53 protein-coding genes and 2 pseudogenes (1 of these 55 only partly in view) are annotated in these 57,471 nt (G+C 61.1%); 24 read left to right on the top strand and 31 right to left on the bottom strand.

Annotated elements, in window-relative coordinates:
- On the bottom strand, positions 1-652 hold the 5' end (the start) of the coding sequence (locus tag C483_RS08870; RefSeq protein ID WP_006653019.1) for an amidase. Its footprint begins 791 nt before the window's first position; the window shows 652 of its 1,443 coding nt (coding positions 1-652); it begins with the start codon at positions 650-652; the stop codon falls past the left edge of the window.
- Between the two features lie 120 nt (positions 653-772).
- On the opposite strand from C483_RS08870, the gene C483_RS08865 reads away from it, so the two are divergent.
- Positions 773-2,632: an aldehyde ferredoxin oxidoreductase family protein gene (locus C483_RS08865; RefSeq protein ID WP_006653018.1), complete on the top strand. Its 1,860-nt coding sequence runs from the start codon at positions 773-775 to the stop codon at positions 2,630-2,632.
- Positions 2,633-2,687: 55 nt separating this feature from the next.
- On the opposite strand, the gene C483_RS08860 is transcribed toward C483_RS08865, so the two are convergent.
- The 7 genes from C483_RS08860 to C483_RS08830 all read right to left on the bottom strand — a co-directional run bounded on the left by C483_RS08860 (position 2,688) and on the right by C483_RS08830 (position 10,578).
- Positions 2,688-3,896: an NAD(P)/FAD-dependent oxidoreductase gene (locus C483_RS08860; protein WP_006653017.1), complete on the bottom strand. Its 1,209-nt coding sequence runs from the start codon at positions 3,894-3,896 to the stop codon at positions 2,688-2,690.
- 129 nt (positions 3,897-4,025) lie between these two features.
- Complete coding sequence (locus C483_RS08855) at positions 4,026-4,991, bottom strand: agmatinase family protein (protein WP_006653016.1); 966 nt, start codon at positions 4,989-4,991, stop codon at positions 4,026-4,028.
- 146 nt (positions 4,992-5,137) lie between these two features.
- Entirely contained in the window at positions 5,138-5,992 is an 855-nt protein-coding gene (locus C483_RS08850; RefSeq protein ID WP_006653015.1) for a carbohydrate ABC transporter permease, read from the bottom strand.
- Entirely contained in the window at positions 5,989-6,936 is a 948-nt protein-coding gene (locus tag C483_RS08845) for a carbohydrate ABC transporter permease (protein WP_006653014.1), read from the bottom strand. Before C483_RS08845 ends, C483_RS08850 begins: the two co-directional genes overlap by 4 nt.
- A gap of 2 nt (positions 6,937-6,938) precedes the next feature.
- Positions 6,939-8,330: an ABC transporter substrate-binding protein gene (locus C483_RS08840; protein ID WP_006653013.1), complete on the bottom strand. Its 1,392-nt coding sequence runs from the start codon at positions 8,328-8,330 to the stop codon at positions 6,939-6,941.
- Between the two features lie 291 nt (positions 8,331-8,621).
- Positions 8,622-9,416, bottom strand: a complete 795-nt coding sequence (locus C483_RS08835) for a TrmB family transcriptional regulator (RefSeq protein WP_241431494.1) — start codon at positions 9,414-9,416, stop codon at positions 8,622-8,624.
- Positions 9,417-9,762: 346 nt separating this feature from the next.
- On the bottom strand, positions 9,763-10,578 hold the full coding sequence (locus tag C483_RS08830) for a carbon-nitrogen hydrolase family protein (protein ID WP_083860415.1): 816 nt from the start codon (positions 10,576-10,578) through the stop codon (positions 9,763-9,765).
- 90 nt (positions 10,579-10,668) lie between these two features.
- Here C483_RS08830 and C483_RS08825 point away from each other — a divergent pair, with 90 nt between their 5' ends.
- On the top strand, positions 10,669-11,334 hold the full coding sequence (locus C483_RS08825; protein WP_006653010.1) for an RraA family protein: 666 nt from the start codon (positions 10,669-10,671) through the stop codon (positions 11,332-11,334).
- A gap of 5 nt (positions 11,335-11,339) precedes the next feature.
- A complete protein-coding gene (locus tag C483_RS08820) occupies positions 11,340-12,488 on the top strand; it encodes an ABC transporter ATP-binding protein (RefSeq protein ID WP_006653009.1) in 1,149 nt (382 codons plus the stop codon).
- A 38-nt stretch (positions 12,489-12,526) separates the two neighbouring features.
- Here C483_RS08820 and C483_RS08815 read toward each other — a convergent pair whose 3' ends face one another.
- Positions 12,527-13,747, bottom strand: a complete 1,221-nt coding sequence (locus tag C483_RS08815; protein WP_049912516.1) for an acyl-CoA dehydrogenase family protein — start codon at positions 13,745-13,747, stop codon at positions 12,527-12,529.
- Between the two features lie 93 nt (positions 13,748-13,840).
- Complete coding sequence (locus C483_RS08810; protein ID WP_006653007.1) at positions 13,841-15,037, bottom strand: CaiB/BaiF CoA transferase family protein; 1,197 nt, start codon at positions 15,035-15,037, stop codon at positions 13,841-13,843.
- Between the two features lie 224 nt (positions 15,038-15,261).
- On the opposite strand from C483_RS08810, the gene C483_RS08805 reads away from it, so the two are divergent.
- Positions 15,262-15,570: a hypothetical protein gene (locus C483_RS08805; RefSeq protein WP_006653006.1), complete on the top strand. Its 309-nt coding sequence runs from the start codon at positions 15,262-15,264 to the stop codon at positions 15,568-15,570.
- Between the two features lie 12 nt (positions 15,571-15,582).
- Here the strand turns inward: C483_RS08805 and C483_RS08800 are convergent, their stop codons facing one another.
- Entirely contained in the window at positions 15,583-16,233 is a 651-nt protein-coding gene (locus tag C483_RS08800) for a hypothetical protein (protein ID WP_006653005.1), read from the bottom strand.
- Positions 16,230-17,072 carry a ParA family protein gene (locus tag C483_RS08795; protein ID WP_006653004.1) on the bottom strand — a complete coding sequence of 281 codons (843 nt, stop codon included), beginning with the start codon at positions 17,070-17,072 and terminating at the stop codon, positions 16,230-16,232. The genes C483_RS08800 and C483_RS08795 overlap by 4 nt, the downstream gene beginning before the upstream one ends.
- Positions 17,073-18,759: 1,687 nt before the next feature.
- On the opposite strand from C483_RS08795, the gene C483_RS08790 reads away from it, so the two are divergent.
- Complete coding sequence (locus tag C483_RS08790) at positions 18,760-20,205, top strand: MATE family efflux transporter (protein WP_006653003.1); 1,446 nt, start codon at positions 18,760-18,762, stop codon at positions 20,203-20,205.
- Positions 20,206-20,459: 254 nt separating this feature from the next.
- Here the strand turns inward: C483_RS08790 and C483_RS08785 are convergent, their stop codons facing one another.
- From C483_RS08785 to C483_RS08775, 3 genes are all read right to left on the bottom strand, one after another.
- Complete coding sequence (locus tag C483_RS08785; RefSeq protein ID WP_006653002.1) at positions 20,460-20,867, bottom strand: DUF7575 domain-containing protein; 408 nt, start codon at positions 20,865-20,867, stop codon at positions 20,460-20,462.
- Between the two features lie 73 nt (positions 20,868-20,940).
- Entirely contained in the window at positions 20,941-21,570 is a 630-nt protein-coding gene (locus C483_RS08780; protein ID WP_006653001.1) for a TetR/AcrR family transcriptional regulator, read from the bottom strand.
- A 104-nt stretch (positions 21,571-21,674) separates the two neighbouring features.
- Entirely contained in the window at positions 21,675-22,301 is a 627-nt protein-coding gene (locus C483_RS08775; protein ID WP_006653000.1) for a DUF502 domain-containing protein, read from the bottom strand.
- A 298-nt stretch (positions 22,302-22,599) separates the two neighbouring features.
- Here C483_RS08775 and C483_RS08770 point away from each other — a divergent pair, with 298 nt between their 5' ends.
- Together C483_RS08770 and C483_RS08765 are read left to right on the top strand one after the other, a co-directional pair.
- The gene (locus tag C483_RS08770; RefSeq protein WP_006652999.1) at positions 22,600-23,358 is read left to right on the top strand and encodes a hypothetical protein; all 759 of its coding nucleotides are present in this window, start codon (positions 22,600-22,602) and stop codon (positions 23,356-23,358) included.
- 190 nt (positions 23,359-23,548) lie between these two features.
- Entirely contained in the window at positions 23,549-24,682 is a 1,134-nt protein-coding gene (locus tag C483_RS08765) for an MFS transporter (RefSeq protein WP_241431495.1), read from the top strand.
- Between the two features lie 7 nt (positions 24,683-24,689).
- On the opposite strand, the gene C483_RS08760 is transcribed toward C483_RS08765, so the two are convergent.
- Positions 24,690-25,073 carry a hypothetical protein gene (locus C483_RS08760; protein ID WP_006652997.1) on the bottom strand — a complete coding sequence of 128 codons (384 nt, stop codon included), beginning with the start codon at positions 25,071-25,073 and terminating at the stop codon, positions 24,690-24,692.
- A 377-nt stretch (positions 25,074-25,450) separates the two neighbouring features.
- On the opposite strand from C483_RS08760, the gene C483_RS08755 reads away from it, so the two are divergent.
- The 4 genes from C483_RS08755 (at position 25,451) to C483_RS08740 (ending at position 30,239) form a co-directional block, all read left to right on the top strand.
- Positions 25,451-26,899, top strand: coding sequence for a sodium-dependent transporter (locus tag C483_RS08755; protein WP_006652996.1), 1,449 nt, complete (start codon positions 25,451-25,453; stop codon positions 26,897-26,899).
- Between the two features lie 608 nt (positions 26,900-27,507).
- Entirely contained in the window at positions 27,508-28,656 is a 1,149-nt protein-coding gene (gene pdhA, locus C483_RS08750; protein ID WP_006652995.1) for a pyruvate dehydrogenase (acetyl-transferring) E1 component subunit alpha, read from the top strand.
- Positions 28,653-29,693 carry an alpha-ketoacid dehydrogenase subunit beta gene (locus tag C483_RS08745; RefSeq protein WP_006652994.1) on the top strand — a complete coding sequence of 347 codons (1,041 nt, stop codon included), beginning with the start codon at positions 28,653-28,655 and terminating at the stop codon, positions 29,691-29,693. Before pdhA ends, C483_RS08745 begins: the two co-directional genes overlap by 4 nt.
- Positions 29,694-29,849: 156 nt before the next feature.
- On the top strand, positions 29,850-30,239 hold the full coding sequence (locus C483_RS08740; RefSeq protein WP_006652993.1) for a hypothetical protein: 390 nt from the start codon (positions 29,850-29,852) through the stop codon (positions 30,237-30,239).
- Between the two features lie 38 nt (positions 30,240-30,277).
- On the opposite strand, the gene C483_RS08735 is transcribed toward C483_RS08740, so the two are convergent.
- From C483_RS08735 to C483_RS20425, 9 genes are all read right to left on the bottom strand, one after another.
- On the bottom strand, positions 30,278-31,285 hold the full coding sequence (locus C483_RS08735) for an LLM class flavin-dependent oxidoreductase (RefSeq protein ID WP_006652992.1): 1,008 nt from the start codon (positions 31,283-31,285) through the stop codon (positions 30,278-30,280).
- A gap of 196 nt (positions 31,286-31,481) precedes the next feature.
- Positions 31,482-31,883, bottom strand: a complete 402-nt coding sequence (locus tag C483_RS08730; RefSeq protein ID WP_241431492.1) for a cupredoxin domain-containing protein — start codon at positions 31,881-31,883, stop codon at positions 31,482-31,484.
- 110 nt (positions 31,884-31,993) lie between these two features.
- The gene (locus C483_RS08725) at positions 31,994-33,268 is read right to left on the bottom strand and encodes a M24 family metallopeptidase (RefSeq protein WP_006652990.1); all 1,275 of its coding nucleotides are present in this window, start codon (positions 33,266-33,268) and stop codon (positions 31,994-31,996) included.
- Positions 33,269-33,353: 85 nt separating this feature from the next.
- A complete protein-coding gene (locus tag C483_RS08720) occupies positions 33,354-34,514 on the bottom strand; it encodes an MFS transporter (RefSeq protein WP_006652989.1) in 1,161 nt (386 codons plus the stop codon).
- A 175-nt stretch (positions 34,515-34,689) separates the two neighbouring features.
- Positions 34,690-36,399: a thiamine pyrophosphate-binding protein gene (locus C483_RS08715; protein WP_006652988.1), complete on the bottom strand. Its 1,710-nt coding sequence runs from the start codon at positions 36,397-36,399 to the stop codon at positions 34,690-34,692.
- A 154-nt stretch (positions 36,400-36,553) separates the two neighbouring features.
- Positions 36,554-37,522 (bottom strand): phytoene/squalene synthase family protein, encoded by a 969-nt coding sequence (locus C483_RS08710; RefSeq protein ID WP_049912520.1) that lies wholly within the window; start codon positions 37,520-37,522, stop codon positions 36,554-36,556.
- Between the two features lie 80 nt (positions 37,523-37,602).
- Positions 37,603-39,234 carry a bacterio-opsin activator domain-containing protein gene (locus tag C483_RS08705; protein WP_006652986.1) on the bottom strand — a complete coding sequence of 544 codons (1,632 nt, stop codon included), beginning with the start codon at positions 39,232-39,234 and terminating at the stop codon, positions 37,603-37,605.
- Between the two features lie 106 nt (positions 39,235-39,340).
- Positions 39,341-39,709 carry a winged helix-turn-helix domain-containing protein gene (locus C483_RS08700; RefSeq protein ID WP_006652985.1) on the bottom strand — a complete coding sequence of 123 codons (369 nt, stop codon included), beginning with the start codon at positions 39,707-39,709 and terminating at the stop codon, positions 39,341-39,343.
- Positions 39,710-39,898: 189 nt separating this feature from the next.
- Complete coding sequence (locus tag C483_RS20425) at positions 39,899-40,054, bottom strand: DUF7560 family zinc ribbon protein (RefSeq protein WP_169331423.1); 156 nt, start codon at positions 40,052-40,054, stop codon at positions 39,899-39,901.
- A gap of 127 nt (positions 40,055-40,181) precedes the next feature.
- Here C483_RS20425 and C483_RS08695 point away from each other — a divergent pair, with 127 nt between their 5' ends.
- Complete coding sequence (locus C483_RS08695; protein WP_006652984.1) at positions 40,182-40,973, top strand: helix-turn-helix domain-containing protein; 792 nt, start codon at positions 40,182-40,184, stop codon at positions 40,971-40,973.
- 123 nt (positions 40,974-41,096) lie between these two features.
- On the top strand, positions 41,097-41,555 hold the full coding sequence (locus tag C483_RS08690) for a pyridoxamine 5'-phosphate oxidase family protein (protein ID WP_006652983.1): 459 nt from the start codon (positions 41,097-41,099) through the stop codon (positions 41,553-41,555).
- Here C483_RS08690 and C483_RS21335 read toward each other — a convergent pair.
- Complete coding sequence (locus C483_RS21335) at positions 41,552-41,743, bottom strand: DUF7560 family zinc ribbon protein (RefSeq protein WP_449289182.1); 192 nt, start codon at positions 41,741-41,743, stop codon at positions 41,552-41,554. The two genes, C483_RS08690 and C483_RS21335, sit on opposite strands and share 4 nt — an antisense overlap.
- A gap of 318 nt (positions 41,744-42,061) precedes the next feature.
- Between C483_RS21335 and C483_RS08680 the strand changes: the two genes are divergently transcribed.
- The 3 genes from C483_RS08680 (at position 42,062) to C483_RS08670 (ending at position 43,135) form a co-directional block, all read left to right on the top strand.
- Positions 42,062-42,292 carry a DUF2249 domain-containing protein gene (locus tag C483_RS08680; protein WP_049912519.1) on the top strand — a complete coding sequence of 77 codons (231 nt, stop codon included), beginning with the start codon at positions 42,062-42,064 and terminating at the stop codon, positions 42,290-42,292.
- Between the two features lie 207 nt (positions 42,293-42,499).
- Complete coding sequence (locus tag C483_RS08675) at positions 42,500-42,748, top strand: DUF2249 domain-containing protein (protein ID WP_006652980.1); 249 nt, start codon at positions 42,500-42,502, stop codon at positions 42,746-42,748.
- 117 nt (positions 42,749-42,865) lie between these two features.
- The gene (locus tag C483_RS08670; protein WP_006652979.1) at positions 42,866-43,135 is read left to right on the top strand and encodes a DUF2249 domain-containing protein; all 270 of its coding nucleotides are present in this window, start codon (positions 42,866-42,868) and stop codon (positions 43,133-43,135) included.
- Positions 43,136-43,176: 41 nt separating this feature from the next.
- Here the strand turns inward: C483_RS08670 and C483_RS08665 are convergent, their stop codons facing one another.
- Entirely contained in the window at positions 43,177-44,421 is a 1,245-nt protein-coding gene (locus C483_RS08665) for a TIGR04053 family radical SAM/SPASM domain-containing protein (RefSeq protein WP_006652978.1), read from the bottom strand.
- A gap of 131 nt (positions 44,422-44,552) precedes the next feature.
- On the opposite strand from C483_RS08665, the gene C483_RS08660 reads away from it, so the two are divergent.
- A complete protein-coding gene (locus C483_RS08660) occupies positions 44,553-44,882 on the top strand; it encodes an Htur_1727 family rSAM-partnered candidate RiPP (protein WP_006652977.1) in 330 nt (109 codons plus the stop codon).
- Positions 44,879-46,087 (top strand): TIGR04347 family pseudo-SAM/SPASM protein, encoded by a 1,209-nt coding sequence (locus C483_RS08655; RefSeq protein ID WP_006652976.1) that lies wholly within the window; start codon positions 44,879-44,881, stop codon positions 46,085-46,087. Before C483_RS08660 ends, C483_RS08655 begins: the two co-directional genes overlap by 4 nt.
- A gap of 244 nt (positions 46,088-46,331) precedes the next feature.
- On the opposite strand, the gene C483_RS20420 is transcribed toward C483_RS08655, so the two are convergent.
- Both C483_RS20420 and C483_RS08650 read right to left on the bottom strand, forming a co-directional pair.
- Positions 46,332-46,502, bottom strand: a complete 171-nt coding sequence (locus C483_RS20420; protein ID WP_006652975.1) for a hypothetical protein — start codon at positions 46,500-46,502, stop codon at positions 46,332-46,334.
- A 33-nt stretch (positions 46,503-46,535) separates the two neighbouring features.
- Positions 46,536-46,933: pseudogene (locus tag C483_RS08650) on the bottom strand (type II toxin-antitoxin system death-on-curing family toxin).
- A gap of 152 nt (positions 46,934-47,085) precedes the next feature.
- On the opposite strand from C483_RS08650, the gene C483_RS08645 reads away from it, so the two are divergent.
- The 6 genes from C483_RS08645 to mobB all read left to right on the top strand — a co-directional run bounded on the left by C483_RS08645 (position 47,086) and on the right by mobB (position 55,361).
- A complete protein-coding gene (locus tag C483_RS08645) occupies positions 47,086-48,417 on the top strand; it encodes a P-loop NTPase (protein ID WP_006652973.1) in 1,332 nt (443 codons plus the stop codon).
- 278 nt (positions 48,418-48,695) lie between these two features.
- Positions 48,696-52,256 carry a molybdopterin-dependent oxidoreductase gene (locus C483_RS08640; RefSeq protein WP_006652972.1) on the top strand — a complete coding sequence of 1,187 codons (3,561 nt, stop codon included), beginning with the start codon at positions 48,696-48,698 and terminating at the stop codon, positions 52,254-52,256.
- A gap of 35 nt (positions 52,257-52,291) precedes the next feature.
- Positions 52,292-53,500 carry a 4Fe-4S dicluster domain-containing protein gene (locus C483_RS08635; protein WP_006652971.1) on the top strand — a complete coding sequence of 403 codons (1,209 nt, stop codon included), beginning with the start codon at positions 52,292-52,294 and terminating at the stop codon, positions 53,498-53,500.
- A 9-nt stretch (positions 53,501-53,509) separates the two neighbouring features.
- The gene (locus C483_RS08630) at positions 53,510-54,475 is read left to right on the top strand and encodes a TorD/DmsD family molecular chaperone (protein ID WP_006652970.1); all 966 of its coding nucleotides are present in this window, start codon (positions 53,510-53,512) and stop codon (positions 54,473-54,475) included.
- 102 nt (positions 54,476-54,577) lie between these two features.
- Positions 54,578-54,823 carry a DUF2061 domain-containing protein gene (locus tag C483_RS08625; protein WP_006652969.1) on the top strand — a complete coding sequence of 82 codons (246 nt, stop codon included), beginning with the start codon at positions 54,578-54,580 and terminating at the stop codon, positions 54,821-54,823.
- Between the two features lie 70 nt (positions 54,824-54,893).
- Positions 54,894-55,361 (top strand): molybdopterin-guanine dinucleotide biosynthesis protein B, encoded by a 468-nt coding sequence (mobB, locus tag C483_RS08620; RefSeq protein WP_006652968.1) that lies wholly within the window; start codon positions 54,894-54,896, stop codon positions 55,359-55,361.
- A 13-nt stretch (positions 55,362-55,374) separates the two neighbouring features.
- On the opposite strand, the gene C483_RS08615 is transcribed toward mobB, so the two are convergent.
- Both C483_RS08615 and C483_RS08610 read right to left on the bottom strand, forming a co-directional pair.
- Positions 55,375-56,049, bottom strand: coding sequence for a helix-turn-helix domain-containing protein (locus C483_RS08615; RefSeq protein WP_006652967.1), 675 nt, complete (start codon positions 56,047-56,049; stop codon positions 55,375-55,377).
- A 256-nt stretch (positions 56,050-56,305) separates the two neighbouring features.
- A pseudogene (locus tag C483_RS08610) lies at positions 56,306-57,471 on the bottom strand (S8 family serine peptidase); the annotation flags it as partial.

Below are 57,471 nucleotides of genomic sequence, written 5' to 3'. Positions count from 1 at the left end.
GGTGGCTAAAGGGCGTATGGTGGCTAAATCCGTTCGGTCGGCCGGCTTCAGGAACGAGTCCGAACGTCGGCTTGTGCCCGAACACGCCACAGCAGGCTGCAGGCACGCGGATGGAGCCACCGGTATCCGACCCCTGTGCGATGGGGACGAGCGAGTCCCCGAGTGCAGCACCTGCACCGCCCGAGGAGCCGCCCGAAATTTTTCCCGGATCGAACGGCGTTCCCGTGGGACCGGCGACCAGATTGTCCGTCGCGAGACCCAGGCCGAACTCGGGTGTGTTCGTCTTTCCGACGATGATTGCGCCGGCCGCTTTCAACCGTGAGACGAACAGGTCGTCCTCCTCGGCGATGTTGTCTTCGTACAGCTTCGAACCAAACGTCGTCCGGATTCCCTCAACGTTGTCCAAATCTTTGATCGCGACCGGTACACCGTGGAGCGGGCCGAGTGGCTCGCCGTTTTCGATCGCTCGTTCGGCTTCGCGAGCCTGTTCGCGGGCCAGATCTTCAGTAACGGTGACGAAGGCGTTCGTCCGGTCGTTTCGGTCGGCGATTCGATCGAGGCATGCATCGACGACTGCTGTCGGTGAGACGTCACCGTCTCGAACCCGTCGGGCGATTCCCGCCGCAGACATGTGTGTGAGTTCGTCAGTCACGGCTACTAGCTCGTTCGCGTCGGTAAAATGTGTGCGGGTCACTCACATCCTTCGCCGGGAGTTGGCGCCACCCAGCCGCGCTGGGTACTTATTTATAGATTGGAATACGTGTGTTTGGCAATGGCACAGGTGACTGTCGACACCCCCGAGCAGGTGACACAACTCGAGACGCTCGTCAGGGTGAACCTGACGGACGAACAGATTACGACCGAGACGGTACCCCAGGAGTACCGCGACAGATTCATCGCCGGCAAGGGACTCGGTGCAGCGCTACTTCTCGACGAGGTCGAGGCCGGCGTCGATCCGCTCTCGCCGGAGAACAACCTCTACTTCATGTTCGGCCCGCTCACCGGATTCGCACCGGGAACCTCGCGGTACGGAGCCGTCACGAAGTCGCCGCTGACCGGCACGTTCGTCGACTCCTACTCCGGCGGCCACTTCCCGACCATGGTCCGATACGCACTGCCGGACGTGCTCGCGATCGCAATCGAGGGCCGCGCGGAGAAACCGATGACCCTCCGAATCACCGAGGGCGAACTGGCACTCGAGGACGCCACTGAGCTATGGGGGCTGGATACGAAGGAGACGGCCCGACAGTTCGAGGGCAAGCAGACGAAGACGGCGTGTATCGGGCCGGCCGGCGAGAACGAGGTCGCCTACGCGACGATTTCGAGCGACGAGGGGACCCACCACGCGGGCCGCGGCGGTGTCGGAGCCGTCATGGGCTCGAAGAATCTGAAGGCGGTCGTGGCAACGGGGAACTCGCCGCCGAAGGCACCCGACATCCAGCAGCTGAAGGTCGAACATACTCAGCGGCTGGGAACCGACGAGGAGGTTTCCTGGGCGCGAAACGGTGGGACACAGCTGATCGTCGACTGGACCCAGCAGGTCGGCGCGCTCCCCTCGCACAACTGGTCGCGTGGCACCGTCGAGAACGTCGACGACCTGAACATCGACGCCTTCTCGGAGGGACACGTCGGCACCGATTCGTGTTTCGGCTGCCCCGTCGCCTGCGGCCACGTCGTCGATTTCGAGGAGAGCGACGCCGACGTCGACGGTGCGTTCCCGGGAGCCAGCGTCGACTGGGGGCCGGAGTACGAGACGATCGGCATGATGGGCGCGAACACGGACATCACGAACGTGACCGAGGTGACCGAACTCGCGAACCTCGCCGACACGCTCGGCATGGACACGATCTCGCTCGGCAACGTTCTCTCGTGGCTGATGGAGGTCACCGAGGCAGGACTCGTCGACTCCAACCTGCGCTGGGGCGACGCCGAAGCCGCCGCTAAGGTCATCCGAGATATCGCCCACCGCGAGGGCATCGGCGACGAACTCGCGGAGGGGACCGCCCGCGCGGCGGACCTGCTCTGTGACGGCCACCCCGACGCCAGCGAGGCCGCCGTCCAGGTGAAGGGACTCGAGTTACCCGCCTACGAGCCGCGGGCCTCGTTCAGCATGGCGCTCGCGTACGCCACCGCGGACAGAGGTGCCTGCCACCAGCGGGCCTTCCCGATCGGCTCCGACGCGCTCGGCGGGGAGCGAGACCCACACCACACGGACGGTCACGCGGAAGTGGTCATCGACGAGCAAGACGAGACCGCGCTGACGTACAGTATGGTCTCGTGTTCGTTCACCGCATACAACTACGAGCGGGTCTGTGAGTGGCTCAACGAACTCGCCTACGACGTGACGGTCGAGGACTTGGAGGCCGTCGGCGAGCGCGCCTGGAACGCCACACGGCTGTTCAACCTTCGTGAAGGATTCGAGCGAGACGACGACGCCTTACCGGAGCGATTCACCACGCCACTCGAGCGCGGTGGTCCAGCGGACGGGAACGCGATCACGGAAGAGCAGTTCGAGACGATGCTCGATTCGTACTACGAGCAACGCGGCTGGACGGAAGCAGGAGAGCCAACACCCGAGACGTTAGCACGGCTCGATATCGAGTCGCTCTCACCGGAGTCGCAGTCGGCGTAGCACGCCGGCATCGACTTTGATCAGCGATTTTCGACGCCTGTGAGCCATAGCTCCGTCAGTACTCACCCGCCGGAAACGTCGACGGCATCTCCTCGATCTCGTGGACGCGAAAGTCAGCCGGCGGCTCGACGAACCGATCGAGTTCGAACGGATCGAGCGAAACCATCGGCTCCTCACCCGTCACGAGCGAACGAACTGCAGTACCGGTGAACGGCGACATCGAAATCCCAGCCGTCACCCCCGTGACGATCACGAGTCCGTCCGGCGCGTTCTCGGGCGCATCCAGAACGGGACGCCCGTCGGGCGTGATTGCAGACCCCTTCGAACAGGTATGATAGCTGCCGTTCACGATCCGTACCTCGTCGATATCGTTTGCGACGGACTCGAGTACCCCCTCGACCTCGCGAAGATACTCGGCGGGCGGGCTTCGTGGCGGCCGGTCGCGCTCCGGCAGGAAGTACATACCACCGGAGACCAGGAACGTCTGCGGGCGGTCGGGCTCCGGCCGCCACCAGACGTCGCGGCCGTACATCATCGGGTACTCGTCGTTGGGTTCACGGTCCGCTTCGACCCGGAGGTTGCAGTAGATGAACTGCCGCGTCGGCACGTCCACGAACGGCTCGACCAGTGGTGCAGTCTGTGCGCCGGCGGCACAGACGACCGTCTCGGCCTCGAGACGGTCGTCGGGAGTCTCGACCCCGACGACGGTATCGCCGTCAGTCACAATCCGCTCGACCGGCGTCTGCGTTCGGATCTCCACGCCGCGTTCGCGCGCCGTCTCGGCGAGCGCTGTCGCGTACTCTCTGACGTCGATAATCCCACTCTCAACCTTCACGAGCCCACCGTCGAACCCGTCGAGGTCGAACCGGCCGGGCCAGCGCCCCGCTAGCTCCGATGTGGACCAGTACTCGAGTTCGTACCCCTCCCGATCGAACAGTGGCTGGTAGTCCTCGACGAATGATTCCCGTTCGGCGTCCGTCTCGGCCAGTTCGACGTACGGCCGGTCGTGAAACGTGAAGCCGTGGCTTCCATCCAACGATCGAAACACCTCAATAGAGTGCTCGACGGCGGCCGGGTACGGTGCCCAGTCCGCGAACGGCCCGACGAAGCCGGCGGCGTACCCCGACGCACCCGCTCCCACGCGGCCGGCCTCGAGGACGACCACGTCGTGGTCCGGCGCGAGTTCGATCGCGCTCCAGAGGCCGGATGCACCTGCACCGATGATGACGACATCTTCTCCCTCTTTGGATTGATCTGTGTCCATAGTTACCACCTATCGTATATGCGGAGCGAAATAAATGATCTGACTTCCCAGACTCAAACCGGCGAACAGGAGTCATGGGGTGACGGGCTATCGAACGGTCGACGCCCAAAGAGTCGAGCACCGGCGAGCCTACATGAACTTCGACTCGATAAACCGCGACACCGCCGCCGCACCTAATCGCTGCGTGTTCCGCGTCGGATCCAGTCGCGGCGCAACCTCAACGAGGTCCAGTGCCCCGATGGCGTCGCAGGTGCCGAGGTACTCAAGTGCGGTGAGGAACTGGTTCGCATCGAGGCCACCGAACTCGGGGGTGCCGGTTCCGGGAGCAATCGTGGGTTCGACGACGTCGATGTCGACGGTGAGGTAGACGACGTCACAGGAGGCCGTGACGTGGTCGATTGCGTCGGCGAGGCAGGCTTCGATCCCGCGGTCGTGGACGTCCCGGGCGTAGTCGACGTAGAGGCCGGATTCGTCGACGAACGACGGGAAGTCGGGGTCTTCGAAGGCGCGCAGGCCGATCATCGCGTGGGTTTCGTAGCTGCCGTGGGGTGAGTCGGCGATGAGGTTCATCGGCGAGCCGTGCCAGTGTTCGCCGTGGAGGTCGCGCTCGCCGTAGACATCGGAGTGGGAGTCGAGGTGGATCAGGCCGACGCGGCCGTCGACGGTCTCCGAGAAGCCGGTGAACGACGGGTAGGTGAGGTAGTGGTCGCCACCGAGGACGACCGGGAACGTGTGCGTGGCGACCGTTTCGACGGCGTCTCGAATGTGGTCGCCCGTCTGTTCGACATCGGTCGTGACCACGGGAACGTCACCACAGTCTTGAATCTGGATGGAGCCGTAGTCTGTGACCTGGCCCGTCCCTGCGTTGTACTGTGGCTCGCTCCGACCGTACCAGCCCGATTCGCGACGGAGTGCTTCCGGTCCGTACCGCGTCCCCGGTTGTCGTGAGGCAGCACCATCGAACGGGACGCCGAGCACACCGATATCGACATCGTCAGTGAGCTCATTTCGGGGCTTTCGAACACCGTTCAGGAACGAGTCCGCGCCGACGTAACTCGGCGAGAGGTTGTCGTTTTGCGTGGTATCTTCACCCATGACGTAGTCAATGAATGCGCCTGGGATAAATATGCTGATAGTTGTCCCTGATCGTTACGACGACAGGGTGGTCAGAACGTGGTTCGAATTAAGTGGAAAAGAATGGCGTAGAGACGAGTAACGGGGCAGGGGTGAACGAACGGGCGTCAGACGGTGCTCACGCCGAACCCCTTGATCAGGTGCTTGTAGACGAGGAAGACGAACAACACCGGCGGGAGAATCATTATCATCACGCCGCCGAGGATCATGCCCCAATTGGTCGTCGCCATGTCGATCAGGTTCGCAATGCCGAGTGGAAGCGTGTACAGCGCGTTATCGTTGAGAATGATGAGCGCGAAGAAGTACTCGTTCCACGAGAGGAAGAACGCGAAGATCGACGTTGCGACGATTCCCGGGAGCGAGAGTGGCAAGATGATCTTCGTGACGATGGTCACCCTGCTCGCCCCGGCGAGTCGTGCGGATTCCTCGATCTCCGGTGTAATATCGAGGAAGAACACGCGGAGTAACAGCAACGCAAACGGCAGTGCGAACGCTGTGTGAGCGAGTGCCAGCCCAAACAGCGAGTTGGTAAGTCCGATGTTCTGGAAAATTATGAACAGCGGAATCCCGAGCAGAATAAGCGGGAACATGTAGATCAGCACGCTCAGGTTCGCGATGTACCGTCGGCCGTGGAACTCGTAGCGCGAGACGGCGTAGGCCGCCGGAATTGCGATGAGCAGCGTGAGGATGATCGTCGTTAGCGCGACGATCAGGCTGTTCCGGAAGTACAACGCGAAGTTCGTCTGCTCGAAAAGGATGTGGTAGTTTTCGAAGGACACGTCCGAGGGGACGATCACGGGTGGCCACGAGAACAGTTCCTCACTCGGCCGGATCGTCGAGAGGAACCCCCAGATCAACGGGATCAACACGACGAACGTCGTGACGATCACTGCGGTGTACGTTGCGATTCGCTCCAGGTAGTGTCGTTGTTGCTGCGTGAGTTGCGGTGAGAGTGACGTCATCGTGGTTCCTCCGTCGTTCCGTACAGTCTGAAGTAGCCGTACACGATCACTGCGAGCACGAGGAACGTCACAACTGCGACGCTTGCTCCCTCACCGAGATCGTTCCCGATGAACGTCAGCCGGTAGGCCATGATGGGAAGCGTCTCGGTCGCATTACCGGGGCCGCCCTGCGTGCCCAGCCAGATGATGTCGAACAGGTTGAACGTCCAGACGAGGCGCAAGAGGATCGCCACGAACAGCACGCCGCGAAGCTGTGGCAGCGTGATGTGGCGGAACATCTCCCATCGTGACGCGCCCATGAGCCGTGCCGATTCGTAGTACGACTTGGGGATGGTCTGGAGCTTTGCGAGCACCAGCATCGTCACGAACGGATACAATCGCCAGCCGCTGATCAGAATCAACGCGGGCATCGCGTACCGCGTACTCGCGAGCCAGGCGATTGGCTCATCGATCAGCGTCGAGACGACGAGTGCGTAGTTGCCGACGCCGTACAGGCCGTCGAGCATCCAGCGAAAGAGGATGACCGCCGCAACCGTCGGGACCATGTACGGGACGAGGATCAACCCCGTCGCGATCCGCTCACCCGTAAACGTCCGGTTGAGCAGGAGTCCGGTTGCTACGCCGACAACGACGGTGAGGAACACCGACCCAGCCGTGTAGATGATCCCGTTCCAGAGCGCATTGTAGAACGTTCCGGATCGAAGGAGATCGATGTAGTTCGCGAGTCCGACGACCTCCGAATCGCCCAGGAAGATGCTGATGTCCTGCAGGCTGTAGATGATCGCCTGGACGGTCGGGTACAGGTAGAGCGCGACGAGCGTCGCGACCAGCGGTAACACCAGCAAAATGCCGACCGTATTCTCCTGGAGCTCGTCGAACTCCCGCCGCGCAAGATACCGAAATTCTCGTTTTGCAGTTGTGATGAAATCGCTCGCGTAGCTCATTGCTAGTCGTTCAGTTGATCTGCGTAGTCTTCGCGAATTTCGTCCGCCCAGTGTTCAGCCGCATCTTGGGGATCTTCGTCCTCCAAGATCACGTCCTGGACGGAACTGATAACGTGCGTTTCGGCGACGGCCTGCCCCGTCACCGGGTTGATGTGACCCTCGTTCTCCTCAACGGCGACGACTCGGCCGTACTCGTCTGCGATGTCGACGAGATCCCGGTAGTGCTCTTCGTAGTCCTGCATGACATCGGTCTCCCACAGGTCGTCCTCCTCGAGTATGCCGTGAATCGCCGGAACGTGACTCGCCGGCTGGGCGGTCATCAGACGCATGACGCCTTCGAACGACGTGATCTCTCGCAACAGATCCTTCGCTAGCTCCGGGTGCTCGCTCTCGGCACCGAGCCCGTGGCCCAGTCCGGTCAGCCGTGCAACTGGCTCGTAACTCGAGTCGTACGCTGGAATCGGCGCGACCTGTACGTCGCCGGTGAGATCGGGATTGTACTGTTCGATGTCGTAGGGAATCACGTTCGTCGAGTACCACGTCATCGCGTACGTCCCCTGGTACAGCGGTGGGCGCATCTCCGGAATGTCGGCGCCGTGGGCTGCCTGCGGACTGAACTCGTTCAGGTCCTGCATGAACTCGAGCATCTCGACCGTCTCCTCGGAGTCGTAGACGACCTCGTCGTCGGTATTGATGACCGAACCGCCCCGACCGTGAAGCAGAGACAGGGGCAGGATCCCGTGGAAGTGGTTGCTCCCGAGGAAGACCGGACTCCCGTACAGGTTTTCGTCCTCATCGGTCATCGTCTCGGCGGCGGTGTGATATTCGTCCCACGACTCAAACGGCGGCATCGGCGCATCGTACTCGTTGAACAGGTCCTCGCGGTAGATGAGCGTCGAAACCGTCCCCGTGTTCGGTGCGAAGTAGTAGTCGCCGTCGATCTGAACGAGGAACTCCTCTCGCCAGTGATCTTCCGCACCCATATCCTCGATAAGGTCGTTGATCGGCTGGTACAGCCCTTCCTGTACGCCGAACACGTTGTTCCCCGGCGAGGCAAGCATCAGCAGGTCGTACGGATTGCCACCGGCCTGCGCCTGTGCGGCTTCTGACGGTGCGGATGCGAAATCGGATCGAGTGTACTCCACCTCACAGTCGTGTTCCTCCTCGAACTCGTCGAAGATTGCGCGGTACTCGTCCTCTTGTTGCTGGTACGCTGAATTGATCACTCGCAACACCGGGCCGCCGTTCCCGCCGCCCAGACAGCCAGCCACCGACAACGCGCCGATCGTCGCCCCAGTCGTTGCACCTTTCAGGACAGTTCGTCGGCGGTACGTGTCCCGAGTCGCTGCACGCTGTTTTGCACCGATTCCATGACCACTCGTATCATTACCCATGGTTGAGTATGACTCTCACATTAGGGCTTAAGTGTGATTCACTACTCGGGAGTGGTAGGCGAATCGTGCCAGTGTGAATCGGTGGCGAGTCGGCTTTGTGCAATCGATGGTTCCCTACCGAATTCGAAGTACCGACCGTACACGCATCTCTCAAGTCACGACGCACTCGGAGAGAGAGAGAGAGAGAGAGTTGCCCAGCAGTGAGCAGAGCGACCGCCTGTGAACGAACAGGTCCGGAACTGCTGATACCGGCACTGATGCCAGGTCTGAAAACCGTGTCGTCATCGACAATCATACCGACACTGGTTCAGCCACGTCCCACAGGTGATCGAAGACCAGATATGCCGTCTGGACCATCTGCTGGTTTTCGATCGAAATCGCGACGTAGCGCTCTCGACTATCGTTCTTGAACGCCAGTACCAGCCGGTCGTCGTCGTAGGTGTACAGTCGTCCCTCGACACCGGGGAGGTGACGAAGCTCACCCCACTCGGAAATATCCTCGATATACGCATCCGAAAGGTCCGAAATCGTGCTGATGATCTTGATCGAGACGCCCTCCTCGCTCTTCCGGCGAAGTACATCGTTGTGCTGCGTTACGATCCGCCGGAGGCTGTTCTCCGTCGTAACCTTGTAGATCCGGTCGTCCGCCTTCTCCGTCATCTCTCCGCCCCTGTTCAGAATATCGCTCTTGCCCACGTACGACCAGAAGATATCGATCTCGTCGTAGATCGGATAGCCACCGGTATCGTCGTTGTACGCGTCCAGAAACAGATCACCCGCCTTCTCGATCGACGCGAGTTCGCTTTCGAACTCCGCCTGCTTTCGATGCTTGACGTTATCGAGCGCCGTCTCCGGCGGCACCGGCCCGTACTTCTTCGGCCGTCCCGGTTGTACTTTCACCAGCCCCGAACTCTGGAGGGACTCGAGTACGTCGTAAACGCGCGAGTACGGAATGTCGGCGGCGGAGCCGACCTGTTTTGCGGTCGAGACGCCGTGTTCGAGCAAGGAGAGGTAGGCGCTCGATTCGTACTCCGATAGTCCGATGTCCTGCAGGTAGGACGTCATATCTCGATTGTCATCGTTCATTGTCACCTATGTCCACACACCCCGCCAAATGTGTTCGGGAGCGATGAAATACTTGCCTTCGTTAGTATTTACCACTGAAGCGGTGACGAAAATAGCAGCGGGGCAGCGGTGGGGGTGTACTGGTCGAATCGATCGAAATATCGGACCTGTCGTCCAGAACGAACGTTCTCATCGACGAGGCGGGGCCGGGGTGGGTTGCTGTCCCCCTCGAGTCTGGTATCCCTACTGATTGCTCAGTGGCCGACAACTAGTCAGTTGAGTCCAAACGGTGTTCTGGTACTGGGCTCCCGGTAGACGCAACCGGAGTCGCTAGCAGGACCGGGAGTGATCTGGGCCGCGAACGTCGTCAGTAAATCTCGTCTCGCTTGTGCTCGAGACACGGGATGTTCTGGCGGACGTCGGCCAGATAATCGAGGTCGACCTCCGCGGTGACGACCTCTTCCCGGTCGCTCGCCATTCTGATGACGTTGCCCCAGGGATCGATGATTACCGACTTACCGAACGAGGGGACGGAACTCGGTTTGTCACCGATCTGGCCCGCGGCAACGACGTAACACTGCGTTTCGATCGCACGGGCCTTCAGGAGCGGAAGCCAGTGATCTTTCCCGGTGAACAGCGTGAACGCGGCGGGAACGAACAGTACCTCCGCCCCCTGCATCGCCATCGACCTGTACAGTTCGGAGAACCGGAGGTCGTAACAGACCGAGAGCCCGAAGGTCGCGAGGTCCGTTTCCACGACGGTGACATCGTCGCCGGGAGCAACGTACTCCGACTCCTGGGTAACGACTTCATCCCCGATCGTCACGTCGAACAGGTGGGTCTTCCGGTACTGTGCCTGAATATCGCCATCCGGATCGATAACGACACTCGTGTTGTACACGCGGTCGCCGTCGCCGGCTTCCTCGAAGAAACTGCCCGAGTGGACGTGCAATCCGTGGGTTGCCGCTTTGTCCGCCAGGGCTTCGGTCGTCTTGCCAGGAACCGGTTCCGCGTGCGTCGAGTACGCTTCCTTCTCGCCCATGAACGAGAACATCTCGGGAAGTGAAACCACGTCGGCCCCCTTTTGGGCCGCCTCATCGATGAAATCGAGCGCCTGCGTGAGGTTTGCCTCTTTATCGTCCTGTGAGTCCATCTGGCACGCCGCAATGGTAAATGTGCTCATGACCCACAGGTCTGGAGCCACTACCAAGTAACTGATTTACTCACGGTCAGTGGTAAAGAAGCTACAAATATATGTGTGATAATGCCATCCATGATGAGCATGAACACAATCGATCGAGTCGATTCGGATACCATCGAGGCTGCGGCGACCCTCGATCCAAACGACCTCGGACACCACTTCCACTTCGGATTCACGACACCCGAGATTCAGTTCATGGAGACGACCGATCCGGTCGATATGGTCGGCCAGGTCGTTACGGTCCGCATTCCACCAGAAGACTCGACGATGGTTCACAAGGCGACCGAAATTGCCGAACCCGGCGACGTCATCGTCGTCGACATGCAGGGCCACACGACGAACGCACCGTGGGGCGAAATGACGACCCGAGCGGCCATCGAAAGCGGCGTCACCGGTGCAGTGATCGACGGCAGTATCACGGACTCGCGTGAGATCGACGAACTCGAGTTCCCCGTGTACGCTCGCGGGAAAAGCGCGCGGACGACCCGGTTACACGGCCGCGGCGGCGAGATCAACTCGCCGGTACAGGTCGGCGGTTCCGTCGTGAACCCGGGCGATATCGCGATCGGGAACGAGGACGGCGTCCTCTTCCTTCGACGGGAGAAAGTCGACGAGGCGATCGAGTACTGTAAGGAGGTCAAATCACAGGAAGAGGAAACAATCGAGAAACTCGAGAACGGCGCGTCGCTCGCCGATCTGACGGCGGCGAACGAGTTGCTCGACCGAGCGGGGGAGTAGTGAGGATGGCGTCTATTACACTGGACACGGTCCGCAAGCAGTTCGGTGATGTCGTCGCAGTCGAGGACGTCGATCTGGAGATTGAGGACGGCGAGTTCATCTCGATCGTGGGACCGAGTGGGTGTGGAAAGACGACGACACTGCGGCTGGTCGCCGGCCTCGAGCAGTTGACGAGCGGTCGTATCTTCTTCGGCGACACGGACGTGAGCAACACGCCTGCGAAAAAGCGCGGCATCGGCATGGTGTTTCAGAATCTCGCGCTCTACCCGCACATGAGCGTCCGCGAGAACATGGAGTTCGGACTCTCCGTCGCCGACGTCCCACAGGAGGAGCAAGACGAGCGGATCGTCAAGATCGCCGAGATGCTCGATATCGCGGAGTTGCTTGACCGCGAACCGAGCGAGCTATCGGGTGGCCAACAACAACGCGTCGCGATCGGCCGAACGATGGTACTCGAGCCGAACGTCTTCCTGCTGGACGAGCCACTCGCGAGTCTGGACGCGAAACTCCGCGTCGAGATCCGCGAGGAGTTACAGGAGCTCCAGAAGGAAATCGGCGTGACGACGATCTACGTGACCCACGATCAGGAGCAGGCGATGACGATGAGCGACCGGGTGATCGTCATCAACGACGGCGAAGTACAGCAGTTTGCGACGCCAGAGGAGATCTACAACGAACCTGCAAACAGGTTCGTCTCACACTTCATTGGAACGCCGTCGATGAACTTCGTCGACGCACAGCTTTCCGCACCGAGCGAGTCACTGACGGCTGACTTCGGATCGGTACAGATCGATCTCGAGCGGCCGGCCGACGGTTCGACGGAACTCCTCGACAGAGACGCAACGCTCGGAATCCGACCGGAACACCTGGAGCTGTCAACCACTGAAGAGTCGACGGGGACGAACACGGCCGCCGCACAGGTTCGAATCGTCGAGCACACAGGGGCAAACAAGATCGTCCACCTCTCGATCGACGACCGCGACTTCACGGCGCTGGTTCCCGAGTCCACCGACGTTCAAAGCGGTGACGAAGCAGCCATTCGGTTCCCGCCCGAGAACGTCTACCTATACGATTCCGAGTCGGGAGATCGGCTCTACTACCGCTCGTCGCTCGATTCGAAACACACCCAACAGGAGATCGAAAACAAGAGTTGAGCCGGCGGGAACGAATCGGAGAACCGACCCGCAATCAATCACTCAACACCATACTGCTTCGCGATCGTATTCAACTGAATCTCGTCCGTCCCCTCGACGATTCGCATAATTCGTGCTCGATGGATGTTGTCCATGAACGGATTCTCCTCGGCAAGGCCGTCGCTGCCGTGGATCTGGACGACATCGTCTGCAACCTCCCAGAACGTATTCGTCGCGAGCCACTTGCAGATCGACGACTCGGCGATTGCGGCCTCACCCTGATCGAGCTGCCACGCACAGCGTAGGCCGGCAGCATCCGCAGCAAAGACGTTCGCACGGCCGCGAGCGATCTTGTGGGAGATTCCCTGGAAGTTGCCGATCGTCCGTCCGAACGCCTCGCGATCGTTCGCGAACGCCGTGGCCTTCTCGAGTAACCAGTTCGTTCGGCCGACGGACTCGGCAGCGATTTCGACCCGACCGAGGCCGAGGAAATCCATCGCGTCGTAGAAGGCGGTACCCTCTTCGCCCAGTACGCGGTCGGCCGGGATCCGGACGTCGTCGAGTTCCACCTCCGCCTGTCGGCCGACAGCGCCGACGGCGTTGTTGAGAGAGCCGATCTCGTACTCGTCGGCTTCGACGATAAAGCAGGTCACACCGCCGTAGCGGCCGACTTCGTCCTGCGGGCTCGTCCGAGCGAACACCTGCACGAAGTCCGCGTAGGGTGCGTTCGTGATCCACTGCTTGGTTCCGTTGAGCACCCACTCGTCACCGTCTCGCTCCGCCCGCGTCGCCATGTTCGGCGAGTCGGAGCCGACACCCGGCTCCGTCTGTGCGAACGCTGTCGTCTTCTCGCCGGCCATCGCTGGTTCGAGATAGCGGTCGATCTGGTCACCCTCCGCCTGTGCCAGCAACGGCTTCGGACCGCCTGGACCCGCCAGCACCGCACTCGTCAGCGGAACGCCCAACTCTGCGAGTTGCTTTTTCGCCAGGTACCACGTCACCGCCGAGACGTTGTCGCCGCCGACCTCGGCTGGCATGTTCATCGCGTAGAACCCGGCCTCCGCGCTCGCCTTCCTGATCTGTGCTTCGGCTTCGAGTACCTCGTCGCTCAGCCGGCCGTCGGGGTCGTGTCCGAGGCGCGGGTTCGACAGCGTTTCACCTAACTCCTCGACGACCGGCTCGACTTCCTGCTCGACGAACTCGACGAGGCTGTCAAGAATGAGTTCCTGTTCCTCGGTCTGTTCGAAGGACACCCCGGCTCCCGTTTCGGATGTGTTCATTGTGAACAGTGTTCCCTGTTACGATACTTAACTCTCGGTGGTGGTCGTAGTTTTGTGCGACTGTAGCGGAGGATGTCGGCCCCTCCATTGCCTTCACTCTGGAATCGCCCCCGACGCGCGCAACTGCTCGAGTGCATTCCCCTCGTAGCCAATCTCCTGCAGGACCGATTCCGTATCGTCACCGTGCTCTGCAACCGCCGTCGGCCCGTCGTGGTCGATGTCGGTCCCGCGAGCGGGGAAGCCAACTGCCGGTGCCGGCGTTTGGCCCTCATCAACCGCTGGTCCTCCATTGACGTATCCACGTGCCGAGATCTGTGGATGTTCGACCATCTCGGCCGGCGTATAGACGCCGCCGACTGCTGCATCGACGCCTTCGAAGAACGCCACCCACTCGTCTCGGGTTCGTGTTTCGAAGAGGGACTCGAGTGCCTCCCGGAGCGTCTCGAGTTCGGCTGGATCGCTCGTCATATGGTACTCGATCCACTCCTCGCGGTCGACGGCCTCGCAGAAGGCTTGCCAGAAGTGCGGTTCCAGCGCGGCGAGCGTGACGTAGCCCTCGGCAGCGGGGTAGACGTCGTACCAGGGGAACTGACCTGTTAGCGGTGTCTCGCCGGGGCGGGGGTTACCGCCTGCGAGTGCGCGAGGAGCAACTGCCTGCGAGAACGAAACGGCGGCGTCAGTCAACGAGACGTCGATGTACTCACCGGTTGCGTCGTTGTCTGCACCAGCCCGGTCGCCTGCGCCATTTCGATTCCCAGTACCGAGTTCCCGAGAGAGCAGTGCGCCCACAATCGAGAGAGCCGCGAACAGCCCGCCCCCGATATCCGCGACCTGATAGCCGGGAACGCGCGGGGTCTCGTCGTCGGATTGGCGAGTCATATCGAGTAGGCCAGCCAGCCCGATATAGTTCAAATCGTGGCCAACCCGGTCGCTGTACGGGCCTGTCTGTCCGTATCCCGAGAGCGAGCAGTAGACGATTCCTGGATTGACCTCGCAGACCGCGTCGTAGTCGACACCCAGTCGATCGACCACGCCGGGACGAAACTGCTCGAGCACGACATCTGCGGTCGCAGCGAGATCGAGGAACGCCTCGCGCCCACCCTCACTCTTGAGATTCAACGCGACCCGGCGCTTCCCGCGATTGATCGACTCGAGTGTCGGCTCCGCTTGCATGTCACCCGGTCGTTCGATCCGAATCACCTCGGCACCCATCTCCGCCAGCAACTGTGTGGCGTAGGGACCGGGGAGCAATCGACTGAGATCGAGCACGCGGACGCCGTCCAGATTCATGCGAGCAGTGTTACTCGAGTACGACTATCAGGTTGTGGGTTGTTCGCATAGTGATACATGACTGGCACTGCGCCGATCTCGTAGTGATCTCGGACACCCTGTGCTCGTGCTGCAAGATTTCAGAAGAGGAATGCGTACGCAACACAGTCAGGACACCGCCACTGGTCGCGAAAACAGAAGGCTTATTCTTCGATCGTCGCTGCGATCAGACGACCCGTTCGCCGATGATCCCCTCCACACGCATCAGACAAACACTGATTGCCGCCTGCTCGCCGATCGCCAGTCTCCTCGCTGCGGGCTGGGCGTATCACCTCCTGCTTGGGACGCCGTCGCCCGCGACACAGCGCTGGATCGAAACTACGATCCCCTCGCTGGTCGGTGCTGAGCCACACCTGATCGCCGCGCTCGCACCAACCGTGCTCGTCGTCGGTTGCGTGGTAACGGCCGTGCTCGCAGAACAAACCGCACGACTGACCGCCGCACAGACTCGACGGCGAGAACTCGAGACCCATTTCTTTGAGGAGAGCGAGTAACAAAGTCGATCGCTACTCAGCCGACTCGAATCCCCACGCTTCGAGACGCTCGACAACGTCGTCGACGTTGTGCATCGCAGCCTCGTACGCCGCCTCGCGGACGTCCGTCTTCGACACCTCGGTGCCGAGTTCGTCACTCACCGCAGCGACGAACTCGTCTTCAGCGTCGACGAGGTAGTCTCGAAGATAGAACTGTACCATGCCGCGATCCTGCTTGACGTTGTCGCGAACGTACACCCACGGAATCCCACCATCATCAGCGCCCGCCTGGGGCGGTTCAGGTACGACGGCATCTCCCTCTCCAGTCGGCGTCTCGTCGCCGGACGTACTCGAGTCCCCCCCGGTTGCAGCGGCTTCGTCGAACGTCGTCGTCGTTTCGGTGCTTGTCGCCGAGTGTGATTGCGGTGTACTCGAGTTGGCGGTCGTCTCAGTCGCGTCTGTTTCTGCTTCCGTTTCCGTCTCCGTTTCTGTCACAGCCTCTGTCGTTGTCTCTGCGGCCCCAGCCGTCGTCTCTTGCTCAGATTCGACAGTCTCCTGTGTCGTTGCTGAGGAAGCATCGACGTCCTCGCTGGTCGGTTCGGCATCGTCTCCCTCCTGATCCACCCCGTCGTCAGTTTCGGCCTCGTGATCTGCGAACGGATCGCTCCCGGAGCCTTTCTTCATAGTCCGCCCACCTCTTCGACCTGTGCTGCGAGGTCGTCGATCTTCTCGAGTGTCTCCATCTCGTGGTCACGCGTGCGATCACGATACTCCTCGACGTAGTACGCTGGCGTACACTGCTGGTCCCAACAGCCCTCAAACAAGGATGAACGCTCGCGAAGCGCGACGGGTGCGGGATAGCCGCGTTCGTGGATTTCGTCGAGGTAGCGCTCCTGGTCGGTCGTCCGACCAATCCCGTTGGGGACGGCCGCGAGAACACCGATTTCGGCTTCAAGGCGTTCCTCGAGTCCGTCGACGAGTTCCTCGAGACCGATGACGCTCTGCATTCCCTTTCCGGTCGGTTCGACTGGGATGACCAGACTGCGGGTGGCAGACACCGCGTTGTAGAGGTGCGGGCCAGCCGTTGCCGGTGGATCGACGACGATAACGTCGTACTCCTGTGGAATGCCGGCGTCCATGAGCACCTGCCGGAGTCGGTCGTACGGATCGAACTCGTCACCCTCGCCGAGGTCGTCGGCCATCTGCTGGGCGCGGTTCAGCAGATCCTCGAGATTCTCGAGCATGTTGTGGCTCGGGAGCAGATCGAATCCCTGCTCGGTCTCGTGGATGAGGTCTGCGAGGTCGCCCTTCGGTCGGTCGATCATGTGCCGGACGATGTTATCGGCCTGACTGTCGTCCCGCGGTGCATCTACGTCGAGCAGGTAGGTCAGCGACCCGTTCTGCTGGTCCATGTCGATCGCGAGTACGTCGAGTCCGTGGTCCGCGTGGGCCTCGAGCAGCGCTGCGCCGACGGTCGTCTTGCCGACGCCGCCCGCCTCCGAATAGGTCGTGTACGTGAGCATATCCACCAGTTAGTCTCCTCGAATATAATACTCCGTCATACGAGATTCACGATCTAATGAATTAGTCTAATTGAATAGTCTAACCAATAGGGCTGTTTCGGTGGCTATTCGCTAGTGCCTTTGATGGGGAAGTTAACCGTGAATACCAGCAGAGAGGGAGAGATAGCCATGTCAAGTAGCAGCCCTGTATAGGGCAGCCAGTTAGTCTAACCAGCTGATCTAACTGATTGGGCCGGCAGTACAGCATGAAATGAGCGGGAACTATGGCCAGCGAATGGACGATTATCCTTTGTAAGAGGGGTTCCTGGTTAGGTCACAGAGGTATACCAGCCGAGTAGGCTGACTAGGAAGGTTGTTCCAACGGACTGTAGTAGCTCTCAATCGAACAGGCGAGCACAGTCATCAAGAAGGACTAACCAGTTAGCATAACCAAACAGGCCGTTCGGGAAATACGCCTCGATAGCCTCGCTAGACGGGCAGGAGCGATAGCCGAATTCACCGGAGTAGTCTCGCCAATTCAAGGGCGATGTTGGTTAGGGTTGGTAGTTAGGCCAACTCAATAGGCCATCCAGGTAGTCCATGTGAAAACCCTAGTTACAGTATCGCCGGACCAGCGATCTGCTGTCGACGGATGGAACTCGAGTATCAGTCCCCAGGGCAAAGCAAAACGAGTACACTCCAGACTGCCAAAGAAGGCTGTCCAGAAGGAATGACTGATTAGCCTAACTGAATAGTATATCCGACTGGGTTTCGAGGAAAGCCCCCGTGGGAGTCAGAACTGAGACTGGTTGAAGATGGCGGCTTGTAGCGAGAGTGTTTGGTTGGGCAAATCGAGTAGGCTATAGTAACCACTGGTTCTGTTGAAATCCTCTTCTATAGAAACTTATTCGGGCGAATATACTGTCACTACACGTGCATACCGAACTTTTGCTCTGCGGGCGCGACTCCGTCGCGCCCTCGGCAAAACTTCGATGAAAAGCACTCCTCCCTCCCCTACGGGTCGGTCGTCGGCCCGCTCGCTCACTCCGTTTGCTCGCGGTGAGTGCACACTGCTTGCCCTGTACTTACCGCACAGGATGCAAAACCGATCATGTTCTAAGGATTGCAACAGAGCCTAGCCACTGTAAATCAATACGCCTGATCGCACGACTGCAGCGCGGTTCGGAGCGAGTGCGGTTCGGAACGAGCACGGTTCGGAACGAGCACGGTTCGGAACGAGCACGGTTCGGAACGAGCGCGGTTCGGAACGAACGAAGTGAGTGAGAACCGCGGACGAGAACGGGGAATAGCGTGACCCGTGAGCGAATGAAATGAGCGAGAACCGTGGAAGTACGATCAGTGTGTAACTAATTGCAGTTGTTACGATAACTAGATTGGTTGGATGTGACACCTCACCGAAGAAGGGACTGAGGTAGCTCACGAATCCGTCCCACACTCAAACAACCGTCAATTGTTCAAAAGACGATGCAACCGGCCCGGATCGATCCGCAACTGAACGGTGGCTGGCGTAACGGGCAGGGACCAAGTCTTGTGGAGATGAGTGATGTCCATGCTGATATGACAGAATCGAATGTTGACTTCTGTTGATGTGCTATGTTACCGGGAGACACCCTTCAAAACTAGGGTTCGCGGCTTGCCGGCTAACAAACTCCTTTGAACAAATAGGATAAGGAACTGGTACGTATCCGTGACTCGGTTCCCGAACCCGCTGCGGCTGACGATCCTCTATATCGGTCTCGCTCTCGCACGTCTTGGCCTCATAGATCGCGAACGAGCCATCCGAACAACAGTTCTCGCCTGGCCGCGCATCATTACCGGTATCGCTCGCATGTCGAAAAGCGCGGTCGACGTCGCAATGGTCGGCGTCGCAGTCGGCACCTCGGCCGTTGCAGGTGTTGGCTTTGCGGGCCCCTTCTGGGGACTCGCATTCGCGATCGGTGGCGGTGTCGCCGGCGGAACGATCGCACTCGTCTCTCAGCGATACGGCGCTGAGGCCTACGAGGAACTCGGACTCGCCGTCCGCTCAAGTACGTTGCTCGTTCTCGTGATCAGCCTCCCCGTGATGGGGCTGTTCTGGACATACCCGGCGGAGTTCATCTCGCTGATTACCGACAACGAGGCGGCGATCGGTTACGGCGCGATGTACCTCCAGTACGTCGCACTCGGCATCCCGTTCGCCGGCCTCAACCTCGTCGGGAGTCGCGTACTCGTCGGTGCGGACGACTCTTATACGGCGATGCAGGTTCGAGCCGGCGGTGCAGTTCTCAATATCATCCTGAGTGCCGTCTTCATCTTCGGACTGAACGAGGGTGTGGCCGGCGCTGCTGCCGGGACCGTACTGGCAAACATCGCAGTAACGGCCGGCTTCGCGATCGGCCTCAGTTACGGGTCCCTCCCCGGCGTCGGCGAGTTCCCGGTCAAGATCGATCCGTTCGGCTCCTACCTTGATCCGGGAACCATCCGCGACATCGTCGAAATCGGTCTTCCCGTCGGTGGCCGAAATCTCGTCTGGGTCGTCGCCGAGTTCCCCATGCTCGGCATCCTGGATATCTTCGGTGAAAACACGGTTGCCGCGTTCGTCATTGCCCGGCGAATCTGGGGTATCATGAACACACCCGGTTGGGGCTTCGGCCTCGCATCCTCGAGTCTGGTCGGCCAGGAGCTCGGTCAGAACAACGAGCGGCAAGCGGAAGCCTACGGCCGCGATATTATCCGGTTCGCGGTTGCGACGTACATCGTCTCAGCGATCGTGATCGCGCTATTCGCTGAACAGATCGTGGTCCTGTTTGCAGATGATCCGACGAGCGCCGAAATTCCGATCGCTACTGACCTCGTCTACGCAGCCTGCGTCGCGGTGGTCTTCCAGGGGGTCGCCGGTGCCGCTGCGGGGCCGCTAGACGCGAGCGGCGACACCCGCGTCCCGTTTGCCAGCCAGTTCGTCGGGATGTTCCTCGGCTCGATTCCGCTCGCGTACCTCGGGGCAACAACGTCACTCGGCTACTGGGGGCTGTATCTCGCCTTCGTCGCTGAGACGACGATTCCCGCAGCAATCAACTACTGGCGCTTCCGGACGGACAAGTGGAAGTCGATCAGCGAAACGTATCGCCCGGATGCTGCAGTTGCCGACGACTGAGACGGTTCGTTGTCGGTAGTTATCGGTGGTCGCTCCGACGGGGGCGGGGTGATCGCCGGTAAAACGCTCCACCGCTCCGTGTCAGGGACAAAACGCGGCCAGTTGCCCAGTCAGTTCGGCTCCAGATTCTACCTGGACTCGAGTACAGCTCTCCCTAGAGCAGCGAGCGCACCACGGCTCACCCGACCCGTGGTCGGCTACGTGTGTCGGTTAGTCTGCTCAGAACAGGATTATCGAAACCGTCGCGTACAGTACTACTCGTCGGGCTTCATCGGTGTCTCAGTTGCACACCATGGGCAGAACGACACGTCCTCCTCGAGTTCGCGGTGACAGGATGCACAGAGAGTGGCTTCCTGGATCTCGATCTGGCGGTTGTGCTGTCGTGCCAGGACATAGGCGTCGAGGACGCTCGCAGCACCGACAACGAGAAGCGGTGCTGCATCCCAGAACGATGCCTGCATTGGGTCCATGAGCACTGTTTCGGGAACGAACAGACCACCAACGAGGAACGCAAGTGTGAGCCAGCCAAGGGCTCGAAGCCAGCGTCGCAAGTAGATCTGACCGAGGCCGGTAATGAGGAGTCCAAGTACGGCCGCAAACCAGGGCCGTTTCCGAGAGTCGGACTGCGTCTGTGTCTCTGTTTGAGACTGCGCCTGGTCCATACGAAGGCTGAATGCCTGGTCAGTCGTAAATCTTCTTGTACTGCCGCTCAGATTTCGGTAACAGCAAAAGGCGCTACTCGTCAGCAAGGAGCGTCCGCTCGAGTTGCTCGACCAACACTGTCCGATTTTGCTCGATGAGGGTTCGGTCCTCGAGCGTCACGCCACGTTCCATAATCCCATACACTGTCGAGAAAATGTACTCTGCCTGTCTGTCCGGATCGACAGCAACAAACCGGCCTGACTCGACCCCGCGCTCGAGTATCTGGGTCAGTTCCGCAATGAAAATCTCGTCAGTCCGTTTGATCTGATCGTAGTAGGATTGGTTGTGCGGTGCCTGGGAGCGAATTTCGAAGAACGCCTGCCGAAACTGGAGTGCCTCGTCGTCCAGGTCGGTCGGCAGCACACGGTTGACAAGCGCGATGAGTTGATCGTACGGGTCGTCGTCCGATTCCTCCGCAAAGGAGGTTTCGAGTTCCGCACAGACGAACGCAAAGAAATCGTTGAGAATCTCCTCTTTGCCGTCGTAGTGGTAATACAGCAGGGATTTGCTCTTCTCGAACTCGGCAGCGATTCGAGACATCGTCGTCTCGGGATAGCCGTGTTTCGAAAGTGCGAGATAGACGGCCTCCATGATCGCCTCGGTCGTCTTGTCTCGCTCCTCGGCGATGGTTGCTGTGTGATCCGTGTCCGATGTATCGGCCATGTAACTATGCTCGGCAATGAGACGTAAATACTTCAGGTTCCCGTTGTGTCGCGACGAGACGCCTGTCACACCCCGGATGGATCTATCAATTATTACACAAGTAGTCAGCGACTCGAGCTCCGGTCGTCGGAATCGGCCTCACCGAAGCCAGCACTCAACACGCGTGTCAGCGCCTCGCCGGTCGACTCCTCAAGTTCGGTGAGTTCTGACTGGTGGACTTCGAGGAGAAATCCGGTCGTGATATTCGGCGAGGTTGGCAAGAAAAGAACTTCCTTGCCGTCGGACGTAGTGCGACCGGTTTTGAACGCCGTCATTCGAAGCCCGTCCCAGACTTCGAGCTTTACCGGTTCCTGGAGCTGGTCCTGTTCGCCGAAGGCCGTTTCAGAGGCTGTTTTGGAGGCGTTGTAGACGACTCTGATTATGGGCAACCGATTTGCACCCGCATCGAGGAGTCGTTCTGAGACCGTGCCGATAGTCGTCCGCATGAGAAAGCCGACAATGGCGATAACGGCGAGTAGTGTGGCCAGTGAGAGAACGACACGCAAGAATTCGATAGCCTGATCGCGAACAGCGGGGTTTTCGATGAGGTGATCCAGTAGTTCGGCAGGAATCAGAAACTCGGGAGTGAGTCCCTCGACAAAGCTGTAGACGAAATAGAGGACGAACAGCGTAACGAGTATTGGGCCGATAACGATGAGTCCGCTAACGAAGTCGCGTTTCCAGGCCGACATCTACTCACACCTCCCTATGTGACAGTGTCGTTCAGTACTGGATGCCGTGCTATCAACCTTTCCGAACGTCCGCTGGTGGTGTTTGTACCACCACCATCGTGTCGGTGCTGCTCGATTTCGGAAATCCATTTGTCTCCGACTACTGTCGTAGATGACTGAATGGTTAGTCAGCGCAGAGATAAACGTTGCTACTGCCGTCGCAGATCTGCCTTCGGAAACCGTCACCACCATCAGGCAGGTGAGAGACCGGCATTCGCAGCGCAAAAGGGCCCAGTAGCGGCCGTCGACAAGACGAGCAATGGATGTGCTCGCAGGAACGGCAGTCGGAGACGACCTGTTGGTGGCGATACTCGTCCTCGGAATCGCGCTCGTCCATTTCCTTCCGGAATACCTTCCCGGTATTCCGTTCGTCTCGCGGCGCAGCATCCTCTCCGCTGCTGGTGGGATTTCGATCGTCTACGCTTTCCTGCATCTCTTTCCAGAACTCGACGCACATCGGAACGCACTCGAGGGCGTCGATCTGATCGTCGCGACACTCACCGCAGAGCACATCTACATTCTCGTGTTCATCGGTATCGCGCTGTTCTACGGACTCGAACGTGTTGCGGCCCTTTCCGAGGCGACCGAACTGCCGCCCTCGCTCGTCCGATTCAGTGACCAACCGGTGTTCTGGGTCCATATCGGCGGCTTCGTCGTCTACAACGCCTTTATCGGCTACGTACTCGTGCAGGGACGAACTGGAACGGAGAGCAGTCTTCTGTTCGCGTTCGCGATGGGATTTCACCTCTTCGGGAACGACGAGGCGATGGAACAGCACTATCACGAACTGTACAGCAACGTCGGACAGTGGATTCTTGCTGGCGCAGTCATCGCGGGTGGTCTCGGGGCACTCGTCTACACACTCTCCGACGCTGCGTTTGCGATTCTGCTTGGCTTTCTCACCGGCGGTGTGATCTTCAACGCGATCAAGGACGAACTCCCGCGAACGCGCGAGAGTCGATTCTGGGCATTTGCGCTGGGATCGTTCGTCTACGCGTTGATCCTGTTCGCACTCTGAGCGGTCGTGAACAGCCAGCGTGTAACTGTCAGAACACGAGAACACACCCTGATAGGGGGTGTATTTGTCTGGAAAGGGAATCTTTTCGCACACCGTCTCCTTACACGATACCGTGAGTATTGTCTCCGACCCTCCGCCCGAAGCCGATAGCCGCCGTAGCTGGGGCGTTGCACTCGCCGGTGCAATCGCGATGGTGTTTACGTTCGGCACGCCGCTTTCCTATGGAATCTTCCAGCAGCCGTTCAGCGAGACGTTTGCCGTCTCCCCGGTCGCACTCTCGGGTGTCTTCTCGATTATGCTGTTTACGTTCTTCATCGGCTCCGGCCTCGTCGGCATCTTCGCCGCACGGCTTCCCGTCCGCGGAGTCCTTCTCGTTTGCACGGTCGCGACGGCACTCCTTGCTCCCTCTCTGTACGTCGTCGAGTCCTATCTCGGACTCACACTCGTGTTCGCAGGGCTCGGACTCGCACTCGGAACCGTCTTCGTCCTGGTCGCCTCCGTCGTCCCCCGATGGTTCGACGAACGCCGCGGGGCAGCAACCGGCCTGATCTTCGTCGGCAACGGACTCGGTCTGTTCGTACTGCCGCCACTGTGGCAGTACGCACTCAGCACCGCCGGCGTTCGCGAGGGCTTTCTGGTCATTATGGCGACGACGGCAGGCGCGTTCCTCCTCGCGACCCTCCTCTGTCGGCGTCCACCCTGGGCCACACAGTCGACGGACTCGAGTAGCGCGCTGCTCTCGTGGCTCAGTGGATTGATCAGGACGCGCACCTTTCAGGTGCTGTTCGTGGGCATGTCACTCGCATTTGCCTGGTATCAACTGCTCGCGGCGTACGCCATCGATCTGTTCGCTGCACGCGGCTTGACTGAGGCCGGTGCGTCGGCGTTGTTCGGCCTGATCGGCGGTGTGAGCATCATTTCGCGCATCGGTGGCGGCTACATCGCCGATATTGTCGGCTCCCGACGGGCGTTTCTCGCATCACTTGGCTGCGCTGCAGTCGGTATTGCGTTGTTGCTCGCGCCGCAGTACGCGATACTCACTGTTGCCGTGTTCATCATCGGACTGGGGCTCGGTGGCTGTGCGACCCTGTACATCCCGCTGTTGATGGAGATCTATAACCCGGAGAAGGACACCGCGATTATCGGTATCTTCAACGTCGCTGGCGGAATCGGTGCACTCGCGATGCCGCCGCTTGGAACGGCGAGCGTTGCCTACACGGAGAGCTACACCGTTGCGATTCTGTTGACACTCGGCGTGACGGTCGTGTCCTTCTGGGCGGTCGTCGTTGGGACGGCAGGTTCCGTCTCGACGCCGTCGGACTGAGACTGGGCTATCCAGTCTGAGCCGTTCGAGCCGTCTGTGCGACGATACCGAGCAATACGAGGCAGAACACGATCATGAGTCCCTGCGAAACGGCTGCGATGGCAGAGTCAACTGCCTCACCCGTGAGGAGCGCGATGAGTTCCGGAACGCCGCGGGCGGAGCCGAAAATGCCCGCAAGCGCGAGCGCCCCGATTCCGTACGTGGCGAGGCGCTCTCGATCGAATGCATCACCAGCGAGTCGAAGGCTGATGACAAGTGCACCGAACAGTGCCGGAATGAGGGCGGTGACGCTTTCGAAACTCGAGACCACGTAGGCACCGACGCCGAGGAGCAGTAAGCCGGCGCCAACTGCGAGCGATCCGGTTCGTGCGACTGAGGCGGATTCGTCCATACAGGTGGGTGTGTTGGCAGTGGATAAGAAAGGAGGGAGTACTCCCACAAACTGGGCCTTCTACTCACCTGCAGTCGATAGCATCGCCGCCGGCATCATACACCCGGACTAGTTACATTTCGGGCGAAATGTCTGACTAAGTAGTGGTAAAACACGGTAATCATCTACCGGGTTTGGTTGAGATGCCTACGGAAGAGAGCAGAAAGAACACAGAGACCCCTGTATTGCACACTTACAGCGGTTTTGAGGCACTGGAACAGAATCCTCCGTTGGTATATCTTTCCGAGTAAAGAACACAATCGTCGATAATCATAATATATCATCATACCAAATCGATAGAAGCGCTTTAGGCCGTTCAGCCGATTCCATGAGACAGGATGGCACGAGAAACATGGGGCACCCGTCTCGGGTTTATTCTGGCCGCCGTCGGCAGCGCGGTCGGGCTCGGGAACATTTGGCGGTTCCCCTGGATGACTGCGGAAAACGGCGGGAGCGCGTTCTTGTTGCTGTACGTTCTCATCGTTCTCGGTGTGGGAGTACCCGGTCTGATGGCTGCGTTCGTTATCGGCCGTCGATCGAATCGAAATCCGGTCGGCGCGTTCAAGACACTGAAGGGTTCTCGTGTATGGACTGCACTCGGATTGCTCTGTGTCGTCACCGCGATTGCACTGCTCTCGTTCTACAGCGTCGTCGGTGGGTGGATCCTCCGCTACTTCGTTGAAAGCTTCACCGGCGCGTACTTCACCGACCCGGGCACACACTTCGAGACGATTAGCTACGGACTCGAGGCGTTCGTCTACCAGCTAGTCATTCTCGGGATCACCGCTGGCATCGTCATGGCCGGCGTCCGCCGAGGGATCGAGGCAGCAGCGAAGTCTATGATGATCGGAATCGTCCTCTTGCTCGTCGGACTCACGATCTGGGCCTCCCAGCAGCCAAACGCGGCTGCAGGGTACGAGTTCTTCCTCGACTTCGACGCCGAATACCTCTCGAACAACTTCCTCTCGGTGCTCGGCGCTGCTGCCGGGCAAGCACTGTTCACCCTCTCGATCGGCGGTGGAACGATGATTACGTACGCGTCCTATATCGACGACGACCGCTCGCTTCCGTTCGATGCCGCCGCGATCGCCAGCCTCAACCTCGGCATCGGCATCCTCTCGGGACTCCTGCTGTTCCCGCTTCTGTTCTCGTTCGCTGACGGCCCCACTACTGGCGGTGCCGGCGCGTTGTTCGTCGGCATCGCCGGTGCGTTCGCACAGCTGCCGGTCGGCTGGCTCTTCGGTGCCGTTTTCTTCTTCGTCGTACTGCTCGCCGCGATCACCAGCCTGATCAGTATGCTCGAGATCCCCGTCTCGTTCCTCGTGGACGAATTCGAGATTGACCGATCGGTCGCGACGGGCTCGCTCCTTGGCGTCATCGTCGTCACCGGCGCGTTCAACGCCTTCAGCGCAGACGTGTTCACGCTCGTCGCCGACCAGCTCGTCGACCTCCTGTTGACGATCGGACTGACCGGCTTCATGTTCTACGTCGCGTGGGTGCTCGGCCCGGACGCAGTCGAAGAGTTCCGAAACGGTGCCGGAACGATCGCCCGCTCGATTGCGGTCCCGTGGCGATACGCCCTTGGAACGATCTTCCCGACGTTCCTGCTGTTTACGTTCTACAGTGACAGTCTCCGACTGCTCGGCTACGCTCCGGCGACCGAACTACTCGTCGCGCTCACACTCATCACCGCTATCTCGATTGTGGGGCTTATCCGCTGGTCCGACTCCGAAGGCGAAACGACCCAGCCAGCAACGGCCGAAACCGACGCCGAATCTGCCGACTAGTGCGACCACGAGTGGGGACTCGAGTACAGTCTTGCACAGTCCCGTTGTGTATTCCTGCCTTTTGCGGACAGTCACCCGTGTGAGGGGGTTTAGACGCATTATTGCGACTTAGTACCACGGTACTATTAAGTAGACGATTGATGACTAGTTTTCATATGGTACCCGCCAGCATACCGGAGGAATGTGGCGCCAGTGACCAGTTTCAGCGAGTCGGTACGGACTGGGTGACACGGTTCCTCTGGACACGTTGGACACGCCACACAGCGCTGGCGGGGCGTTCGATTTCACCTTCGATGCGGCAAGTGCAGGAAGCGCGAGTAATGCGGTCGCTACGACCGATGCGACCGATGCGAGTAGTGCAAACACTGCAGTCGCGACACAACTGTGTAGACACACCACTGCGACAGCAGCCAGCGACGATGTCGCAGGGAGCAACCGATGGCATCGCCGGCCGGTAACGGCAACTCACAGCGACGGACCGATCACCGACGTTCTCGATCTCGGTTCTGGTCGAGGACATATCGGTAGTAACAGCAACAGCAACAGCAACAGCAGCGTACCAGCCAACGCAGTGCAGTTGCGGTACGCGAGACACCCGACGCCCAACAATGAGTACGCAAAACGAAGCGGACCACCACCCAGACAGTGCACCGGTGCACGGTACGACTGACCCAATCCAGATTCTGGACGCAGACGGAGCCGTGCTGTCGAACGCGGAGCTGCCGGAGCTTTCGGACGACGACCTGGTCGCAATGTACGAAGACATCAAACTCGCCCGCCGATTCGATCAGCGGGCGATCAGCCTCCAGCGACAGGGACGGATCGCGACGTACGCGCCGATGACAGGACAGGAAGGAGCACAGGTCGCAACCGGGTACGCTCTGGCGACACAGGACTGGCTCCTCCCGACGTATCGAGAGCACGCCGCCAAGTACGTCCACGGGATGGACCTCGCGTCGCTGTTGAAACCACTCTGTGGTCTGCGAGAAGGATACGCAATTCCCGACGACGTACACGTCATGCCGGAATATATTCCGATCGCGACGCAGGTCCCACAGGCGACCGGCATGGCCTGGGGGAAGCAACTCCAGGGAGAGGCGGACACCGCCGTCCTCTGTCACTTCGGCGACGGCGCGACCTCCGAAGGCGACTTCCACGAGGGTCTCAACTTCGCCGGCGTCTTCGACGTCCCCGCCGTCTTCGTCTGTAACAACAACCAGTGGGCGATTTCGGTCCCTCGCGAACACCAGACTGCCAGTGAAACCATCGCCCAGAAGGCCGCAGCGTACGGAATAGAGGGAGTTCGAGTCGATGGCCTCGATCCGCTCGCCGTCTACGCAGTAACGCGTGCAGCCCTCCAGAAGGCGAAGAACCCGGCCGACGGCGAACGGCGGCCCACGCTCATCGAGGCCGTCCAATACCGCTACGGCGCACACACGACCGCAGACGACCCCTCGGCGTACCGTGAGGAGGATGAAGCCGAGGACTGGCGCCAGAAGGACCCACTCGACCGCATGCGGAACTTCCTCACCAACAACGGATTGCTCGACGACGATCTCGAGGCCGAGATCGACGAGCGAATCGACGCCCAACTAAGCGAGGCGATCGAATCCGTCGAAGCGGCGACGACCGACCCGACGACGATGTTCGACCACGTCTACGACGAGCTTCCACCTCGCCTTCGCGAACAGCGAGCCGAACTCGAGTCCCTTCGCGAGAAGTACGGCGACGAGGCGTTCCACGAGGTGTTAGAATGAGTTCGACGAGCCCCGACGAGTCGCGGACGGCTGGCGATTCTCAGGCCGGATCCGCAGCAGAGACCATGAACCTCGTCGAAGCCGTTCGCCACGCTCTCCACACCGAGATGGGGCGCGACGAACGCGTCATGGTCCTCGGCGAAGACGTCGCCGAAAACGGCGGCGTCTTTCGCGCAACCGAGGGACTACTCGAGTCCTTCGGCGACGAGCGCGTCGTGGACACGCCGCTTGCGGAGTCGGGGATCGTCGGCACGGCAATCGGACTCGCCATGACGGACATGCGACCGGTTGCGGAGCTACAGTTCATGGGGTTTGCCTACCCGGCGTTCGACCAGCTCGTCAGTCACGCGGCGCGGATGCGAAGCCGGAGTCACGGCCAGTACACGGTGCCGATGGTGGTGCGAGCACCCTACGGCGGGGGGATCCGAGCACCGGAGCACCACTCCGAGTCCAAGGAGGCGTTCTTCGTCCACGAACCGGGACTGAAGGTCGTCGTTCCGAGCACGCCCGCGGACGCGAAAGGGCTACTCATCGCGTCGATTCGCGATCCGGATCCGGTCGTCTTCCTCGAACCGAAGCTGGTCTATCGCGCCTTCCGCGAGGACGTGCCGACGGATGCCTACGAGACGCCACTCGGCGAGGCGACCGTCAAACGAGAGGGAACCGACGTGACGGTCTACACCTGGGGCGCGATGGTTCACCCGACGCTCATCGCCGCGGATAACGTCGCCGACGAGGACGGTATCGACGTCGAAGTCGTCGACCTGCGGACGCTCTCCCCGCTCGACGTGGAGACCCTCGTCGATTCCTTCGAAAAGACTGGCCGCGCCGTCGTTGTGCACGAGGCGCCGAAGACGGCCGGGCTGGGCGCTGAGATTGCAGCGACGATTCAGGAGGAAACCCTCCTGCATCAGGAGGCACCGATCACCCGCGTCGCCGGCTACGACGTGCCGATGCCGTTGCACGAACTCGAGGACTACTACCTGCCACAGGCGCTCCGGATCCAGGAGGGGATTCGTGAGACGGTCTCGTTTTAGGGTGTGTTTGGCACCACGAAATCGGTCAAAGCCCACTGGTTGGGTTCGAAAGCTCTCCAGGGGTTTCGTCACGAGTATCGGAACAGCTTTCGAGTGAATTCATCAGTTGAATAGTCAGTACACAAAAGCTATGGGTCGTAACTGCGAAGTCGATATATGGTCTCCCGCGATACAATTGTCCACATCGCCTCCGTCACGATCGGCCTCCTCGTTCTGGCACTGGTTGAATACTTCGACCTCGGTCCCGAGACAGGACCAGCGCCAGTCGCCGTGTTCCTCCTCTTTTACGGACTCGTCCTCGGTGGTGCACACTTCTACCTCGCGCTCCGCGGCGAGGACGGGATGATCCCGGTCGAGGCGCGGTGGCGATACGTCGCGACACTCGTCGTCCTCCTCGCCGCCGGAGCGGCGATCTTCTATGGTGGCGGTCGCGCTATCGCAACGATCCCACTTGAGTCGCTGGGCTACATCGTGCTCGTCGTCACGCTGGTCGCCTACCTGCTCACCGAATCCATGTCGGGGTACCACGCCTCTCGCCAGGGATAAGCAGCTGAATCTCCAGTTCCCGTCCGTAGTGGATGACTCTACCGGAGCCGTGGCGCAACCTCCTCGCCGAGCCGACGGACGCACTCGACCATCGCATCGGTTCCGACACCCGGGTGTGCCGTCCGGAAGATAAAGTGGCTGTCGTCACCGAACGCATCACGGTAGGACTCGAGTTCCCCTGCCACCTGTTCGGGGGTGCCGAAGATAGCCTGCTCCTTTAGCTCCTGTTTTCGCTCGTCGTCGAGTTCCTCGACAGGTTCTCCCGAGAAAATCTCCTCGTAGCGACGCTGGATGTAGAAGTAGCCGTCACGCATGGTCTCCCACGCCTCCTCGCGGGAGTCGCCGACCCAGCCGTGCTGGAGGACGTAGATCGTGAACTCGCCGTCGATACCTTCTTCGTCGCGAACGCGGCGGATATCCTCGACGCGCTTTCGCACGCCCTCGACGGACAGCGAGGAGGGCGCACACCAGCCCTCCGCAGTGCGAGCGGCGCGCCGCACGGCCGGTTTGACCGCCCCGCCGAGCATGATCGGAACCGACTCGCCGGTCGGCTTCGGCGTAATCGAGACATCTGTCGGGATGTCGTGAAACTGGGACTCGTACTCGAGTGCCCCCTCGCTCCAGGCACCCTCGAGAAACGAAACGAGGTCGGCGAGGCGCTCCGCGCGCTCTTCGCGGGGGACACCGAAGACGTCGAACTCGTCGGGGTTCGACCCGATTGCGAGGCCGAGCGTGAGTCGGCCGTCCGAGAGCAGGTCGACCGTCGCGGCGTCCTCTGCGAGGTGGATCGGGTCGTACAGCGGCCCGAGTGCGACACAGCTCCCGATTTCGATCTGCTCGGTGTCGGCGGCCATCGCGCCGAGTGTCGGCATCGTCCCGGAGAGATAGCCATCCTCGGCGAAGTGGTGTTCGGAGACCCACGCGCTGTCGAGTCCGGCGGCCTCCGCCTCGCAGGTGACCGTCCGGAGTTCGTCATACAGCGCAGCCATCTCGCGGTCGTCGTTCGGTCGCCGCTGGCCGGTGAAGAGGCCGGTACCGAGCTTCATACGTGATCGTGTACGCGAACTGCCTTAACCGTTGACACGATTTGCACCCGATGTCAGTATCTTCTGCGGGGCAGCCTGGCTCGGCGCTACTCGAGTCCCAGTACCAGTCCGAACTCGAGTAGTGGGTCCGTCACAGACGATTTCATCACGTCGAAGCGAGACGTCGTCACGTCAAAATGGGGGGGTGAAATCACGGTCACTGGACGTCGATCTCGCCACGCATCGTCTCTTGATGCGGTCGGCACACGTACTCGGCCATCTCGTCAGTTACTTCGTCGATCTCGAGCGTCTCAGTTTCGCCCTCTTCCGAGTTCGTGTCAGTCTCGTACTCGCCGACGACCTCGTCGTCTTCGTCGACGATTTCGAGGTTGTGCTCTGCTCCGTCCATGTTCTCGAAGGTAATCTCGTAGGCATCACCCTCGGTGAGGATCAGGGTTGGATTCTCCTCGTCTTCGATCTCCTCAGGCTCGACACCGACCCAGCCCTCGGTCAGTCCGTCGAACATAATCTCCGTCTCTGCTTCGATTGGGTCGTCGTCCTGTGCGCTCACAGTGGTCCCGAGGAACCCGATAGCGAGCGTTCCACCGGTCAGTTGCAAGATTCTTCGCCGCGTACTCTCTCGGATCATCAGTGTTCTCTGGCTACCCGAGAGAACTTAACTAATTCATCAGATTTGTCGTACTGATCAAACGCCCTGAACTGCTTCGATCAGTGGTCGATGACCGTAATCTCCTCGACCGGCCACTGGCTTAAAATTTCGACGCCGTTCTCGCGGACGACGACCATCTCCTCGACGCGGACCCCCTGCCTGTCCGCCGGCTGCATCGTCTCGACGGCCATCGTCATTCCCTCCTCGATCTCGATCGGGTGGTCCGGTGAGAGTCCGCGCCAGATCAGCGGCACCTCGTAGAGCTGGAGGCCAAGGCCGTGCGCCCAGTGATTCGTCGTCATCTCCCAGAACTCGTCGGCGTCGTACCAGTCCATATGCTCCCCCTCCTCGTCCGGGAACGCCTGGCAGATCTCGTCGGTCGTCGCGCCGGGCTCGATGCACTCGAGTACGTTGTACAGATCGTCCCGTGCTTTCTCGTAGGCATCCTGTTGTGCCTGCGTCGGCTGGCCGATCGAGAAGGTTCGGTAGTAACACGACCGGTAGCCGAGGTAGCCGATGTTGTAGAAGTCGGCGTAGACGAGGTCGCCCGGACGGATCGCCCGGTCGGTGGTGTTCGCCTGATGCTTGGGCCACGTGTTCGGCCCCGAGGTGACGTAGCCACCGCCGACGAACGCGCCGTGACGCCAGAGTTCGCGCACGGCTTCACCCCAGACCTCGGTTTCGCGCATCCCTGGCTTGGCGGACTCTTTGATCGTCTGAAAGCCCGCTTCGCAGATCGAGGCAACCATCCGTAAACACTCGATCTCGTCTTCGGTTTTGATCTTCCGGGCGTCCTCCATCACGGCCTGTGCGGTGCCGACGTCGACAGTGACGCCACGGTCCTCGAACGCCGAGACGAGGCTTCGGTTGCCGATGTCGATCCCGAGCGTCTCGTCGGCGACGCCGTACTCTTCCATCGCGTCGTGGACGGTTTCGGCCATCTTTGATCGCAGGAACTTGCGGGCCGAGGCGCTGCCGGACGCCCGCGGGACGTTGCCGAGCCCTGGACAGGCATAGCGGATATCGTGAAGCCACGGGCAGTTGAACCGCTGGTTGCTCGCGTGGTCTGCGGTGTCCCAGTGGACGATGTCACCGTTTTCGGTAAGGAGGGTGTAGTGGTCCGCGCCGCTGCCGCCGGTCATCGCTAGCCCGGTCACGTAGCGAATGTTCGGATCCGAGACGAGGAGCATGGCCCCAAGGTCGGTCTCCTGGAGGCGCTCGAGCGCCTTCGCTTTGCGCTCCTCGCGGAGTCGCTGGGTATCGATGCGCTGCTCCCAGTCGACGGCCTGCGTTCCCCGGGTACCCTCCATAAACTGCCGGTCGTCAAACGACATGGATAGGTATCGCATTCACGCTGGGCGACATAAATCCCAGCGCCGGTCTGCGTCGCTATCGTGTTTTGGTGACGAGAGGTGCCAGTTACGTCGGTAGCCGTCCCATCCGCTCGAGGACGGTGAGAACGACGATCAAGGCACCGAGCAAGAGTGCCCCGCCGGTGAACACCGTATCGTAGGAGTAGCCCTGCTCGATGAGCGTTCCGACGGCCGAGGAGCCAAGCGCCTGCGTCGCCATCCAGAGTGAACTAAACACGGCGTAGGCGCTTCCGCGCGTCGAGTCCGGAAGGTTGTCGAGCATGAACGTATCCACCGCGGGAAACAGCGAGTGGATGACGAAGCCGACGATCACGGAGACGACGATCAACCCGATCAGGCTCTCGACCATCGTCAGGACGATCACGCTCGCGGCGAAGACGCCGACGATACCGAGCAGGTACGGAACCTGCGGAAGCCTGTCGGCGAAGTCACCACCGAAGTAGAAGGCAGGGACGCCAGTGGCGAAGACGATTGTGAGCATCAGCCCGGCTGCACGGTCCGAGAGCCCCTTCGACTGGATCATGTACAGTTCGTAGAAGTTGAACAGGCCTTGCCAGACGAACACCGCGAAGCCGACGATGGCGAGCGCGGTGGCGATGAGTCGCCACTCTGAGAGCGCGCCGGCGACGAAGTTGCGATCCGCCTGTCCCGCGCTCGGCATTTCTGTTTCTCTGGCGACGAACCACGTATAGACCGTGATGACGGCAGCACCGGCGGCGATCGCCCACAGCGAGAGTCGCCAGTCGACGAACAGCGTAAGCGCAACGAACGGCGCAGCGACGACGGCCGCGATCTGGTTCGCAGCGCCGTGGATTCCCATCACCCGACCGATCCGCTCCGGGTACAGCTCGCTCAGCAGTGGGTTCGCCGAGACGAAGTAGACGCCCGAGGCGATTCCCATAAAGAACGCGCCGATCATCAGGTGTTCAACGGTCGTTGCCGTCGCAGCAATCGCGGACGACACCGCGAGAATCGAGCCGGAACTAATCACGACGTAATGTCTGGGAACCTTGGTGAGAATCCAACCGGTCGGCAACCGCGGGGCCGCACTCCCGATCCAGGCGAGCGTGACGATGAGCCCTGCGGTCGCCTCGCCGATACCGAACTCGCTGATAAAGACATTGAGAAGGGGCGCAAAGACGATTCTGGCGAGGTTGATGAAGAAGACGAGAACACACAGCGAGGTGAAGAGACGGGCCCTGCCCATAGCCCGTATTTCAGACCGTGAATCTCAAGGCTTCCGGAACAGTTCTCGTTTGCCTACATGTGGTTCTCACACACGCTGATGCCGAGTGGCGTAGTGCAACACCGATTGTCATAGTGGCCGGTCAGGGGAACTCACACTCACACTCACACTCACACTCACACTCACACTCACACACTCACTCGTGCAACCCGCCGACCGACTCGTAGAACGACGACGACAGCGTTTCCGCCATGTCCTCCTCGCGATCGATTCGGACATCGATCACGTGTGGCACGTCCGCCGCCTTGGCGGACTCGAGTACCCCCGCCAGCTCACTGGGCTCGGTTACCCGCTTGCCGACGGCACCGAAGGCCTCAGCGATGCGGACGAAATCGGTATCGTGGAACTCGACGCCGGCGATATCGCCGTCTTCGTGTTGCATCTGGCGGACCATCCCGAGGCTGGTGTCGTTCAGGACGACGAACGTGGGCGCGACGCCGTACTCGACGGCGGTTTCGACGCTGTTCATCGTCATCGAGAAGCCGCCGTCGCCGGCGACGGCGATGACGTCTGTTTCGTCGTCGGTTGCGAGCGCCGCGGACACCGCAGCGGGGTTCGCCCAGCCCATGCCGCCGACGCCGCCGCTGCCGAAGTAGGTTCGGACGGCCGGCGTCTGGAGGTAGTACAGCAGCCAGAAGCGGTTGTTCCCCGAGTCGGCGGTGACGATGGTGTCCTCGTCGACGGCTGACTGGATGGCTTTCGCGGCGCGCTGGGGCTTGATCGGTGCCGAATCGTCCGTACACTCGGGTGCGTCGAACCACTCGCGAGCCTCGGCGGCGCGCTCGAGTGCCCACCCGTTCGACGGCCCTCCCGAACCTGCCTCGGCGAGCATCGCAAGCGTCTCGGCGGCGTCGCCGATCAGGCCGACGTCCGCGGGGTAGACCCAGCCAGCGTTCCGCGTGTCGATATCGGCGTGGACGATCGTTTGCTCGTCGGGGCGGATGAACTCGGGGGCCTGCCAGTTGGTGTCCATCGGGTTCAGCCGGCAGCCGACGACCAGCAGCGTGTCGGCCTCGCTGACGACGCGGTTTGCCCCCTCGTGGCCGAAGGAGCCGATAACGCCCGCCGCACGCTCGTCGGTTTCGGGGTACGTCGACTTGCCGAGATAGGACGTGACGACCGCACAATCGTACGTCTCGGCGACCGCCGCGAGTTCGTCGTAGGCCTGTGCGGCGTGGACGCCGTTGCCCGCAACAATCACTGGCCGCTCGGCGGACTCGAGTACGTCCACTGCGGACGCGACATCGGACGCGGTCGGGGCGGCGTTCCACGTTCGTGCCTGCGCCGCTGCGTCCCAGGCTCTAGGTGTTGGGTTCTCGGGAACCTCGGCGGTGATCGCGTTACCGTCGAGCACGACCGCCGTCGGGCCGGGACGGCCCGCGACGGCGTGCTTGAACGCCAGTTGCGTCGAGCGGATCGTTTCGACCGGTGTCCGCGGGAACCACCACTCCTTGCTCACGCCGTCGAGGATATCCGGGAGGCTGAAGCCACCGTAGTCACCCCGGGCCTGCTGGTACGGTGCAAGTGTCGAGTACTCGCCGCGCTCGGAGGCTTCGGTGAGAACGACCATCGGCGAGGAGGCGAGTCGGGCCTCCATCTGGCCGATCATGCCGATACTGCCGATCCACGGCCCCTGCCCGGTGAGGACGCCGGGAGCGCCGGTGAGACGGCCGTACATCTCGGCCATTACGCTCGCCTCGCGCTCGTCTCGCGGCCGAACGAGGTCGATTTCGGCGTCGGGGACCGCCTCGAACAGTTCGATTACGCGGCCGCCGGGATAGCCGAAGACGTACTCGACGCCGAGGTCCTCGAGTGTCTCGACGAGTGTGGCTGCTGTGGACGTCATCTAGAACGGTTGTCCATTCCACCGCTCTTTGTTCTACCGGTGTGGTAGCGAATGCCACAGTGGCATCGTTGTGGATCGCTGGCACCACACCGGATTTCCGGTGAATATATCGGTTATACGTCGGTATCAGCGCCAACAGACGGGAATCAGAGCGTCACTGCGTCGGCACACCGCCACCGTGACCCGACCTTCGCGAGTCCGTCTCGCCGTCCGCAACTGGGACCGCAGACACCCGTCGGAACACCGCTTCCGGGTCGCGGTTCCAGTGCCAGTGCCACCGCGTCCGGACGAGACACCGCAGTTTGCGGGCCGTCGACAGCGACGGGGCCGACGTGAGTACGTCGTACTCCTGGGCGCGGATAATCGCGTGATGTTCCGCATAAAGGACCGCAGCGAGCAACACCGGCAACTGGCAGTCATCGGGAAGATACTGAATGCCAGCAACCCCCTCACGGTATCGTTCCTCTGCACGCTGGAGTTCGTCCCGCATCACCGACTCGAACGAGTGGCTGTGCTCGAGACGTTCGATCTGGGCCTCGGAGACGCCGTGCTTCTCGAGTGTCCGCTGTGGCAGATAGATCCGATCGCGTTCGACGATATCCTCGCGAACATCGCGCAGAAAGTTCGTCAACTGGAACGCCTCGCCGAGCGCGATGGCGTGCGGAAGTGCGGCGTCCTCCAGTTCGGGCTCCATGTCCATGATCGCAGTCATCATCACGCCGACTGCTGCTGCGGAGCCGCGCATGTACGACTCGAGTTCCTCGTACGTCTCGTACCGGCTCGTGGTGATATCCGAGGCCATCGCGTCGATGAAGACGTCGACCTCTTCGTCCGCGATCTCGGCTGCGTCTTTCAACTCAGCAAAGGCCGCGAGAACGGGATCCGAAGCGTCGGCGTCGCCGAGCGCCTGCGCGCGGAGGGACTCGAGTTCGGTGCGTTGCTCTGCCGGCGGCATCCCGGCGGCGTCGTCGACGACCTCGTCTGCGATGCGAAAGAATCCGTAGAGGACGTGCGTTGCGTGTCGAACACGTGAGGGGAGGAACCTGGTCGCGAGGTAGAACGTCTTCCCGGTTTGCTTCTGGATCGCCTTCGCCTTGTCCGAGTCGATGTGGCCCTGGTGCAGGTGCATTCTCTCTCCGCTGACGCAACGGGGTCGTCAGGTGACAGGTCTAGCCGAGAGAGAGATAAAACAGCTGACCCACACTAGTGTGGTCCCGGCTCTGGTTCGCCCTCGAACAGTTCGTCGAGGAGTTTCTGCTGGGCCAGTCGCAAGTGCTGGTGGTAGGTCGACCGCGAGATGTCCATCGACTCGGCGAGTTCCTCGCCGGAGATACTGCGAGGCCACTCGAAGTACTCCGCGTAGTAGGCCTTCCGAAGCGCCATCCGCTGGCGCTCGGTGAGCGACGACTCGAGTGTGGACATGAGATCCTGGGCCGTCTGGGCCGGTCGCTCGACTTCCTGGTAGCTGATCAGTTCGACCTGCTCGAAGTGGTCGACCAGGTAGTCGTACATCGACCGTCCCGACTGCGCGTTGGGCAGTTCGAGCGCCATGTCGGCGACGCCGCTCCCCGTCTCGAGGTGGCGAATCACTGCCCCGTGCTCCGCGAGCGTCGACACGAAGCCGCCGTTACTGTCGAGCGTCAACTCGAGTAGCGTTCCGTCGTCAGTCGTCGAGAGCACCGTCGCATCGGTGATCCCGTCACTGTCGGCTGCCGTCACCGCAACGTCTTCGGGACGGTCGACGTGAACGAACGCGAGCGGCGTCCCGTCGCCGTCGTAGGCGACTCCGCGGAAGGTAACCGTCGCGGCGAGGTCGCCGGCCAGTGCAGTGGCGAACAGCGAGGAGTCCTCGATCGCCAACTCGAGTTCGACGACGGCCTCGGTTGTCAGCATTCGACGGGTCTCGAGTGCGTTGATCGCGGTCGCGATCGTGCCGGCCAGCGACTCAAGGACGAGCACGTCACGGTCTGCGAACGCGTCCGCCTCCGCGGCGAAGACGACGAGCACGCCGTAGGTGACCTCGCCGTAGGCGATGGGCACCGCAGCCACGGCGTCGACGTACTCGCCCGCTGCGATCGGCCACCACTGCTCGGCCACCTCGACGGAGTCGAGATCACTGATGATGCGAGAGTCACCCGTCTCGAGTGCCTCGACTGCCGGATGGCTCTCGTCCTGGCCGAGCGTGAGCTGGTCGTTCTCGAGTGGGACCTCGTCTCGGCTGGCCCACTCGCTTGGCGTAATCGTGCGGCTCGTTACGTCGACGCGGCCGATCCAGGCGAGTTCGTAGGGAGATTCCTCGGCGAGTCGCCTGCAGACGCGTCGTTCGATCTCGGTGCGAGTGCCGGCGGTGACGGCTGCGTCGGTGACGTCTCTGATCAGTCCGTCGACTCGTTCGAGGACATCCGCGAGTGCCTGCCGTTCGGCGCGGACGCGGGCCGCCGACTCCTCGGCGTCGATTTCGGCCAGCTTCCGATCCGTAATATCGAGGTGAACGACGACGACGTGACGTTCGCCGTCGACGGTGAACTGCCGCGCCCACATCGAGAACCATCGCTTTTCCTCGGGCGAGTGACACGGATACTCCATCACAAACGTCTGCTGCTCGCCCGCGAGAAGGCTTTCGAGTCCGTCGACTGCGCGCACTGCGTGTTCGTCATCAGTGGTCGACGCGGCGGCGAGGTAGTCGACGCCGACGTGGTCCGACGGCTGCTCGTCCGGGCCGAACGTCTGCCACTCCTCGTTCGTCAACAGGATCTCGCCATCGCCCCCAAGAACAGCGACCGTAACCGGCAACGTCTCGAGTGTCGCTGCCGCCAGTTCGTTCCTGGTTGACATCGGTGAGAGGTAGGAAGAGCGCCCCCTTAACGAGCGCGAAAGTCATGGATTCGTAACTACAGTCTGTTTCCAACGGAAACGAATTGTGTGCTGGCTCGGCTGTTAGTTACTGTCTGAGTTCGACCGCAATCCCGTCGTCCATTTCGATAGCGATGTTGATCGCGCCGAGTCGCTGTGTGTACTCGCTGACGTGCTGACCGGAGCGCCGAATCCGAAGCTGTTCCTCGAGGACGCCTGCCTCGGTAAGGAGATCGAGCTTGCGGTAGGTCGTTGAGAGTGGGACGTCACAGCGGTCGGACACCTCGCTTGCCGAAAGGTAGTCGTCGGTGTCGCTGATCGTTTCGAGAATCGTTCGGCAGTCAGTGTCGGTAAGGATCGAGAGGAGTTTGTCGGCGTCGCCGTCGGCGGCGAGTCTGTCATCGGTGTGGTCGGTAGGTGCGGTTCGGTGTGACGTCGCCTGCATCGAGTGGCTCATACTACTGTATAGTCGCGGGGAACCAACCAGTGTGAACCACAGATATGGTGGGGCCTTTATAAGCAACGTCGGGAATCGGTGAACGCGCGACCGATCAAGGGGGGACAGAACTGACTGGAAAGCTACCGAAGAGACGTATACGAACAGTCCACAACGCTACAGGTCGGTGTGACTCCCGCTGCAATGCAACTATTCGTCACAGGCAGTATCGAACGCGCTCTGCGTGACTGACGCCCCACAGATAACGCACCCATTTTCGACGAGGGCCTCCCGCATGGAAGCGTTGACTGTAATGGACTGAGTACACTCCGGGCAGACGAAGGTGTAGTCCTCACAGGTGCTCATTGGTAGTTGCTGAGACGCCGTGTGCTAATAAGTTCCCATCTCTTGTACTGCTCACTGAGAAGCCTCCGGACAGGCGGGACCGAACCGTACGTTCAAGATACCGGAGAACAAAGCACTGTCAACACGTATGTCGTCTGGAATCCGTGCGACCGTGTCGTTCGAGACGCCGGTCGGATGCCCGATTGCAGCCTTCTCGAGACGCACGGAGACGACGATCGACCAGCTCTCGACGACCGTTACACAACCATCAGACGACCAGAGTACGACCGAGTTTCTGGCGAAGACCGACGTGTCGGTTGCGACGCTCGTCGATGAACACCACGAACCCGAACGAAGCGGACACCACGATACAGGCGAAAACACGGCCGACGGAAACGCCGACGCCGGTGTTAGCACGCAGCAATCGCAGTCAGCCACACCAGCGGACACCCCTCTGGCTACCGAATCAGTGTTCGGTCCAGTGTTCTCCTACGGCGAGACAAACCTCTACCGCTGGGTTCGTGATGAGGATCGGAACAATCCATGCCCGTGTGTCTGTCTCGGCTCGTTCGGCTGTCCCGTCCACCGCTACACCGTCGACGAGGGCACCGTTACACTCGTCTTCCACGCAACCGATTTCGAGCAACTACAGACGATCATGAACGAGTTCCGGGACCGATTCCCGGACGTCGACGTCAAACGCCTGCTCCAGCCCCCACTCGAGGGGACCCCGGAAGAACGGGTGTTCGTCAATCGGGGAAAACTCACGGATCGGCAACAGGAGGTACTCGAGACGGCCTACCAGATGGGCTACTTCGAGCGGCCGAAGGGAGCGAACGCCACGGAGGTCGCAGCCGAACTCGAAATTACGCAGTCGACGGCAACTGAACATCTGAGCGCGGCCCAGCGCAAGATTTTCGGGGACGTACTCGGGCAGTGAGTCGCTGTGCTGGCGTCTCGCACCGATACACCACCGTAACGACCGGAAACCGGAACGGGAACAGAATCGGAAACTGGAACGGAACTGGTTTACTGTCGCACACACATCTCTCAGCGTACGACTATGGCACTCGCCGAGGAAACCGAAATGACGGAGGCAGAGATCGATGCCTTTCTCAGCCGTCACGAAACAGGCGTGCTCGCGCTCGCTGACTCGGGAACGCCGTACGCGATCCCGATTTCGTACGGCTACGACACCGAAAGCGCAACGTTCTATATGCGACTCGTATCGACACCCGAAAGCGAAAAACGACAGTTCCTCGAGTCGTCACCACGCGTCCGCCTCGTCGTTTACGAGGAAGCCGACGAGGGACAGACGTATCAGAGCGTCGTCGCTGTCGGAACGATCGACGAAATCGACCCCGAAGATCTTACGGCAGCACATATCGAACAGTATGGCAGGGCGAAGCGGCCGCTGTTCGAGATCTGGGGGCAATCGAAGCCAGACCTCAACATCCAGCTCTACGAGTTCGAGCCGGCGGACCTGAGCGGCCGCCGAACCGAAATCAAACGCGACGATTAGTGGTCTGGCGGCGGTGTATCCGCAGCGCGACGCAGACACGCTGCAGTCGCTCCGGAGCCACAGATCGGACAGCCGTGTCTCATGATCGCTGTTGCGACAGACTCGTCGATCTCGATCTGGTGGTGACATGCATCGCAGGTGAACACGAACTGCGGTCGTAACGAAGCCGTCTGTTGTCGGTGTGCCATTGATTCTGGCTGTGAGAGAGTGTCGTTGTCTGGCATCAGTTGATCCCTACTGGAAAAGACACGCCCAACCACCACGAACTAACAGCCACTATATGGTGGGTATTCATGACACGGTCAATGGACAACACAGATCAATTGGGCACAATTGGGCAGATCGAGCGTCGTTGAACGGGTTCCCGGTCCAGTCTCGGTATGGATCGAATGTGAGTCTGAGAGGGGTGTGGGTATGAATACAAACCGGAGGATGAGACAGGTATGAGTACATCGAGGAATATGATCGGGACAACCACTACCGGTCACGACTACGTCGCTCTCACTATGACCGCCACTGACAGTGAACACGTACTCGACGTCCGCGAAATCGACGGCGAACCATTCGGCGATATCATGGCCGCACTCGAGTCCCTCGATCGCTCGGAGACGCTGTTGTTGCTCACTAGTTTCGAGCCCGAGCCGTTGTACGGGGTACTCGAGCAGCGCGGGTTCACGTACGAGACGACACAGACAAGCGAACGGTGGGAGATTCGGATCGAACACGCAGAAGAGTAGTGTAGCGATGGATGGCTGACGGAGACGACTCTGTTGACGTTGCGTTCGTTTTGACGTTACGTCCGTTTGTCACCCTTACCGCCGGCTACGACGACGTGGGCCGACTGGCGGTATCGAGTCGTCGAATGAGTGCGATCCGGTGCCTGAGTTGGAGTCGAACATATTCGCCTCAACTGCCATACGGCTGACGGGCCGAGAGTACCGTGTATGACGACACTGGACGTCCGTTCGATCCCACCGGTCGATCGCCATCCGAAGATTCACGACGCGTTCGAGGCACTCGAGCCGGGTGAGACGCTGACGATCATCAACGATCACGAGCCGAAACCTCTGTTCTACGAGTTTCAGGCGGAGGTGTCGGCGTTCGACGCCGACAGCTACGCTGTCGAACGCGCTGCCGACGAGAAGTTCGTCGCGGAGTTTCCCAAGCGGGCAACGACAGAGGCGGACGACTAACCAGACTGGACACTAGCACCCACAGACCCCACAACCTGCGGGATAGACGGGACAGCACGGCGAGCTGACCACCGTGTCGACCCAGACCCACCACGGAATCGAGTTCGATCGTTGCAGATGGCATCCACACAGTCACTCCTCGAACAAACTGACGCACCGACGGATCGGCCACGAGCGGAACTCGACGTTCGATCACTCGGGCCGCCCGGACCACTACAGCGAACGCTCGAACAGTTGGCGTCGCTTGACGACGAGGCGGTACTGGTCCAGCGAAACGACCGCGCACCGCAGTTCCTCTATCCGAAGCTCGAGGACCGCGGCTACGTCTACAAAACTGTCGAACAGGCGAACGAGATCGCAACCGTCATCTGGCGACCGTCGCCGTAGCCGGCACTCATTTTTTGCTGAAACCGATACCGAACAGGAAGCTACGATAACGGCGTCGGAATCGCGTCGGGGTCGTCCCACGGCAACTCGCCGTCGTAGTCTGCAGGCACGTACGGACAGAGCGGGTCACTCGCCAGTGGATCACCAGAATGAGCGTACGCGCGCGAGCGACTACCACCGCAGACAGCCCGGTAGGGACACGAACCACACTTGCCCGAGAGTTGATCACGATCACGAAGCGAGGTGAACAGATCCGAGTCCCGGTACAGTTCCGTAAGCGATCGATCGCGGACTGAGCCCGCCGATTTCGGTAGGAACCCAGAGGGGTACACCTCACCAGTGTGGCTCACGAACGCAAAGCCGTCACCCGCGACGATGCCGCCGCGGCGCTGGAGACCTGTTGCCGGGTTAGTACCCTCTATGTCCGCTTTCGTATCCGTATCCGTATCCGAATCTGAATCCGTGTCCTGATCTGCCGCCGTATCCACGCCACTACCACGAGACTCGCGAGGCCCGTGAGACCCGTGAGACCCACGAGATTGCAAACAAACCCGCCGGTACTGCGGCGCTTCAGTCGTCTTCACACCAAACGGCTCCGACTCACTCACCTCCTGGAGCCACGACATCACTTCGTCCGCCCGCGTCGGTGAGAGAGACTCGAGTACCCGGCCGCGGCCGACGGGAACCAGAAAGAACACGCTCCACATGACAACGCCGATATCGCGGAGCAGGGATCGGATAGCCGGCAGTTCGTCGGCGGTAGCCTGGCAGACGGTCGTGTTGACCTGTACGGGGACGCCGGCTGCGCGTGCGTCCTCGATGGCACGAATCGTCGCCTCGAAGCTGCCGGATTCGCCGCGAAACGAGTCGTGGGTCTGGGCCGAGGCACCGTCGAGACTGACCGCCATACGCCGGAGGCCCGCATCGGCCAGGGTATCGATTCGCTGGCGGGTGAGCGATTGCGTCCCGCTCGGCGTCATCGTCATCCGGAGGCCGAGGTCGGTGCCGTGGGCGACCAGTTCGTCGACGTCGTCACGAACCAGCGGGTCACCGCCGGAGAGAACGACAAGCTGGCCGTCCCCGAACTCACGAGCGGACTCGAGTAGGGCTTTCCCCTCGGCGGTCGTCAGTTCGTCGTGGTGGCGCGCAGGCTGGGCATCGGCGCGGCAGTGGTCACAGGCGAGCGCGCAGGCCTGCGTGAGCTCCCAGATGAGAACCAGCGGCCGACGTGTAGTGTCGAGCGATCGATCCGTCGGAGATGGCGGCGAAGCGTGCGAAGGCGACATCGAACAGTCGGCCCGAAAACCCGGATCAGCCAAAGCATCCGAGGCTGTTCTCAGCGACCGGGAACACCCCCGAATGTGTTCGTGGTGAACGATATATCCCAGTCGTCCAAACCGTTCGGAAACGATACCCAATGGTCGAAAAAGCACGCCGCAAACCCGTCGACAGCGAGGGCCGGGAGACACCCGTTCCGCAGTGGGAAGTGTTCGTTCGTGACGACCAGGACGAGCCGCTCCGACACGTCGGCAGCGTTGCAGCCACCGACGCCGACGATGCCGTCGACCACGCTGCGCGTCTCTTTGGCTGGTATGCCGAGGATCTCTGGGTGTGTCCCGCGACAGCCGTCGCACGGCGCTCGACACGGCCGCTGTCGGCGGACCACCCAGACGAGGACGACACAGACGCCGCTGAACCCCGCGTCTACGAGGAAACCGAGGGCACACCGCAGGTGACCGACCCGTGATCTCGCTCAGCAAGCTCCTCTGTAATCGTTCCGCCGCTGGCGACGGCCTGCGCTACGACGACGCCGGGGACTCGAGTGCCCCCCAGATTACGACGAGTGCCCAGCGCCGTCCGGTCGTCGTCTGGAACGTCACGCGTCGGTGTAATCTGTACTGTTCGCACTGCTATGCGGCCGCCGAGACCGAGCCGGCACCGGGCGAGTTTACCACGGGCGAGGGGAAGGCGTTCCTCGAGCAGTTGGCGGCGTACGACGTGCCGGTCGTGCTCTTCTCCGGAGGTGAGCCACTCGTTCGAGAGGATCTGACCGAACTCGTGCAGTACGCATCCGAGATCGGACTCCGACCCGTGCTTTCGACGAACGGGACACTGCTCACTCGCAAGCGGGCGGCCGAACTTCGCGACGCCGGACTCCAGTATGCTGGCATCTCAGTGGATGGCCTGCCGGAGCGAAACGACGACTTTCGCGGACAGGAGGGCGCGTTCGACGCGGCGGTTCGCGGCATCGAAGCCTGCCTGGACGTGGGGCTGAAGACCGGCCTCAGGTACACGATCACGGAGCGAAACGCCGCCGATCTCGAGGGTGTCGTCGACCTGCTCACCGACGTTGGCGTCGACCGATTTTGTTTCTACCACCTCGATTACGGTGGTCGCGGTGCGGAGATTGCCGACGTTGACCTGACGCCACAGGCAAAACGCAACGCGGTGGAGCGACTCTGTGACCTGACGCTGTCGTATCACGATCAGGGCGAGGAAATCGAGACGTTACTCGTCGGTAACTACGCTGATGCGGCGTTTCTCGTCGAGTACGTACGCGAACGATTCGGCGAGGAGCGAGCGAGACGAATCTACGAGTATCTCGCGCGAAACGGTGGTGATCCGACGGGCGAACGGATCGCGGACGTCGATTACGAGGGGAACGTACATCTGACCCAGTTCTGGCAGGGGTACAGCCTCGGAAACGTTCGGGACCGACCGTTCGGCGAGATCTGGGAGGACGAGACGAATCCGCTCCTGATGGCGCTCCGAAATCGGACGGACCGGCTAACGGGACGGTGTGCGGATTGCCAGTACCAGTCGATCTGTCGCGGTGCCTCCCGGTTGCGCGCGCTGGCGACGACGGACGACCTTTTCGCGCCCGACCCGCAGTGTTATCTCACGGCTGAGGAACGCACTGGTGGGACAGGTGGCGTTGAGCTGGCGGAGTAGAACCGCCGACAGAGGATACTTCCTGTGGTGAGCGAGATGTAGTGGAAAGTCTGTACTATAGTAACAACTGAAACGGTTTACACACTGATCGCCGATCAGTCTGGCGATCAGGTGTGCACTGACTTTCAGTGGCTACTATAGGAAAAGTGACCGTCTAACTCAATTCGAGAAACTCCAGAGGACACCTGTTCGGGATTGGTACAAAGGTCGTTGCCTGTGCGCACGAGATTCGTGTGGCAGAGAGTCACTCGTCCTCAAGCGCGGCATAAATATCGGCGTGGCGACGACCGTCGAGCGTTCCCATCTCGAGTGCAATCCGGTGGCGTTCCTCGTCGCTCTCGGCAGACTGATATCGTTCATACAGTCGTCGAACTTCGTCGTCAGTCGACGCCGAAGAATTGGTACTGGACGCCATGTCTGTGTTTCGTGTATGCATCGTGTCCCTTTATCAGTTGTGCCGAGCGCATGCTCGAAAGTAGATGACTGCTGTTTCGGTATCGACCGCCGCTTCGTCAATTGCGAACCGACGTAACAATGCGCGTATCTCGTCGCCGTATTCGAACGTATATCCGTTCATCATATAAAAGACAACAACCGTTCGAAGCGCAGTTCGCTTGTTCCATCGACGAAAGGATAATTTGCAACAAGAAATCGCATCAACTGCACAGCTTTTTCGTGAATTGTACTCGGTACTTCGCCAAAGAACCCGTCAGAAACGTACCGAACGGCGGACTCAATGTCATCCTCTGATCGAACACCTGATTCTGTGTTGTCTCCCTTTTCAACGATTTGCTGGTGAAGGTCAAGAATGAGTTCGACAGACGGATAGACAACATCGTTACTCACTGGTGTGTCCCTCGTGTTGTCCGATAGTTGTCGCGAGTAATTACGTTATCTGAATTGTAGTATCAACACTAGAAGGTGCTTCCAGCTATACCGTTCCCAAACCGCGAGAACAGCCCTCAGATGAAAAGAACACGCGGTTCGAAGCACTCGCTATGGGTTACGAGACGCCAGCGACAGACGACGAGATCAAAACCGCGGTGATCGACCGAACGCGAGAGGTCGCGATCGCAGACGGCGACCCGGTCAGCGAGCAACTACTCGAGGACGTCTGCGTCGAGGACGGCGTCGTCACGTTCACCGTCGCCTTCGAGCGACTGAACCGAACGCTGAGCGAACGCCTCACCGAACAGCTTCGCGGTGCCGGCCTCGCGACGACCGGCGTCGAACACGTCCGCGTCGAGGCGGCAGACGCGGACGCCCCCGAGAGCGGGCTGCCGGTTACCGGCGTTGGCTCGCTGATCGCCGTCGGGAGCGCGAAAGGCGGCGTCGGAAAGACGACCGTCACTGCCGCGCTCGCGCGGGCGCTCGACGAATCCGGGCTCGACGTCGCGGTGTTCGACGCGAACGTCTACGCACCCGACGTACCGGATCTGCTCGGTGCAGCGGGACCGGTACAGACGACGCCGACCGGTCGGCCGGAACCCGTCGTCGCAGACGGCATCGAGGTCGTGAGCATGGAATTGATCGCCGACGACGGGCCGGTCGCCTGGCGCGGCGCAATGGTCCACGACGTGCTCAAGGATCTGCTCGGAAACGCACCCTGGAGCGACCGCGACGTGCTGCTCGTCGACCTGCCGCCGGGGATCGGCGACGCCGTCTACACAATCGTCCAGCAGGCACCACTCGACGGCGCACTGCTCGTCAGCACGCCGACTGACGCGGGCGCACGAGCAACGGAGCGGACGGGTGCCCTGTTCACGGCGAACGACGTGGACACGATCGGCGTCGTCCCGAACATGGTCGCGCCTGAGGACACCGACAACGGTAGCGATAGCGATGGAGATAGCGAAGTCGCAGGACCGTTCGACGCAACCGGCGACGACCTCCCCGACGAGATCCAGGAGGATGCAAGCGAGACGATCGATCCGATCCCGTTCGACCCGGCGCTTCGCGACCCGACAACGAGTTCGTTCGCCAATCCATCGACACCCGGTGAGGCGGCTATCGCGAAACTCGCGGACGCCGTCGCCGCGTTCGCCGCCGGTGACGACGGACCACAGGTACCAGACGACGCCGTCGATCTACGCGGGCTACCGGCTGAAACCGCCGCACAGCAGACACTCACTGAACTCGCTCTCCGCGACGAGTTCGGTGTTCTCCTGCGCCACGACCCCGACGAGTTGATCACCACCCTCGAGGACTCCCTCGGCAGCGCAACGCCGACACTCACGCGTGCGAACGTGGTAGACCTCGAGCGCGACGGCTGGCTCGTCGAACTCCAGTTCGATCACGATTCGACTGCAGTCTCGGAGTCCCCGGCGTAGAGACGAGCCGGGACGCAATCGATCTTCTTTCGCCGTCGACGCCTGCATCGCAGGCGTCTCGCACCCTCATTTAAACACCCGCAGTATCACGGGATTTGTGCTCGATATCCCCGAGCGGTGAGAACAGAGACCTCGGATTAAGCGGGTAACGGACCACGTTCAACCCGTATGGAACACGGACGACCGATACTCGGGCAGGAATCAAGCTGTCCGACACGAACTGCGGTCGTATCGCACGCTGGGGCCCAATGCGTCGTTACGGGAGGTGAGGTGGGACGATGAGTGATGCTGGCGCTGACGCTGAGGCCGACGCCGACGCTGACGCCGACTCCGATCTCTCACTCACTCGGCGTGAACTCGGCGCTGCAGCCGCTGGCGTCGCCGGTGCGTCCGGGCTCGGCCTGCTCGGTTACCGCCGCCTGACCCGCGGCGGTGAGGCCGAAGCGGCCGACGAGACGATGAACCCACTCGAGGAGTATCCGAATCAGGAGTGGGAAGCACACTACCGCGACGTGTGGGAGCCGGACGACTCCTACATGCTCACGTGTACGCCGAACGACACACACAACTGTTATCTCGAAGCCTCGGTCAAAAACGGCCAGATCACGCGTCTCGGCCCGAGCATGAACTACGGTGAGGCGACTGATCTGGACGGGAATCAGGCCACTCAGCGCTGGGATCCCCGCGTCTGTAACAAGGGGCTCGCGATGATCGAGCGGTTCTACAGCGAGCGACGGGTAAAAGACCCGATGGTCCGCGAGGGGTTCATGGAGTGGGTCGAGGACGGCTTCCCGCGGGATCCCGACGGCTCGATGCCAGCGGAGTACGCGAACCGCGGGGAAGACGAGTTCATCACGGTTGAGCACGAGGAGGCCTACGAGCTGGCGGCGCGGACGTTCGTCGAACTCGCCGACTACTACAGCGGTGAGTCGGGCATGCAGGCCCTGCTGGACCAGGACTACGACGAACGCGTCGTCGAGCAGACGCAGGGTGCCGGTGTCCGGTCGATGAAGTTCCGCGGCGGCATGCCGCTGCTCGGCGTCATCAAGCTCTGGGGCCAGTACCGGAACGCGAACTCGATGGCGTTGCTCGACAACTACGTCCGCGATGTCGGCGAAGACGACGCCCTCGGCGCGGTCGGGTTGGACAACTACTCGTTCCACACTGACCTGCCGCCGGGCCACACGATGGTCACCGGCCAGCAGACCGTCGACTTCGATCTGGCGAGCGTCGAGTACGCAGACCACGTCGTACTCGCGGGGATCAACTACCTGACGACGAAGATGGCCGACTGCCACTGGCTGACCGAAGCCCGTCTCAAGGGGACGAAGGTCACGGGTATCTTCACCGACTACAACGCGACGGCCTCGAAGTGTGACGAACTGATTACCGTCCGCCCCGCAACCGACTCCGCGCTGTTCCTCGGTGCCGCACGCGTCCTCATCGAGGAAGAGCTGTACGACGAGGAATTCGTCCGCCAGTACACCGACCTGCCGCTGCTCGTGCGGATGGACACCAACGAGATGCTGCGCGCGAGCGACGTCTTCGACGACTACGAACTCGCCGAACTCGAGAAGACCCAGACGGTCGCGGACGAATCGGCGCGGCCGGCGGCGGACGTCACCATCGACGAGCAGATCATCACCGACGACCTGCGCGGCGAGTGGGGCGACTTCGTCGTCCGCAACGAGGACACCGACGAGTTCGAGCCGGTCACACGGGATGACATCGGCGAGGACTTCCAGACGCCCGCCGCACTCGAGGGAACCTTCGAGGTCGAACTCGCGGACGGTGAGACCGTCGCAGTCCGTCCCGTCTTCGACCTGATCAGCGAGCACCTCATCGAGACGTACGATCTCGAGTCGGCGGCCGACGTGGTCGGAACGGACCCGCAGGCAGTCGAGAATCTCGCCCACGACTTCGCCGACAACCAGGAGAATACCCTGGTCCTGACCGGAATGGGGCCAAACCACTACACCAACGCGGATCAGAAGGACCGCGCGGTCTTCCTGCTCGCGTCGCTGACCCGGAACGTCGGCCACAAGAGCGGGAACGTCGGCAGCTACTCCGGAAACTACCGGTCGGCGTACTTCAACGGCCTCAGCCAGTACGCCAACGAGGATCCGTTCGACATCGAACTGGATCCCGACGAGCCGGCGACGGTTGCAAAACACTACGACGAGCAGTCGGCGCACTTCTACACGAATCTCGACAAGCCGCTCGAGGTCGACGGCGAGTACTTCCAGGGCGACTCGCACATGCACACTCCGACGAAGTCGCTCTGGGTCTCGGGATCGAACTCGATCCTCGGGAACGCGAAGGGTGCGTACAAGATCATCGAGCAGATGCTCCGTAACGGGAAGATCGAGGCGTTCTTCACCAACGAGTGGTGGTGGACGATGACTTGTGAGTACTCGGACATCGTCTTCCCGGTCGACTCGTGGGCCGAACACCACGTCAACGACATCACCGCCTCGGTGACGAACCCCTTCATCACGACGATGCCCGAGACGGAAATCGACCGGATCTACAACACCAGAAACGACGCCCAGCACTACCAGGGCGTCGCGACAGCCCTCGCAGAGATCACCGGCGACGACCGCTTCGACGACTACTGGGAGTTCATCGACGAAGACGAGTATCAGGCAAAGCCGTACCTGCAGCGGATCATCGACCACTCGAACACCGTCACCGGCTACGATATCGAGGACCTACTCGAGGACGCCGAACAGGGGACGCCGGCGATCATCATGACCCGGACGTACCCCAAGCAGGTCGGCACCGAGCAGATGCAGGACGACGATCCGTGGTACACGAAGACGGGTCGACTCGAGTTCTTCCGTGAAGAAGAGGAGTTCGCAGCAGCCGGGGAAAACATCCCGCTGCACCGTGAGCCGATGGATGCGACGCCGTACGAGCCGAACGTCATCGTCGACGACAGCGACAGTCCGGTGATTACACCGGAGACGCCAGCAGACCGCGGCTGGGACAGCGAGGAGAAGGTCGCGGACACGAACGACCGACAGGTTCGGAACGTGGTCCACTCGCCGGACGAACTGGTCAACAGCGCGCATCCGTTGACCGACCTCGACGAGGGCTACGACTACGTCTACATGACGCCGAAGTATCGCCACGGGACCCACACCTTCGCGAACGCCTTGCCGAACATCGCGGTCTGGTGGGGGAACTACGGTGACATGCACCGCGAGGACGAGCGGATGCCGTTCTTCGGGGAGGGCTACATCGAGATGAATCCAGAGGACGCCCGCGAAGAGGGGCTGTCCGATGGCGACTATGTCTGGGTCGACGCCGACCCGTCAGACCGGCCGTACGAAGGCTGGGACGCGGACGACGAAGACGACGAGTACGCCCGTGCGATGATGCGGATTCGGTACCAGCCGAGCCTGCCACAGGGCGTGACCCGCAGCTGGATGAACGTCAACCAGACCTCGCACAAGACCTACGAGGCCCAGGAGGAGCGCGAGGACGGCATGGCCAAAGCCGAAGACACCAACTACGTGTCGCTGTACCGCAGCGGCGGTCATCAGTCGACAACGACGACGTGGCTCCGCCGGACGTGGCTGACGGACTCGATGCCGCGAAAGGACCTCAGTGGACAGAATCTGGACGTCGGCTTCGAGCCGGACGTCCACGCAGCAAACGGCGCACCCAAGGAGGCGTTCGTGCGGATCGAGAAGGCAGAAGACGGCGGCGTGAACGAAGACGGTGAACCCGACGGCGAGTGGGAGCCCGTCGATCGTGGCATTCGACCGACGAACGAGGACGAGACGATGGAAGAGTACCTGAGCGGCGGCTTCGTGCAGACCTCGGACGACTGACGACGGCAATACAACAACAAAATCTGGTGATCACAATGGCAGAAGTCTACAATTGGCAGATCGGACGCGAGATGGACTACCCCTACGCGGAGGCGCGGCCCGAGAAACAGTGGGGGGCAGTGTTCGACATCAACAAGTGTATCGCATGCCAGACATGTACGCTATCGTGTAAGACGACCTGGACCCACGGCGAGGGACAGGAGCACATGTTCTGGAACAACGTCGAGACGAAGCCCTACGGCTCTCACCCCATCGAATGGGACAAGGAGATTCTCGACCGCCTCGGCGTGCAGGAGTGGCGCGAAGAGGACGGCGAGTACGTGTACGAGGGAGACACCATCTTCGAGGCGAACGACGTCGACTGGGACGAGATGGCGCCGGACGACGACCCGCAGAACCTCCACGGACAGGACATCGAGGGCTACATCCCAGACAGCGAAGACTGGGCACACCCCAACCTCGGGGAGGACGAGCCGGCCGGTGAGGCCTTCGAGTCCGACACGCACATCTCGGAGGACGAGGAGACCCATCCGATGTGGTTCTTCTACCTCCCCCGCGTCTGCAATCACTGCTCGTTCGCAGGCTGTGCCGGTGGCTGTCCCGTCCAGGCGGTCTACAAGCGCCAGGAAGACGGGATCGTCCTGATCGACGAGGATAGCTGTGAGGCGTTCCAGGAGTGTGTCCGGGCCTGCCCGTACGGAAAATCCGTCTACAATCCCGAGGAAAACGTCTCCCAGAAGTGTGTCGGCTGTTACCCCAAAGTCGAGGAAGGGCTCGTCCCCCAGTGTTTCGAAAACTGCCTCGGAAAGATTCGCCAGCACGGCTGGATCAACCCACCGGACGAGGCCGACTCCTCGAACCCGATCGACTACCTCGTCCACGACGCCGAGGTCGCCCTGCCACTATACCCACAGCTCGGCTTGGAGCCAAACGTCTACTACATCCCGCCGATCAACGTTCCCGACGACTACCTGATCCAGATGTTCGGCCCACGGGTTGCGGACGCAAAGGAAACCTACCAGGCCGCCCGCCGCGGCGACGAGGAGTACCGCAAACTCCGCGGCCTGCTCCACCTGATGGGCTCTACCGAGTGGCGCGTCGAGGAGTTCGAAGTAACTGACGAGGAAGCGATCGGCTACGACGAGGACGGCGAAACGGTCGCCCGCGTTCCGATGGAAGAACCACAGTACGAACGCGAGCGCTTCGACGAGGACACCAACGCCTACCGACTCGACATCACGTGATCGAGAACCATGACGACACCACCAGCACACGACCCATCCGACCTCTCCAGCGGGACCGACGGCAACTCCAAAACCGCACACGAGTCCGTCCATCGCGCCCGCCTCTACAAGCTCCTCTCCCTGGCGTTCGACCGCCCAGGCGAGGCACTCGAGTCGGCACTCGTCTCGGGGACGTTCGACGAGCAGCTACTCGAGTCGGCCGCGGCGCTCGATGGGGACAGTGAGGGAGACGATGACGGGACTGACACAGCGCTCTACGACGCCGCAAGCGCCGTCGTCAATGAGAGTCCAACCACGCAGGCAGCCGTCGACGAGCACTACAGCACGTGGACCTCGCTGTTTGGCTTCGAGACCGGCGGCGACATTCCGCAGTACGAGATCGAGTTCAGTCCGGGAACGCTCGTCACAAGCACGGATACCTTGTCCGACATCGCTGGCTTCTACGATGCGTTCGGGCTCTCGCTCGCCGACGACCGACGCGAACGCGTCGACCATCTCTGCATCGAACTCGAGTTCGTCTCGCAGTTGGCACTCCAGACGGCAGCGCTCGCGAAGAAGGACGACGAGACGGGGCTCGAAATCGTGACCGATGCGCAGGGATCGTTCATCGAGGATCACCTCGGGCGGTGGCTCCCGCGGTATCGGGAGGCGATCGAGGACGTAGACGGGACTGACGAAAAAGACGAGACCGGCGAGGAGACTGACACCGCGTTCTACGACGCACTGGCTGTGCTCGCCTGCCGACTCGTCGAGCGCGATGCAGACCAGTTCGCTGTCGAACCGGACGTCTTCGCGGAGACCCCGGCAGAGCCGTCGCCACTCGAGGGCCTCACCAACAGCGAGGGAGACGTCGACTTCCGGTGTGGGACCTGTGGCTCGGGTTCGGGACCGTCGTCGGCACCAGCAACAGAGCGAGAGGCAGAGCCAGAGCCAGAACCCCAGTTGCCGATGGGGAACCGAGACGGACCGTACTGAAACGCCGGTCCGTCCGTGCGGTCTCTGTCAGACCGTGGCGAAACAGAACAGTATCGACCCGAGACCCGGTGACCAGCAACACATCTGTCCAGTTCCCGTCCAATGCAATCGCTCACGCCATCGATCATCTCACACGGTGCACTGCAGGCGCACTCGCGAACGCTCGTCAAGACGCTCACGTACCGGCTTCTGATGGTGCTGGTGACCATCACGGTCGCCTTTCTCGTCACCGGGAGTGGCTCCGACGCCGTCAACATCGGCATCGCCGCGAATCTCCTGAAAACGGGGACCTACTATGGGTACGAGCGTCTCTGGGCGCACATCTCGTGGGGGCTCGACGACGGATGAGCAGGATGGGGGCCGGTGGTCGAAACAGCGAAATCCGTACACATACGGCAGACGCCGCCCGAGGAGTGTTATGAAGGTACTCGGACTCGTCGGCCACAGCAACTCGGGCAAAACGACGCTCGTCGAGCGCTTACTCCCCGAGTGTTCGACGTACGGCCGCGTCGGGACCGTCAAGTCGATTCACCACGATATCGAGGTCGACACGCCGGGAACAGATACACACCGGCACGCGAGCGCGGGCGCAGAGACAGTCGTCGGCATCACGCCGTCGACGACGTTCGAAATTACGAATCGTGGGAAGCAGACCGACGAAGCAGCTACCGAACTCGACCCACTCCGAGCCACACTCCAGCGGTTACAGGAACGAGGATACGACCTCGTCCTCGTCGAAGGTTTTCGACAGGCTCGCTGCCCAAAACTCGTCGTCGGCGAAACCGTTCCCGACGGAACAGCACCCCGAATCATCGAACAGATCACCGAACCAGAAACTGTCGACGTGACGAGGCTCGCCGAGACGGTCTGCGGCCTCGGCGACTGAACTCGAGTAGCTGCTACTCATCGAGAACCGAATCGAGCAGCGTCCGCTGAGCCGCAGCAAGATGTTCGGTGAACGTTGAGGGGGTAATCTCGAGTGCATCGGCAACCTCCGTCGCGTTCGCTCGCTTCGGGTACTCGAAGTACCCCATTTCGTTTGCCGTCTCGAGTACCTCTCGCTGGCGAGCGGTGAGCGCGGCTCGGTCGACGAACACGAGATCCTGCTTGGAGCGATCGGCTCGGGCCTGGATCAGTCGTTGCACCTGTACGTCGGAGAACCGTTCCTGAAGTTCGGTAACGATGTCTTGCAGTTCGTCGGTACTCGATACGTGAAAGACGAGAACGAGCGCGCCATCCGTCGTCTGTACGTCAGCGATCGGCGCGTTGAACTGCTCGATACACTCGCAGGGACAGCCACAGCCGAGTTCACGACTGAACCGATACACCGTTCGAGAGCCGTCCGAGAAGAGAACACGGAAATTGTCGGACGCTGATTCAAGATCTACAGCGGCTGGCCAGTCGTCTTCGGGGCGTCCGTCGGTAACAAGTTCTTCGGTTACCGTCTCTCCGGTCGTCGGATCGACGCTCTTCGAAATCGAGTGGCTGGTGACACCCTTCTGTGCAGACAGTTGAGCAGCCGGGCAGTCGGCTGGCTCCTCAATCTTGAGCGTTGCTCGAATTCCCGTGCTCATACGTCTCTGAACACGTGTCAACACCGAAGGCGTATCACCTCTATATCGTGGGGCTCTTATTTATCGCGGCTGCGCTGGTCCGTCGATCCCTCGGAAGGCACAGATGGGCGACGAAGACACAGCCAGAGCCATCGTTTCCCAGGTGGCGCAGTAACTCACGCCACGGTATCCGAGCAGACAGTACCCGAGACGATCGTCGACTACAACAAAAAAACGAACGATAGAGATGACGACACCCGAACGGTGGGCACTCGGCCTAACCGAGTAGCCCGATTCCGTTCGCGATACCGCTTTCAAACGGGTTCGCACCGAGCGCTGCTCCCGGTGGTGCGCCATCGAAACCGCCCGGATCTGCCGGGAAGGCGGCCTCTGCAGCGCTCTCAACAGTCACTTCACCGTCGGCCATCTCCTGCAGCGTCGACACCGTGTACTGGTAGGTACCCGGCTCCGTCTCTGCATCTACCTCGTGGGTGAGCGCCACCGTCTCGGATTCGCCACCCTCGAGTTCGATCGATTCCATCGAGTCGATGCCCGCCTCGCGGAGGTCAGCCACAGACTCCGCATCCTCGAGGTCGCTCATCGCGGAGTCCCAGAACAGGAAGACATCCTGCTGGTCCGTTTCGTCGCCGGTGTTCGTAATCGTCGCGTTGACCGTCAGCTCTTCGCCCGCGTCAACGGACTCCGGTGCCTCGTGCTCGGTCACTTCGAAGTACGCGGGTTCCGGCTCGCCAGCCTCCTCGACGGTCGTCTGTGCCGTCGCGGAGTCGTTCTCGGACGAGACTGCATGCTCGTACGTGCCGTCATCCGCCGGAAGTTCGGTGGTGAACTCGAGTACCGTCGACTCGGTTTCGTCGAGCGAGACGGTCTCGTTGGCGACGGTCTCGTCGTCGAACGCGTAGGTGACCGTCTGCGTGCCGGCGTCGTCGCCGGTGTTTTCGAGCGTGGTGGTGACCGACACGGTCTCGTTCGGTTCAGCGTCTGCCGGTGCATCGAGGTCTGCCACGTCGAAGACGGGTTCGCCGTCGTCTTCGTCGCCCTCGATGGTGATAACCGTCGATTCGACCTCGTCGGCCGAGATACCGTGTTCGTACTCGCCAGGTTCGTCGTCGGCTCCGATCTCGTAGGTGAACTCGACCGTCGTCGACTCGCTGCCCTCGAGTGTGACCGTCTCGGACAGGTCGGGCTGGTAGTCGATGACGTCGGTGCCGAAGTCAGTGCCTGGCGGGAAGTAGAACACCATGCGAGTGTCTTCCTGCTCGCCGGTGTTGGTGACTGTCGCATTGACGGTGATTTCCTCGCCCTTCTCGGCGGTGTCAGGTGCTGCGAGGTCGTCGACCTCGAAGTAGGTGCCGAGCGTGAGGTTCGCGGTCGTCGTCTCGCCGGTTTCGACCTCGACGAACTCGATGTTCGAGTCATCGTAGC

It is taken from the genome of Natrialba hulunbeirensis JCM 10989, from assembly GCF_000337575.1.
Classification (GTDB): domain Archaea; phylum Halobacteriota; class Halobacteria; order Halobacteriales; family Natrialbaceae; genus Natrialba; species Natrialba hulunbeirensis.
Note: the sequence above shows the minus strand (reverse complement) of the source record. Positions and strands in the feature narration are given on the sequence as shown.

Bases quoted from the DNA above. Each gene is read 5' to 3' on its own strand.
- C483_RS08695 (WP_006652984.1), top strand. From the start codon at position 40,182: ATGTCGTCTGGAATCCGTGCGACCGTGTCGTTCGAGACGCCGGTCGGA.
- C483_RS08770 (WP_006652999.1), top strand. From the start codon at position 22,600: ATGGATGTGCTCGCAGGAACGGCAGTCGGAGACGACCTGTTGGTGGCG.
- C483_RS08815 (WP_049912516.1), bottom strand. From the start codon at position 13,747: ATGAACACATCCGAAACGGGAGCCGGGGTGTCCTTCGAACAGACCGAG.
- C483_RS08845 (WP_006653014.1), bottom strand. From the start codon at position 6,936: ATGAGCTACGCGAGCGATTTCATCACAACTGCAAAACGAGAATTTCGG.
- C483_RS08625 (WP_006652969.1), top strand. From the start codon at position 54,578: ATGCAATCGCTCACGCCATCGATCATCTCACACGGTGCACTGCAGGCG.
- C483_RS08670 (WP_006652979.1), top strand. From the start codon at position 42,866: ATGGCATCCACACAGTCACTCCTCGAACAAACTGACGCACCGACGGAT.
- C483_RS08795 (WP_006653004.1), bottom strand. From the start codon at position 17,072: ATGCTCACGTACACGACCTATTCGGAGGCGGGCGGCGTCGGCAAGACG.
- C483_RS08665 (WP_006652978.1), bottom strand. From the start codon at position 44,421: ATGTCGCCTTCGCACGCTTCGCCGCCATCTCCGACGGATCGATCGCTC.
- C483_RS08735 (WP_006652992.1), bottom strand. From the start codon at position 31,285: ATGAAGCTCGGTACCGGCCTCTTCACCGGCCAGCGGCGACCGAACGAC.
- C483_RS08755 (WP_006652996.1), top strand. From the start codon at position 25,451: ATGGCACGAGAAACATGGGGCACCCGTCTCGGGTTTATTCTGGCCGCC.
- C483_RS08785 (WP_006653002.1), bottom strand. From the start codon at position 20,867: ATGGACCAGGCGCAGTCTCAAACAGAGACACAGACGCAGTCCGACTCT.
- C483_RS08700 (WP_006652985.1), bottom strand. From the start codon at position 39,709: ATGAGCCACTCGATGCAGGCGACGTCACACCGAACCGCACCTACCGAC.
- C483_RS08810 (WP_006653007.1), bottom strand. From the start codon at position 15,037: ATGAATCTGGACGGCGTCCGCGTGCTCGATCTCAGTCGATTGCTCCCC.
- C483_RS08860 (WP_006653017.1), bottom strand. From the start codon at position 3,896: ATGGACACAGATCAATCCAAAGAGGGAGAAGATGTCGTCATCATCGGT.
- C483_RS08820 (WP_006653009.1), top strand. From the start codon at position 11,340: ATGGCGTCTATTACACTGGACACGGTCCGCAAGCAGTTCGGTGATGTC.
- C483_RS20425 (WP_169331423.1), bottom strand. From the start codon at position 40,054: ATGAGCACCTGTGAGGACTACACCTTCGTCTGCCCGGAGTGTACTCAG.
- C483_RS08720 (WP_006652989.1), bottom strand. From the start codon at position 34,514: ATGGGCAGGGCCCGTCTCTTCACCTCGCTGTGTGTTCTCGTCTTCTTC.
- C483_RS08760 (WP_006652997.1), bottom strand. From the start codon at position 25,073: ATGGACGAATCCGCCTCAGTCGCACGAACCGGATCGCTCGCAGTTGGC.
- C483_RS20420 (WP_006652975.1), bottom strand. From the start codon at position 46,502: ATGGCGTCCAGTACCAATTCTTCGGCGTCGACTGACGACGAAGTTCGA.
- C483_RS21335 (WP_449289182.1), bottom strand. From the start codon at position 41,743: ATGGCACACCGACAACAGACGGCTTCGTTACGACCGCAGTTCGTGTTC.
- C483_RS08660 (WP_006652977.1), top strand. From the start codon at position 44,553: ATGGTCGAAAAAGCACGCCGCAAACCCGTCGACAGCGAGGGCCGGGAG.
- C483_RS08765 (WP_241431495.1), top strand. From the start codon at position 23,549: ATGGTGTTTACGTTCGGCACGCCGCTTTCCTATGGAATCTTCCAGCAG.
- C483_RS08855 (WP_006653016.1), bottom strand. From the start codon at position 4,991: ATGGGTGAAGATACCACGCAAAACGACAACCTCTCGCCGAGTTACGTC.
- C483_RS08690 (WP_006652983.1), top strand. From the start codon at position 41,097: ATGGCACTCGCCGAGGAAACCGAAATGACGGAGGCAGAGATCGATGCC.
- C483_RS08640 (WP_006652972.1), top strand. From the start codon at position 48,696: ATGAGTGATGCTGGCGCTGACGCTGAGGCCGACGCCGACGCTGACGCC.
- C483_RS08675 (WP_006652980.1), top strand. From the start codon at position 42,500: ATGACGACACTGGACGTCCGTTCGATCCCACCGGTCGATCGCCATCCG.
- C483_RS08865 (WP_006653018.1), top strand. From the start codon at position 773: ATGGCACAGGTGACTGTCGACACCCCCGAGCAGGTGACACAACTCGAG.
- pdhA (WP_006652995.1), top strand. From the start codon at position 27,508: ATGAGTACGCAAAACGAAGCGGACCACCACCCAGACAGTGCACCGGTG.
- C483_RS08630 (WP_006652970.1), top strand. From the start codon at position 53,510: ATGACGACACCACCAGCACACGACCCATCCGACCTCTCCAGCGGGACC.
- C483_RS08850 (WP_006653015.1), bottom strand. From the start codon at position 5,992: ATGACGTCACTCTCACCGCAACTCACGCAGCAACAACGACACTACCTG.
- C483_RS08745 (WP_006652994.1), top strand. From the start codon at position 28,653: ATGAGTTCGACGAGCCCCGACGAGTCGCGGACGGCTGGCGATTCTCAG.
- C483_RS08705 (WP_006652986.1), bottom strand. From the start codon at position 39,234: ATGTCAACCAGGAACGAACTGGCGGCAGCGACACTCGAGACGTTGCCG.
- C483_RS08825 (WP_006653010.1), top strand. From the start codon at position 10,669: ATGATGAGCATGAACACAATCGATCGAGTCGATTCGGATACCATCGAG.
- C483_RS08615 (WP_006652967.1), bottom strand. From the start codon at position 56,049: ATGAGCACGGGAATTCGAGCAACGCTCAAGATTGAGGAGCCAGCCGAC.
- C483_RS08840 (WP_006653013.1), bottom strand. From the start codon at position 8,330: ATGGGTAATGATACGAGTGGTCATGGAATCGGTGCAAAACAGCGTGCA.
- C483_RS08830 (WP_083860415.1), bottom strand. From the start codon at position 10,578: ATGAGCACATTTACCATTGCGGCGTGCCAGATGGACTCACAGGACGAT.
- C483_RS08740 (WP_006652993.1), top strand. From the start codon at position 29,850: ATGGTCTCCCGCGATACAATTGTCCACATCGCCTCCGTCACGATCGGC.
- C483_RS08800 (WP_006653005.1), bottom strand. From the start codon at position 16,233: ATGAAGAAAGGCTCCGGGAGCGATCCGTTCGCAGATCACGAGGCCGAA.
- C483_RS08775 (WP_006653000.1), bottom strand. From the start codon at position 22,301: ATGTCGGCCTGGAAACGCGACTTCGTTAGCGGACTCATCGTTATCGGC.
- C483_RS08715 (WP_006652988.1), bottom strand. From the start codon at position 36,399: ATGACGTCCACAGCAGCCACACTCGTCGAGACACTCGAGGACCTCGGC.
- C483_RS08835 (WP_241431494.1), bottom strand. From the start codon at position 9,416: ATGAACGATGACAATCGAGATATGACGTCCTACCTGCAGGACATCGGA.
- mobB (WP_006652968.1), top strand. From the start codon at position 54,894: ATGAAGGTACTCGGACTCGTCGGCCACAGCAACTCGGGCAAAACGACG.
- C483_RS08725 (WP_006652990.1), bottom strand. From the start codon at position 33,268: ATGTCGTTTGACGACCGGCAGTTTATGGAGGGTACCCGGGGAACGCAG.
- C483_RS08645 (WP_006652973.1), top strand. From the start codon at position 47,086: ATGGGTTACGAGACGCCAGCGACAGACGACGAGATCAAAACCGCGGTG.
- C483_RS08805 (WP_006653006.1), top strand. From the start codon at position 15,262: ATGATCCCCTCCACACGCATCAGACAAACACTGATTGCCGCCTGCTCG.
- C483_RS08780 (WP_006653001.1), bottom strand. From the start codon at position 21,570: ATGGCCGATACATCGGACACGGATCACACAGCAACCATCGCCGAGGAG.
- C483_RS08680 (WP_049912519.1), top strand. From the start codon at position 42,062: ATGACCGCCACTGACAGTGAACACGTACTCGACGTCCGCGAAATCGAC.
- C483_RS08635 (WP_006652971.1), top strand. From the start codon at position 52,292: ATGGCAGAAGTCTACAATTGGCAGATCGGACGCGAGATGGACTACCCC.